Source organism: Nocardia neocaledoniensis (assembly GCF_029868625.1).
GTDB classification, from domain to species: Bacteria; Actinomycetota; Actinomycetes; order Mycobacteriales; family Mycobacteriaceae; genus Nocardia; species Nocardia neocaledoniensis_A.
Genome location: NZ_JARWOJ010000106.1, coordinates 1 through 46,314 on the forward strand (window position 1 = coordinate 1; position 46,314 = coordinate 46,314).

Below are 46,314 nucleotides of genomic sequence, written 5' to 3' on the forward strand. Positions count from 1 at the left end.
ATGTCAACGACATCGGCCTCGACGAGGACGAGCTGCGCCAGGGGCGCCTGTTCGAATTAGACGTCACCGAGGGCGATCGCGGCCCCAAGGCGATCAACCAGACCGCGGTGGGCGCGCCGGCGCCCCCGCGGGACCCGCCCCCCCTTGTATTTTTTCCCCCCCCCCCCCCTCCCGGGGGGGGGCCAGAACGTGCCGGTCAGTGCTATCCGATCAGCCGCATCCACTCCGCGACTACCTTCGCGCTACGGGCCAGGCTGAACACCATGGCCCGGCACCCGATCGGAGTGGAATCGGGGTCGGCGAACCATCGCGCGATGGGTTGGCAGTTCTTGTCGAGATTGCAGTCCGTGCAGCAGGGTTCGAAGTTCTCCGATGAGCTGTCGCCGCCGTAGGCGATCGGTCGAACATGGTCGATACCCGTCGCGGCGGCACCGCAGTACACGCACGCTAGCTCATGCGCACGGTCTCGGCTGCGATCACGGCGAGCATGACCTCGGGCTTCATAGCCTTCCGCCTCACCACCTCGCCCACAGCAGCCGCCGAGAACCGACGGGGTGTCTGACGTGCCAGAATGCGGTATGGCCACCACCGAACGCAATTCACCGGGGTTGCCCGTCCTCGCCGTCGTCTCCGGCCCTCCGGGGTCCGGCAAGTCCACGTTGGCCCACGCGCTGGCCGCCGACATCGGCGTGCCCGCGATCATCCGCGACGAGATCAAACAGGGCATGGTCATGGCCACCAACACACCCGAAAAGGGCGGCTACGACGATCTCAATATCCTTGCGCTGCACGCCTTCTTCGAGGTCCTGACCGTGCTCGCCCGCGCCGGAGTCACCGTCATCGCCGAAGCGGCGTTTCAAGATCGGCTCTGGCGGCCGAATTTGATGCCGCTGGGGACCATCGCCCAGATCCGCATCATCCACTGCACCGCACCGCACCAGATACTGCGCGAGCGGATCGCGCACCGTGCCGAGACCAAGCCGCACCGCCGCGCACACAACGACGCCGGGCACCTGGCCACCATCACCACCGGCGACGACGCGGCTCCCACATTCGTGCCGGTGAGCATGGAGGTACCGGAACTGCGGGTCGACACCACCGACGGCTACCACCCCGGCCTCGAAACGATCGCGCAATTCATCACCCAACGCGATTAGCGTCGGGCCAAGAACTCGGCCAGGAACCATGACCTGCGTCCAGCCGAGGGCACACCGTCGTAGCCCACACCACTGGCACCACAACCCAGGCGCCGCCGCACCGCTCTCGCGGCGTCCGAGCTTGAGGTGGGGCCGCACGAGGAAGACGTTCAGCGATCTCGCGTTCCAGGCCTGCCGTTTTCGGCGATGGCATAAGCCAAGTCGGTCAGCTCGTGCGGTCCCCGATCGCCCGCGCACTTGTCGCAAATGTTGATCATCCGGCCGTCCAACGGGGCTACGAAAGCCGGTAGGCCGGTGTCTTGCTCGAGTTCTTCATCCCACTCGATGGTGGTCTCCAATTGACATACGTCGCATGCCCAGGCTTGTTCATCCGTGTCGTTCGTCATTCCACAACGCTACCCCCGTGAGATTGGGCAAATCGACCCGAAATCCGCAGTGACGCAGAGCAATAGAAATCCCTCTCCGACTTCAAATCTCGCGAGCAGTACTTCCCGCACTACCACTGGACCAGACGAGGGTCGACTGCGGTCGACCAACGGGCCGATACTGTGAATCCACCGAAATCTCGGCCCCGACGAACGCTACGAGCTCGACATCGATGCGCTCAGCCACCAGACTGACCCGGACTTGTAGGCCGGTTGGGTCAAGGTAGCCGACTCTATGATCGTTGCGGCATCCCGAACCTGCTGTCGCTCATGAGTGGTTGCCGATCGGATTTTACCGACACGCCCAAACCATTGCACTTGTCGGCATTCTTCATCTCCGGACAGATCGATCCTCTACGGTGTGCCGCATGATCTCCTCTTACGTGGGTGATGATCCGGTTTCCTCATGGGATGAGGAGGTGCTTCACCTGGTCGCAAGCGGTTTGCTGCGGTTGGCCGAGCAAGTGGGCGCGGACGGTGCAGTTTCGGTTCCGTACCCAGCGTCGCTGCAGCGGGCGCTGAACCGGCTGGCCGTGATGGGTGTGGCACGCGGGGTGGATGCCCCAGGCAGCGTCGCGGAGGTGCTGCAGTTGGCGCACAGGTCGTTGTCGGAGTGGCCGCTGCGGCTGCCGCGTGAGGTATTCGATGACAGCGACGTGTTGCTCGCGAGTGGGACACCGACGCGATTGTGTGGCGAATGGGCGCTGGACGTCAGCGATATCGAAGCCGAGGTCGCTGAGCGCGTCGTACTGAAGGTCATGGGGTGGTGCAGGGAGATGGACGATCAGGAGGGATACGTTGCGTTCCGGCAACTGCTGATCGAACACCCGGTACTCGATGGCGACGAGTTCCTCGATAAGCGTGGCCTACCAGCGCTGGCCGCGTTGTCGGATTACATCCAGCAATCGTATGAGCGTCCGGGCGCACATCTGGTGCACGACAAGATGTTCCAGCAGTGTGGGCGCTGCGCGAATTTGAGCGTACCGACGGTGCACGGATGGCGTTGCGTCGAGGACGACTGCGCACGGTTGCAGTACCGGCCAGGACGCCGATTGCCGTTCGACTCGGAGGTGTGGGCGGTGAACCGTGGTGTGCGCACATTTGTGACGGGGCCCGGGCGAGCGGAGGCGCGCCTGTTTCGATGGCTGTCCGAAAAGGGGTATCAGCCCGAGGCATATCCAGACTTCGACCTGAGCGATATCCGAATTCCGGTGCCGGGCACGACTGATAGGTGGTGGGCGATCGACGTCAAATCATGGCGCAACCCTGCACTGCTGGCCCGGCGGCTACGCCGACGACCTCCCCGAAAACCGATATGGGCCGACCGGGTCTTCGTGGTGGTCGACCGAGAGCGCACCAGACATCGATCGGGATACGTGCAATTGGTGAACGCCTTAGCTCCTGGGTTGGCTGCTGAGGGAATCACTGTTCGGACCGAAAAGACGTTTCTTCGCGAAGATCTGCCGCGCCTGAAAGGCGACGATCGATGAGAACCCGCACGGATTGGCGCCGTGACCTGGTTGCCGAGCTGAAGTCCGCTCTAGGCGGGAGTGATCCGGCGAGGTTGACGCAGGCGATCACGGAGGTGGAACTCACCCTTGTTTTGCTCGCCCGTGTCGCTCCCGGTGAATCCGCCGATGCCGGCTGGAGCCTACTCAACGGCTATCCGGTTCTCGAAGCGAGCGGCATCGAGGTCGGCGAGGCCGACCGGAAGGCGCTGGCAGTTGCCCGCTTTCGTCTGACCGGTGTCAAAGGCCCATACGATTTCGCCCGCGCGGTGGCGCTCTATGAGCAGGTCCCGATCGAACTGCGAGGGTTCTCGATCGAGGCGGGCCGATCGTTTCGGCGTCGTGACGTCACCCAGGTGACCCGTCGCTGGGCTGACTACGACGACGCACTCTCGCAGGCGCCCAAACACAACGCGAAATCCCTCCGCACCGCCAAGCACGGTGAATACGTGCTCGCGAGTGCGCGTAATCGCAGTAGCGTACGCATCCCGGAATGGATCACGTTCCCGGAAAAGGCCGTCGGGCATGACATCACACCCCGGGTTGATCGAGGCTCCTTGACGGTCACCCGCGAACAGTTGCTCGCTGCAGCGCGACAAATGGATCGCGCCGAAGCCGACCTCGACGGTGAGGGTTCGACCGACAACTGGGAGTCGAGGATCGGCCGAATCATTTTCGAGATCCGTGGCGCCGACGATCGCTTCTCGGCAGGCGTGGAATTCACTGTCGACGGGATGTTGCATGTGGCGGGCATGCTCAGTGTCGGCAAGACAACCCTCGTCGTTGTGCTGGCGTGGCACCTGACCGTCGTCGAGAACATGCGTGTGGGTGTGGTGCTCGGTGACGTAACCGCCGTGCTGCGGATGGTCGACTTGTTCAACAGACTCGCAGGCGAGTGCCACGCGGCTCCCGTGCTCGGCGAATCCAACCGGCAGACCCACGTCGAACGAATCCATCGTTTCGATGCGCGAGCCGGTGCGCTGCCGCTGTATCCACAGCATTCGGGATATCGATGGGTGAGCACTGCCTGCGCTCTGGACGGCCTCCGACTCGATAGCGCTGTGCCGTGGCCGATTCCGCAGGCTCCGTGCCGAAACCTGCGGCCACCTGCGGACGAAGACGACGAGACGTACTGGCGGCGAAAGCCGCCCCTGAGTTGCCCGATGTGGGGCGGTTGCCGACGCCACGACGCGGCGCGAGCACTGGTCACTGCCCGTCTTTGGGTCGCGACGACGGCAAGTCTGGTACAGACGCGGGTTCCAGAGGAGCTCAATCCGGAGGGTATGCGCTACCTGGAAGCCGCTTGGCGGACGATGGACCTGATCATCGTTGACGAAGCCGACCAGGTCCAAGCCCAACTCGATGCGCTGTTCAGCCCTTCACAGATGCTGATCGGCGACACCGAATCCTGGTTACTGGAACTCTGGGGACAAGTCGACCAGACCCTCGGGCGAAGCCAACTCGCACCGCTACAGGATAGCGACGTCCTCGACTGGGTCGCACATCTGAACCTCGTACGCATCGCGACCACGCTGCTCTATAGCCTCCTGATCGGAAAGTCTGGGCGCTACCTGCGTGGATGGATGGGAGAGGACTACTTCACCGGATGGACCATCGCCAGCAAACTCGGCGAGGACTGGGGACAACGACTACATGGCGACGTAGCGCCAGGACAATCATTGTTGGCATCGAATTCGGCCGAGGAACTCCGCGAAGCATTCGACGCGTTCCTTGACGACCCACTGGGCAGACGACCCGAGATCCTGAAAAACCCGGCAGCCACTGCATTGGTCGATTTGGTCAAAACACTGCACCTGCCAGACGCTGTCGCGCGCCACAACGAGTTCGCTCAATGGATCCGAAGAGTGCCGATGACACCGGCACAATCGCAGTCGGCGAGTAATCCAACGCGCAAACGCACCGACACCGCGGAACCTCCTGCGGACAGTGAAGCCGCCGAAGTGCTCCAGCTGCAGCTGCTGGTGATTACGACCGTGCTGGCGAACCAACTCGATGCTGTCATCGAGCGATGGCGCGGCGTCGAAGGACGCTTGGATCTACGCCGTGTCAGTCCCTTGATGTTTCACCGACCACCGCCCGATTTCACTCCTGTCATCCCGGACTCGCCGATGGGCAACGTTCTGGGTTTCCGGTACCGCGACAACGATCGCCGATCCAGACCTTACGATGACGACGACAGCGAACCGGGCGGTCAGCTTTCGTTCTTCCGGTATGCAGGCGTCGGCCGATACGTCCTGCTGCAGTTGCACGACCTATTCCGCGCAGATGGTGTGCGGGGTCCGAATGTCATGTTGATGTCGGGAACGAGCTGGGCAGGAAATTCGCCTCGCTATCACATCGATCATCGAGTCGATGTCGTCCTGCGTGCCCCGAGCAAAGAGATCGACGCGATCAACGAGAGCCGGTTCTTCACACTGCCGCTCTACCCACCCGACCAACCTGACCAGCCTTACGTCGTCTCTGGTGTATCCGACCGGGAAAGCAGGCGCCGAAACCTAGCCGGAATGGCCCGAGCCCTGGCTGCCCCCAGACTCGGGACAAGCCGCCTCGAGTCGGCACTCGCCCGCGTCGAGCCGAGTCGGCAACGCGCGCTCATCCTGGTCGGAAGCTACGACGAAGCGTGTTTGGTCGCTGACACGATCGCCAAGGCCAACGATTCCCTACGGCATCGAGTCCGGTACCTCGTGGCCGACGACCGCGATTTCGGAGCCGACTGGCTCGCCCCGTCCGGCGCTGCGCCCCTGGCCCGCGGTGACGTCGAATCCCTCTACAGCACTGACGCGGTAGTTCTCGTCGCTCCCCTTTTGGCAATGGAGCGCGGACACAACATCCTGACCGACGACCATCGCGCCGCCATCGGCGCCGCATTCTTCTTCGTCCGCCCACACCCCAGGCCCGACGACCTGGACTACGTCACCCAGACCATGAACGCCTGGGCGATCAGCCAGATCAACAACAAGTTGCCGGTGGTCCCGCCGCAGGAGCCCACCGGATTGGGTGAGCGTGCCCGCTACTTTCGGCACAAAGCCCAAGGCCTGTGGCGCAGCTGGCTCCGACGACAACTGTCCTACGGCGCGCTGCGCGGGCCTGACAAAGATGGCATGACCTGGAGCCAACTCGTCGGCATCTGGCAGGTCATCGGCCGGCTGGTCCGCGGCGGGTGCCCCGCGGAGGTGTACTTCTGCGACGCGAAGTTCGCCCCCACCCGAATGGGCCTGCGCTCCACCGAAGACGACACCGACATCAGCCTCATCTTCGGCATGGCGTCAGTGCTGTCCCGCTACATCAACGCGCCGACATCCGATCCCGACGCCCACCTGGTGACCCTGCTGTACGAGCCGCTGCATCGCGCGTTGTCCAACCTGGAAGGAGCTCCCCTGTGACCTACAACCAGCTTCGTTCGACCAGCTTCCATTTGAATCTGGGGGCTGTCGAGCCCTTCGCGTACTACACCCTGCCGTTCCCGAAGCAGTGGCGCGAACCGCTTCTCGATCTGTTTGTCGCAGGCAAAGGCAACCGACGCTACGAGAAGGTGCCGATCCGCTCCCTCAACGACGCCGTCGCCTTGCTTGCCCCTGACCTCATTCGAGCAGCCCAGGACAACGTCTACTGGAACGGAGAGGACTGGCTCTACGCCACCGAACCGGTCCCGATCGCTGCCATCGCCCGGATCGTCCGCGCGTGGATCAACACCGGAGCAAAACGAATCGATCCGACCAAGGACGACGTCCAAAGGCTCAAACGCGCACTCGAACTCGTACAGCCCGGCGCTCCAGGTTGGGATGTGTTCGAATGGAAGCCCGGAAAAATGGACCTCGCGGCCCAGGCGACCGAGGTCGGCGCAAACGGAACCTCGAAGCCTGACGCCCCACTATTTTCCCTGCTTCCCCATATTCTCTGCAAACAACTCAGCGCCCCCGGCATCGAGTGGCAGCACGGCGGAGGGCCGATCGAGTTCCGCCGATCGATCACCGACGCAGGTGCCGATCTCGTGTCGTGGCAGCCCTCGAACGAGCGACTTCCGTTCTCCTATCACCTGACACTGCAAGTCCAGACCGTCCCCGGTCGCGCGGACCCCGCCGTCTATGCCGACTTCGGGGTGCGGCGGTGGGCCTACAACCCGGTCAAAGGCGTCTCGTCGACGAGCAACACCAACGCCTACCTCCTGCGGTCACACCCGCTGCTCGACGACACCGGCCGCTCACGAGCCTTCCGACGGATCGGCATCCGCTGGTACCCCGGGCGTGGCACCGTGTGGAACGATCGCCTCGCGCCGATACTCGATCACCTCAATCCCCGAACAGGCCTACCCGATCCCGCCGAACTCGTCGCTGATCCTCGCGCTTTCCTGAAGGCATCTACCTCGGACGACTGCACAGTGGTCGTTTTCGGCAACGGTCGAGGCCGCCACGAGGTCGAACCCGGCCTTTCTGTTCGAGAGAAGCGCGACTTCTTCGACTGGACCAGCCACATCCTCGAACCGTGGGTCCAACCCGATGAACCTCTCACCCGCGTCTTCGGCCCGCGGGCATTCGCGACCTCACCCAAGATCGTCAAGAACACCTACGCACGAGCAGCATCGATCGAACGCAAGAAGATCCGAGACACAGCCAAGACCGACGGCACCGACCCGACCCCTCTTTTGCGGGCGCTACCGTCCAAGTTCGCGCCACTCGTGCAGGCAGGATTGACGACCTTCCTGAGAAACTCGAAACGCGGCCCGCACCTGTGTCTCGACGTCCACCATTTCGAGGACTCCCCGCTCACCGACCTTGTCACCGCGGCGATCAGCAGTGACCTCGGACCAGCGACACAGACATCCACCGGAGCGGTCTGGAACGTCGGGGACGGCACCGTCACCCTGCGCGCCCACCGAGTGCGCGGGCAACACGCCGACAAAGTCGCCATACCCGTCCGTGCCTCCCGAACCCTCATTCAAGACTTGTTGCAGAAGCGGGCTGCGGAAATCGAGGCCGCCTTGCCCACCCGAGCCGGTCAAGCTGGTCAGCTCACCGCAAGCATCGTCGAGGTCCACAACCGCGAGTTCTTCAAATCTCGCCCGCTCGGTGATGTCAAACCTGTCTTCCGGCTCGCACACGCCAACGCCGGACGAATCACCCAATTCGTCAACCCGCCGTACACTGACGACGCAGACCACGATCGAATTCTTCGGGTCTGGCGTGACGTGCTACGTCAGCTTGGTGTGTTGCTCGTCCCAGCGCAGATCAAAGTCCGCAATGCCACTGTTCCTGACCCCCTCCACTACGTTGCGATCTGGGTCGTCCGCGTCAACAGATCCAGCCGTCGAGCGGTCGGTCGGCGAGTACCGATCATGGTCTGGCTCGACTCAACCGGGGCACAGCCCCCGCAGATGGTCTCCCCCTATTTCGAATGGACGGACTATCACGACGGACTCACCCAACTCGCGAAAACGGGCCGCTTCGACGTCGAAGCGCGAACACCCCAGAACCGGGAAGTCGTCTCCACCTTCATCACTGACCGACTCCGCGACATCACCGCACTGCGAAAGGACACGCTCCTGCTGACCGACACCGGCAATCTGCGCCCGGACTGGCCCTACATCAATAACGGCAACCTCTCCTTCGACCGCCTCGGCGACCACAGCGTCATCGGTACCGGACTACGGCATGTCCGACTCCGTGACGACTGCGACAACCTCGAGGTGCCACACGTCTGGGGAATCGGCAACGACGAGAAAGACGAATGGGGACTCGCCAGCGGTCTATGGCGAATGCACGGCACCCGAGTGTTCGCGAGCACCGCCGACAAGCCCGTGCAAGCCCAAAAGGCAATGACGACGCTGTCGAAGGTCGATGGCCATACCTACACTCCGCGAGCCACCGGCGACGAGACGCCCGCCGAGGTCACACGCCCTCCAGCTCCCACCGCCGAAGTGTGGAACCCTCGAATGGTCGAAATGACTGTTGCAGCACTCCAGCCCGGCGATACGCCGGAGACCTGGGCTGGAATCACACATCAACTCCGTTGGGCGAACATCCAATACGACGACGGCACCACGTTGCCGATGCCGCTGCACCTGGCTCGACTCGCCGAGGAGTACGTCCTGGGCACACACATCGCGGAGGTGCCGACAGCCGATATGTAGAACGCATGATTGGCGATTGACGTATCCCCGTCGAGGTCGTGCCATCGACGCCTCCGGTAGCGTGGTTTGGGATGGTCGATCCGCCACGCAGTGTCGTTCACCGAGAGTTGACGTTTACGACGGGCAACCATGGCTTCAGCTCACCCTCAACGAGGCATACCCCCTGATGGTGTCAGCAGGCCCCATCACGCGATCCGACCGATCACCGTCGAAACGGCTACCGCCATTGACGCTCATCGGAGCAAAGTTTTTTGGCAACGTCCACCCTCGCGTCCTATCCATACCTCCCCTAGCAGCACCGAAGGTCTGAGTCGGCGCACAAGCGGGTGCCGCAATTGCCAAGGTCGAGCGAAAACCACCTCTTACTCCGGCACCTGATGTTCACTGCGCGGCCCCATACCGGGCCACGGGACGAGTGATGAGGTGTAATTCTCACCATCTATAAGCGGGTCGGCAAGACCTACGCCTACCGCCGCCATCCGATCGTACTCGGCCAGTATCAAGTCCTTTGAGCGGTAGTGTCCATATTTGGCAATTTCATTATTCTTCAGACCGCCACCAGAAGCGGATTGGAATGTCTCAAGCATATACTCGACATCCGGGCGGTCGATATCGTAAAGGAGGAAGAAGTACGCATCCAGCTCGGCCCGGATCTGCGCCCGTCGACTCTCATCCCACCGGAATGGCGGTCCATCATCGTCAAGATCACGCGCGAACCCCGCCATGTCATAGGCGGTGTAGACCAGTTCAAGCACTCGCGGCGCGATGAATCGGATATGAGGGCCCATTTGGTCTGGCGTGGGCACCGGAAGCTGCTTCCAGACCATAATCGCCATATGAATGCCCCCGATCTTTTGGCGGCTGACGAAGTCGAAGACGAGCGAGCTCTGAGCGGCAATGAGACTTGCTACGAGATCGGGGCGAACTCGAGGCAGCATGATCGGCAACGTATGTCCCACAGCCGTTCTCGGCAAGAGGGCCGGAATCGCGGTCCTTTGATTCGTGGCGGAGGTTACGTCGCACCAGCCACACAGCCAATCCCGGTCCCACTTCAATTCCTGTAGGCGTATCTGAACGCCAGGGACCTTGAGATCTCTTCCATTTCGTTTGACTTGAATAAGACCCGCCTCAGGGACCCAATTCAGCGGCTGTGCCAGCCTATCCGGGTTCCGCAATTCGGCCTCGGTCAGATATCGGGGCTGATTCTGCCGAGTAATGGCCGTCTCACTTTTGATAACGTCGGCGGCTCGATGGTTGTAAAAATCGACCATCTTTGCTTCATATAGCGGAAGCATCCGCTCAACTCCACGCGTGAAGATATTTCCCTTGAGTTGCCATCCGTCGCGTTCGAGACGCTGACGATCACGGAAAAGGTCGGAGTCGTCAGACATATTGAACAGGTTCTTGAACGTAATCTGCCAGCGATTTCCACCCTTTACGGTTTCGTCCCACACGACCGGAATGCGGCGATAGATAGCAACCGTGAGATCTGCATCACGACGGTTACGGAAGACGGGTAAATTCCCCGTATTGGGGTTGATCAGGGCGATCTCTTCAGGAGCGAGAGCGAATATCCTGTCGACGTCGTCGAGATCCGCGATATCTTCGAGGAAGAAGGCAAATTTCGCCGCTGGTTCACTCAGGGCGCTGCCGACGACCGAAAGTAGGCAGAACCGCTGCCTGGAATCGACCCCATCAAAGAGTTTCTTCCGATTTTCGAAGTCATAGAGCAGAGAGATCGAGCCGCGCTCCGTTAGATGACCGAACAGATACTGCGCACCGGCGCCCGTAGCGATTGCGGTTGGAATAATGCACCCAACACGCCCTCGGGGGGAAACGATTGTGGTGAACCTCTCCGCGAACAGGTGGTCAGTTGCCAGCGAATTGACGCCTTTCACGCTCAATCCTCTGGCACAGAGGGGGAACACCCCAGCGCCGCCGGCGAACATAAACGTTGACTTCACCTTGCGGCGCGCAGCCAGGTAGCGCCGTCCGGCCTCAACGTTTTCGTCGACCCACCGGTCGATCGCATTTCGCCGAGCGGTTCCAGACATCGCTGCGATCGAAGGCTCTACGGCCGTGAAGTACTTCTTGTCTTCGAAGTCGACCTTGTCCCACGGAGGGTTGCCCAAAATACAGGAGAAGCCACCCGCCCAACCAGTCGCTGGGTCAACACCCTCCCCATTTTCGGGCACCGCGAAGATATCAGGGAACTCCAGATGCCAATGAAAGAAGCTGTACTGATCGCGTAAACTCACAATCTCTTTGTGAGTCGCCTCCGATGCTGCTGAGGAGTGGGGGTTTCGGAGGGCACGAAAGACGCCGTCAGTGATTGGACTAGGCGCGTCCTCGGCCTTGCGCCACATGAAGGCTGCGCACCATGCATCAGCGATGTGGCGAGCTTGACGATATTCAGCCGAGTTCTCCCAATCTCGATAGGCGGCGGCTTGTTTCCGAACATGGTCGAGAGTGTCCGCGGGTGCCGAAACGATGCGATTGAGTTGATCTGCAAGTACGACGTTGGCGACCTTTGTCTCAGTAGCGATTTCGAACAGGCTGCCTTGGCCCGTCCGTTCGGCATCGTTCTGCTCAGCGAAACCTCTCAGGTAGGCGTCTTCGTCGCCTTCCACCTTCCTGAATGCCTTATTCGGTATCCCATCGAGTAGCAATGCGGGCGTGGAACCGATGAGAGCGTTTCCGCATTTGATATGGATGTCGAGGAAGCTCAACGGTTTGCCTGGTTCAAGGGCTTCCAACCACAACGACACCTTTGCCAATTCGACTGCCATCGGGTTGAGGTCGACGCCGTATATACAGCGTGAGATGACATCGTGCAAGGCGGTTCGGACAGCATGGACGGTCGGCTCAGGACTGTGTTCGCGTACCGCCGCGACCCTCTTGGCGATGCGTCGCGCAGCAGCGACAAGAAAGTGGCCAGATCCGCACGCTGGATCGCACACCTTCAGCGCCAGCAGTTCCCGTGTAATCGCGTCGGCAGGGTCGGAGTCCCCAGCTGCCGCAGCCGCCTGCTCGCCCCGCTTGACCGCGTCGTCGATGACCGGGTCCAATGTCGAGCTCAGCAGGCTATCGATCAGGGACGACGGCGTATAGTACGAGCCTGTGGTCTTTCGGGTATTCCCTGCCAGCACTTCCAATTCGAAAGTCCGCTCGATAGCGCTGTGTCGCGGTATCAATTCCAGCAGCGACTCATAGATCGACCCCAGTTCCTCGGCGTCCAAGTGCTGGTAGTCAACCGACCTAATTCGGTGCGACCCGATGTCGCGTACTTGCGAGAGGTGACGGACGGCAGTCAGTACATACTCATTGGACAGCGACATGCCACGCAGCGGTGCGTCGGCATCGGTGTCATCGAAGATCCCACCGATGCCTGGCAAGCCGAGTTCGGGTCGGCCGTTCACGTCGCCGAGGGCATCCAGCACGATCGTTAACGACCGGTAGAGGTCGTCGTGTGCGGTGCCCCGCCGTCTTCTTGCGTGAGTTCGTAGGCGGGCCGTCGAGAAATATCGTGAGTACCGTTGTCTGGCTAACTGGTCTGCCTCGGGGGCATGCAGGACGTCCCGGTCCTCGGCCACGAACACAAACAGTAGTCGGTACACAAGCCGCAACAAGGCGTTGTGCAGCGCGCTGACGTCGACGTCCTCTCGCAGCGTCACGTTCTCAGGGTGTCGCAGGAAGCCAGTGCCGAGTGTGGTTATGGCCTTCTCGACCCCCACGCGGAGCTGATCCAGTGCCCGAGTTCCGGACGTTATTGCGTCGAGTCGCCACCTCTCCAGCCAACAGCTCGTCGCAGCTGCGCTGTCGGCGATCGCGAAACGCGAGACGTGCAGCAGCCGGTACAGCAAGACGAACTCGCTGAACAGCTCGCCGTCGAAGATTGCTTCCAGGTCGAACTCGATGTAGGACGCGGTGGCCAGGGCGCTCGAGTCGCGCAACAGCCGCAGCTGCCGTCCGTTGGTGGCTACGGCCCAGAGGTGGGATTCGGTCCTATTGAGGCATTCCTGCACTAGCGACTGCGGAGCAACAGAGCCTGCCCCGCCTGGCCGCTTGTCGAGTGAATGCTGCCACTGGGTCAGGTGAATGGGTACGTGGTTCCACCGATGGCTGACCGGGAAGGACTTGCTGCCATCGTCTGCCATGATGCCCGCTGAGCCTACGGCGGTGAGTTCACCAAATCCCATCTCCGCGAAAAGTGGGATGAGCCATTGACTGATGGCCCGCCCGGTGGGGTCTGGCGGGGTATCGGCTTCGGGCGCCATTACAAGGTGTGCCCGCAGCTCGTTCCAGACCGATTTGAGGTAGTCCCAGTGCCGTTCGGCCTCGTCGATGACCGAGCGGGAGCCGACGACGCGGTAGTGCGATGGGTCGCTACCGATGACATCGGTGCCTTCTGAAATGCGGATCAGCATATCGACTGGGAGCAGGCCGCCCACGGTGTGTACTGCGGAGAAGACCTGGTTGCGCGCAACGACAGACATTAGACGTCACTCCCCGGACGCTGGCAGGTAGACATAGACACCCAGGATGTCGGCGGGCCTTTGGGCAACCACGCTCACACCGCGGATGATCTCGCCCGCAGCGCTGCGGACCCGGCGGTGGGAAGCGAGCAGCTCGGCGGCGAGTTCCTCTCCAAACGCGTCAAGGTGCGCGGTTGTTGCATCGAGAGTTGACAGCATGCGTTGCATCGTGCGCTCGGCGAATGTCGGGTCGGTGTTTTCGTCAGCCGCCAGATCGAGCAGGTTCAGGGACTCTTCCGGGGGGAGCCAGGTGGCGGTCGCTGGGGCTCCTTGGAAGGCGAGCAGTCGGGCGTCCTCCGCCACGAGTTGACGCTCGCCAGAGCGGGTAGGCAATGTGAGGTGGAAACGGTAGCGGACCAGCAACAGAGTCGTGCGTGTGTCGACTTTGCGAGTGCGAATGACCCCGCTGCGGCGGGCGGGCCGTATGCCGCCTGTTTTCTCGTCGAGTGCGGCGTTGAGGACAAACCCGGCGAGAGCGGCGACGATAGGATCGGTGCGGATCATGGCGGCTTCGCCGCGAGCGACGGCGGCAGTGTCACGGAAAGGCACTTGGCGGCCCGCTTCAACCGCGTCGCCGCCGAGCATCGGCGCGAGTGCGTCGCGCAGACCGATGGGGGCGCCGCTGAGATCTGCGGTGAACCCTCCTGCGCCGTCATCGCGAAGGACGGCGTCGAGCGAGGACAATGCGTGGCGGACGAAACCTCGGACCTCGGCTGCTCTACCCAGAGTGTCACGTACCGCTGCCACCTCGCGGGCGACTTCTTCGGGGTGGATGGCGCGCTGAGCGAATCTCGACCGGGAGGTCTTTTCTTGATCTGCGGCTGACTTCCAATCCTCTTCGAGCTGCTGCACTGTGCGATCGAATGCATCGAGGTTGAACAGTGTGTCCTGCTCGGGGCGCTGGTTGCGCATGAGCAGCCATTCCACCATTGCGTCCGTCACCGCTGCAGAGGCGGCGTCGGGGACCGATACCGAGATGCCCAGGTCCTTTCGGATCTGGCGATGCTTCTTGATCAGGACCTCGAGAACTTTGCCGTCGATTCCGTTGTCGCTGCCGTAGAGGGTGATGACCTTGACTAAGTCACGCCTCTGTCCGTAGCGATCGACGCGGCCTTCGCGCTGGTCATGGCGAGTGGGGTTCCACGCGAGGTCGTAATGGATCACGGCGTCGAAATAGTGTTGCAGGTTCACGCCTTCCGAAAGGCAGTCGGTGGCTACGAGCACGCGGCGGGCGTCTTCGCCGTCGCCGGCTTCTTCCGCGAGGTGCTCAATTCGTTGGAGGCGCTGTTGTGGGGAGAGAGTTCCGGTCACGGCTCGTACGACGGCGTGTTTGCCGAGTTTGCCGTCCAAGTGTTGTGCGACGTACTCAGCGGTTGGGATGTAGCGGCAGAAGATGATCGGGTGGTATCCCTCGGACAGCAGTGCTTTGACATGCTTGATCAGGGTGGCCAGCTTCTTGTCGTCCGCTGTTCCCTCCAGGCTCTGCGCTCGGTCTGCCAGTTCCGCCAGTCTGCCGCTGACATCGTCGATGTCGGCGCCAGGGGCGACGTCGAGTCCTTCCAGCGCATCGTCGTCGCTGGCGTCTCTGGTTATCCGGGACCCGAGTTGATCCGCTTCCTCAGCGGTCGCGGCGAGGGCGGAGGCGGACCGGGTGCGCAAGGTCTGCGCCGCAGCTCGTGGCGAAGAGACCAGGGATCTCAGTAGCGCTATGGCCGACCACCACGCGATTCGAGCGTCGCGTGTGCTGCGGTCGCCAGCTGAGGTGACGCGCTCGCCCGCATAGGCGATGGCGTCGTCCAACAGTGCGCGGTAGGCGGGAGACAGTCGGTAAGTCTCGTCTTTGAACAAGCGATCGGAGGGGAAGTCGGTGTCCTCACGCAGGCTTTCATCGGGCAGCCCATCGGACTTCGTGAGGAATTGGCGCACATCTGCGCGCTTTCGTTGAACGAAGTGCGCAGCAAGGACGCGTCGACCGGCGTCGGAGTCGAGATTGGCGGTAGCCAGTTCGGGTTTGACAAGGCCGAGGAGAGCGCGGAATGCGCTCTCCTTGCCGCTGTGCGGGGTCGCGGTCACCAGTAGCAGGTGACGGTCCGGGCCGGCGGCGAGCCGTTCGAGCAGTTGATGCCGAAGTTGGTTCTGTGTCGACGCGGCTTCCTCGGCGGCGACGCAGGTGTGTGCTTCGTCGACGATGACCAGGTCAGGGCAGTGCCGGACGAAGTCGTCGCGGTGCCGGGTGGATTTGATGAAGTCGGTGGAGACGACGACGTGGGGGTGTCGGTCGAACAGAGATTGCCCTAGGTCGAGGCCGCGTTCCAGCTTGGAGACTGTGGAGGCCAAGACCAGCTCGGCGTCTATTCCGAATTTTGTGCGTAGCTCCTCCTGCCATTGCTCGGCCAGGGCGGGTGAGCACAGCACGGCGAGCCGTTGGGCGCTGCCTTGAGCGAGGAGTTCGCTGGCAATGAGCCCGGCTTCGATCGTTTTTCCGATGCCGACATCGTCAGAGATCAGTAGGCGCACAGTCTTCTGCCGCAACGCCATCATCAGCGGTACGAGCTGATAGGCGCGGGGTTCCACGGCGATACCGGCCAGCGACCGGAATGGTCCGGCGCCCGATCGGAAGCCGATCCGCAGCGAGGATCGCAGGAGGCCCGCGGATAGGGCGTCGCCAAGGTCATCCGGCGAAGGCGGCGCAAATTCGGCACTGCAGACGTCTTCGAACGCGGGGAACACGGCGGCGACGTCGTCGTCGCTGCCGCCGAGCGGACGCAAGACGAGCATGTCTTCGACGCTCTCTGGCAGGACCACCCAGTCGCGGCCACGTGCGGTGACCAGGGAACCTGCTGCGAAGGTGGTGGTCATCGGCTGTTGCTTCCTGTTGATGGTTGGGTGCCTGAGCCTGTCCCGAAGTAGCGCTGAAACTCGGACGTTATTGCGCCCCAGTCTCCGTCGTGGGGGAACCTCACCACATCCCATCCGTGGTCGAGTAGCCGGTCCTCGGCCTGTTGATCGCGTTCTGCGATCTTGTCGTGTTCATGCACTGGTCCATCGACGAAGACCGCCACGTTCACACCGGGCAAACGGTAGATGAAGTCGGGGCGAGCGACCGCCTCGGGGACCAGAGTTTGAGCCTCGTCTGGAAGTCGCAGGCTGTGTTCCTTGAGCCATGTGATGAGTCGTCGCTCCAGCTGGGTATCCGACTGGGCACTCAGGCGTGCCAGCTGCTCGGTCCGGGACTCACCACGTCCTGTGGACAGCGTGGTAGCCCTGGCGAAGCTGAGTAGGAGGTCCCGGATCACGTGGCGGTCGATGGCGCCATGGTGGGCTTGATTGCCATAGGTGAGCAGGCAGTCGTAGCAGCCACGCGCGCAGGGCCGCTGTGGATGAGGGCCTCCGAGATCGGTGCCGTCAGGTGCGAAGTGGCAAATCTCGAGGGCTGCCAGGGCGGCGACCCGAAGGGCCTGGGGGTCGGATTGCATCTGGCGGAGCACGCCTGCGCCGCCTTCGGCTGCTTCGGTGAACAGCATGCGGTCTCGGTCGCCATCATCGGGTGGCAGCAGCTCACTGGCCAGCTCGGCGTCCTCAAGTTCGAAAGCTGTTTCTATGCCGCGTTCGAGCGCATACATCAGGGTCAGCGCCTGATCTTGCGGTATGGGCCTGGATAGCCGTAGGACCAGGATGTTGCGGCGATCTTGCACATACGGGATGACCCGCTTCTTACGGCGTCCCTCGTTGCCATCGGCATCGACAACCGGCATCTCAGTGGAATCGCCGGATGCCTCACCTGCGTCGCGCTCGTTCATCCAGCGCCCATCTGCTGGGTCGAGCCAATAGCCTGGCGGCTCGTCCGCGGCGGCACGAGTTCGACCGATGTTGGTGATACGAACTGTCGCGGAGTCGCCGTAGGACACCCGTGCGATCGGGCTGATGCCGTCGATCACGGTCGCATCCCGACGTCCTGGTCTGGCGCCGTGATCGTGGAACCGGTAGGAGGTTACGAGCCGGAATCCTGCGCGCCGGCGTTCTTCCTCATCGGAGGAGATCCGCTCTCGCCGCCGCGTATAGACCGTATGTAGCTGGAGCAGACCGTTGGTAACCTCCCGCAGCGGTTCATTGCACATCTGGCAGTTGTCGGCGTTGTGGGATTCGTCGTGGTGGTAGCCGCAGGCCGGGCAGCGCTTTGCGCTCGAGGTCGCCACGTCGCTGTTGAGGTCAGCCGGAAGTTGGATTCGGGTCACTTGATAGCGGGCGCCCTCGTGATAGATGAGCGCGCCGGGACCGAATTCCCGGATCGCCAGGAATCGTGGGCGCTGAATGTAGTCGCCGTTGCCGAAGCGGCGCCCTGGCTCAGGGATGTAGGCGGCAAGCGGAAGGCGCGGAAAGGAATAGCCGGGCAGAAATCCCTCGCTAGCCAGGTAGCGGTACGGGTAGAAGTCCGACAACACCGAGCTGTGGTCCACGCTCTCGTTCTTCAGCAGGTTCAGCTGTGTTTCCGCTTCTTTCCGGCGCCGAACCGCAGCGTTGCGGTCGCGCTCGGACAGACTGTGGTCGAGGACCCTTCGATTCTGTTCGGCCTGGTCGACCAGCGCAGCGCGAAACAGGTCGCGCCAACGGTCGAACGCTCGGTCGAACTGGACGCCTGCGGCCCGGACGGCGTCAGCGATCCATTCCTCATGCCACCATGCGCTGTCGATGAGCGACGTTTCGAGGTCACCAAGCACCGCACGTGTCGCCGCGGTGGCTCGGCGCTGAGCGGCGTTGTCACGCAGTGCGGCAGCTATATGGTCGTGTAGCGGTAGGAGTGGGTCAGGGCGTCGCGTGTCTTCGGCGTAAGCGATGTCGATGACATCCGGTATCGACTGCCCCAGCTTGAGTCCGGCTTCCGCAAGCCAGATTGCCTGCACGTGCGAGCGGACGAGGTCCTCGTTTGTCAGGTCGAGGCGCGGGGGTGCAACCGAGCCGGCCACCATGCGGTCGGAGCGCCGAAAGTAGTACTGGTCATGGCTGTTGCCGGTAGCGCAGTAGGTGGTAACCAGGGCCGGTTGTCCCGAGCGACCGGCGCGCCCGCTGCGCTGTGCGTAGTTCGCCGGAGTAGGTGGCACGTTGCGCATCATGACGGCATTGAGCTCGGCGATGTCGACTCCCAGCTCCATCGTCGGCGAGCAATAGAGCAGCTTCAGATCGCCCTTGCGGAAGGCCTCTTCACGACGCTCGCGCTCAGCGGGATCTACCTGGGCGGTGTGCTCGCGTGCGCTCATCCCACCGAGTGCGCCCGCCGCGCTGCGATAGAGGTCGCGAAAGAAGGTGTTGACCCGTGGACCGTCGCCGCTGGCGTAGGTGCGGGTCAATGGATCGTGGGCACCGAACTCTCCTGTTCCAGCACGCCAGATCAACGCCGCCGCGGTGATGCGGTAGCCGATCAGAGTCTGCCCTCGGGGACGCCGCAGCCGGCCTGCGCGCTGCGGTGTGGTCTCGATCCTCCGCAGCAGATTTGCCTCGCTGAGGACTTCCAACAAGCTGGCAATGATGAGCTGGGCCTCGTCTGCGGTTGCGTCCGTGAAATGCACCCGCCGCAGGTATTTGCCGAACTTGCCGCGGCCAGACAAGAACAACCCTGATCGGTCCATCCCAGGCCGAGAGCCGCGGGGATATGCGGTACCCACTGGCGGGCGGTCCGAGGTCGACAACACCCATGGATCAATCAGTCGTTCTTCACTAGCACGCAACAGGTTGTCGAAGTCGTCCCGGAAGTACTGGACGTCGATCGCTAGTGCACGCCGCATCTCGTCTAGCAACACCCGCATGATCTCGGCGCGCATGCCCGGCTCGGCATCACGCAACTCCGGCTGTGCGGTCGCCCAGCGGCCTTGGTTATCTGCAAGCCAGTCCAGGTCCTCATACTGGATGCGCAACAGTCCCGTCTGCTCCAGGTTGGGCATGGTGACTCGCCAGCCACGTTGCAGATCGAGATAGAGCCGGAAGGCAATGACATCCCGCAGTGTCTTCGCAGCGTTGCGGGCCAGCGACGGCGGGAGGTCCTCCGCACCTGCATAGTCTGCGACCTCGAGGCCGAGCCTGTCAGCTACTCGGGACGCCAGTTCTTCGTGTCGGATGCCTTCATCGCCTGCGTGGCGTGTGGCCTCGTACAGGGCCGCACGCAGCTGGGTGATCTGCACGAAATCGTTGAAATGTCCAGCCTGGAGTGAGGCATCCTGCCGATTGTCGACGAACGTCAGCAACTTGCGTGCTCTGCGGTCAAGAGCCTCGGAGGCGACGCTCTTGAGCGAACGCACGATCGACGCGGAGACCAACGATGTCGCCGAGGACCGGCCTTCCTGGTCGAGCCTGGCGAGCTTCGCGAAATCCTTACCGCGGGTCTGCTCGTAGCTCACTCCGCAGTGCAGGCAGAAAAGGAATGGGGCGGGGATAAACGCGGCGGTGAGTTCGCCCTGGCTCTCGTTCCCATACGGATCCACAGTGACTGCGCGTGGCAATCGGTCAAGATGGCTGGCCCGCACGTTCTCGTGGCCGTGGTCGTCGATTTCGAGCCACGACTCGGGCAGCAGACGGTCAGCGATCGCGTCTTCTATCGAGTGGGGCCACGGGCGGTCAGGGTCTATGTAGAGATAGCCGTCCCCAGTTCGGCCGCCGGTTGCCGCTGTGTCCGGTCGTGGCTCGTACCTGTGTTGACCGTCCTGTGTCGTCCGCCAGACAGTCAGGTATTCCTGGCCGCACTCGCGGCAAAACGCCAGCGGGAGCAGGATCTTGCCATCCGTTCCAGGCTGCACCCGCTGGTAGTCGCGGGTGAGGTGGCGAATCGCCTTGTCCTCGAGCGTGACATAGACTGTGTCGCCCTTCGACAGGAACTGGTGCAGTCGGAAAGCGAACAGCGGGCGATCTGTCACCGGATTGCGAGCCTCCGAGCCCGCCTTGAGCGTGCGCCGGATCGCCTCCGCGCAAACATCGCCAGATACCCCAGTCGCCTCAGCAAGCTCATTGGCCGCATCCTCGATCTTGGCAGGACGCTGTCGGACCAGCTTGCCACTACCTGGCTCCGTGATCAGGCCGAATCGTGTTTCGATCCAGCGCGCGAGGGGGTCTGCCACCAATTCGGCGTAGGTTTTCGGGGCATCGAGTCGACGGATCCTCTCGGCGGCTACCGCAGTAGGGGCCTCTCCGGTGGCTCGCACCAGAGTTTCGCCGATGACATTCTCAGGACGGACCTCAATACCGAATAGGGTCGACGCCACGCGAGCGACTTGCCGCTGTTGGTCGACGAAGGTGCCTTCGTTGGACATCGTTGCCGACGTTCCCACACATTGCAGGCGCTCGGCCTGGCAGGCTTCCCGTACACGGCGGATCAGCAGTGCAACGTCTGCGCCCTGTCTGCCCCGGTAGGTGTGTAGTTCGTCGAATACCAGGAATTCCAGGCCGCGCGCCATCCTGATCAATGACCGCCGGTCGTCGGGGCGGGTCAACATCAGTTCCAGCATGACGTAGTTGGTGAGAAGGATGTCGGGAGGGTTGTCGCGGATGTTCTTGCGCTGTTCTTCGCCCTCTTGGCCCGTATAGCGGGCATATGTCACTGGTTCCCGACCGCTGCCGTAGCCATCGAGCAGGAACTTGTCCAATTCCTTGAGCTGGCTGTTGGCCAGCGCGTTCATGGGGTAGACGATGATCGCACGAACCCGTTTGGCGGTATCGGGGTCCTCGCGGTGCCGAGCCTCGAGCACCCTGTTGACAATCGGCACGATGTAGCCGAGCGACTTTCCAGACCCCGTGCCGGAGACCACCACGTAGGACTCGTTGGACTGCGCGAGGTCGACGGCTTCTCGTTGGTGGCGGTGCAGTGTGAGCGGGCGTCCGTCACACACTGTGCCGTCGGCAGTCTTGCCCGCCTGGAAGATTCGGGTGCACTCCTCGTGCAGCACACCTTCATTGGCCAATTCCAGGATGGTTCCGCCGGAGGCAAAAAACGGGTTGAGAGACAGCCATGGGTCAGGCCACTGCGACTTCGAATCCAGATCCTTCTCGACATACCCCGCGATCCGGTCATCGCGGATGACCGTCCCACCTTCGGTGAAGGCACGGTAGTCGGCGATGAGTCTGCGATGCACATCGAAAACGTCCATTCCGGCCATCTGCTGCCGGGGGTTGGAAACAACTGGCTCCGCTGACAATTCGACTGCCTCGACATCGGACAGGCGCACCACCGGATTGAACGCCTGCCAACCCGGGACGCTCTCATCGCCGCCTGCCAGCGGACGGAGTGACTCCCGGACGGCGACGGCGTCGACCGGCCGGTCGGCTGGGTTCTTCGCGAGCAGGCGGTCGATCAGACGGGCCAAGTCGCTTGGCAAGTCCTTGCGCAACGGCTTCAGCGGAGGTGGGGCCTCGTGGAGATGCTTCTGTCCCAACTCGTGCGCGGACTCGCTGTGGAATGGCGGCACACCCGCGAGGAGTTCGAACAGAACGCAGCCGAGTGCGTAGAGGTCGGCCGCCGCCCCAACCGCAGACGCACGGAACTGTTCGGGAGCCATGTATCTAGCGGTACCGACGGTGACTCCGGTGCTGGTGAGCGGGGCAATGTCCGGGTCATCGACTGTCCGCCCCATCCCGAAGTCGAGGACCTTGACCAGTCCGCCGCGCAACACCATCACGTTTGACGGCTTGAGGTCTCGATGGACCACGCCCACGGCGTGGGCGGCGGACAGTCCGTCCGCGATCTGGGCACCCAATGCGGCCACCCAGGAAATCGGTAGCTGCGGGCACTCCCCCACCAGGTCGTTCAAGGAACGTCCATCGAGGTACTCCATGGCGAGATAAGGCAAGCCATCGGAGTCCACGCCGCCGTCGATGGTGCGGGGAAGGTTGGGGTGGGCAAGCTTTCGCATGATCCGCACTTCTCGGTCGAAGCGCTCGACGAGCTTCGTATCGCCTGCGACCGATGTCCCGGCGCGCGTGCGCAAGATCAGTTTCACAGCCAACACTCGATCTGCTGAGCTCTCCGGCGACTCCATATCCTCGGCCCGGTGAACCTCGCCCATGTTGCCCTTGCCGATCGGATCTAGGAGCCGAAATCTGCCAGCCACAACCTCATGATTCCCGAGCATTGTTGTCCTCCCCGTTGATATTTCGGTCACCGATGGTGTCGGCAGCTGGCCGAATTCGTAACACATCATCGTGTTCGCCGGGCCAGCGGATGTCGACTTCCCCGTCCGCGATTGCATCGGTCAGGTTCATCACGAGCTGTCCCGCGCGGCGGACCGCGTCACGCAGCGCGATCTCGAACGCATGGATCCGCCGCAGCTCCGCACCTAGCCGGCGCTGTTCGCCGATGTCGAGCATAGGTATCTCCACCCGGCGCAAGTCGATCCGATACACCCCGGACGATATCGACGCATGCCGCATTAGCGCGCGGCTCCGTAGAAGACCTGCCAGGAAATACGGATCGAGCCGGTCAGGGTCAGGGCGAAGTAGCTGTAGGTTTCGTCCCAGCACCCAACCGTCGGTGTCAACCACCTCGGCGCATGGCTGTGCGGCGGTAAACGAAGTCAGGGCAACCACGTCTCCCTGACGGAGTTCGACGCAGGAGTCATCCGCCACTACGTGGCGCGCGGACGGAGGTGATCCAGTTTCAACATCACTGCCGGACAAGACAAGCGGGCCGGTCGAGTTCAGATCAGCGGTCGTCTCCGGGCGTCCCGGCGACTGCCGCACCGCCAGCACACCAGCGCGTGCGAGATCGTTGATCGTCGCCGAGCTCGGCTCTTCGCGGTTGGAGGCGGACACCTGTAGCGACAAATGCGGGGCCAGGGACTGAATTCGCGCGGCGAGTTCGGTGCTCTGCAGCTGAAGATCTGTCACGTCGAACGCCACCGCTGGCAGCGGGAGGTGGCGCGATGGCGTGAGATCGACCTCCTCGCCGAGGAGGTCGATCACCTCCACTGTGCCTTGCTTGCCTGGAACGGCCGCGACCTTCCCAGTCTCGCGGAATTCACGCCATTGGCCCGAGATCGCCTCGCTGATTGCCTGCCAGTCCGCTTGCCCTCGACGAGGCGGGGCAAGGTGAGTGGTGTCGATGAGTAGCACAGGATCCGCGTTCGACCCGTCCGGATTGCGCAAAACCCATACATGCAGTGCGATGGCAGTGGACTTCAGCACGCCAGGCGGCAGAGCCAGCACTGCACGCAGGGCACCTGCCCGCAGTAGTTCCTTGCGGATCGATCGGCCCGCGCGGCGTGCAGCGACACCCGCTGGCAACACGATGATGATCGTTCCGCCTGGCCGACAACGGGCAAGGCAGTGCTGCAACCAAGCCAGCTCTGGCTCCGTTTTCGGTGGTACCCCGTACTTCCAGCGGGAATCGATCATGAGATCCTCGCTGCCCCAGTCGCGGTAGCCGAAGGGGGGATCGCAAACGACGACGTCTGCACGCAGCTCACGATGGGCATCTGCACGTAGAGAGTCACCCGCCGCCACAACCCCGGGTTCAGCACTCGCCAGCGCCAGGCGTGCCGCCGCAAGGAGTGCCAGATCCTGGTCCATTTCCTGGCCCAAAACGAACTGCGCCCCACGTTGGGCTGCAGTACGGAGCACCGCCGCGGAGCCGCACGCCGGATCAAACACCGTGCTGCCCTCAAGCGGGCCCACCAGCTCCACGATCAAGTCTGCGAGCCCTTGCGGTGTCGAGAGCTGTTGTCGCTGTTGACGTTCGAACAGCCGAGTGGTCAAATACTCGACCGCGTCGCCGCGAGCAGATCGCTCAAGCGCAGCGGCCTGATCACGGGCTGGCTGCGTCACCTCTTCACCGTCGGACAACCCGGCAAGATATGCAGCGATCTGCGCAACCGCACGCTGCATTCCGAGGGGCCCGTGAGTAGCCTCAAGTGCCTGCCACAATGTCTCCGCCGTCGACACAGCGAAGCGCTCATGCTCACGAAGCCATCGGACAACCTCTGAATACCTAAATTTCGGGCCGCCCCCCTCTTCGGCCAGCTCCGGGAAGTCGGCGTAGCGCCTACGCCAATTGCTCACTGCAGCGCGACCAACTCCCGCCAGCTTTGCAATGTCGGTGGGCGTCAACAATCGTTCGCTTGAATCCGCACCATCACGTGACATGTGGCCAACATACCACAAATGCAAATCGCTTGTTAACTGTGAACTGAGAGGTCTAGGTCTCCGACTGGGCGAACTGACCGCTACTCGGGTCTCGCCGAGGCGGGCTCGGCGGTCACCGACCCTCCCAACGTGAGCTGAACCACGACCCACCACCACGTACGAAAGACCCTGTTCTGCGCTCGATGATGCTCATCTGTCGGCTCTGCTCGGTACATCGACCGAGACAGTCTTCGACCTCGATGCATAACACTCCTGGCCCCTGCACCGCGCTGTCACGGACGGCGGTCGGCAGATATTCGTCAAGACCACCGGCCCGAAGGCATCGCGACTTGGGGCGGGCACCTTGTTGTGGACTGCTGGGCGAGGCATCCTGATCGATCCTGCCGACATGCTGGTCACCGCGAACCGACCTCGCGATGCTCGTGGTGTTCAGCAACGACCACCTCGACCACATCTTCGACGGCTACACCGCGACAACGTCGAGATCGGCATCATCCCTTTCGATGCCGAGTTCATCGGCCAGGCCGACAATTTCGTCATCCACGACGAGTCCGGCGTCAATATCGAGACCGTTGCCGGCTCGGTCGAAACGAGCGGACCGACGAGATCGCCCTCGCGGTACGCACCAGGATCATCGCCGCGATCGGCGGTTTCGAGCTCGGAATCGCCGAACCACACCGAAAGGACGACGCCGTGGCCTTGGAGCCGAACGTCACCTCACAGCAGCTGCCCGCCGGATACGCGCCGCAGGCCCTGCCCACCGGAGCTCCGCAGGCGGGCGCCCTCGTGCCCGCGCAGCAGGCGCCCGCGCAGGCCCCGAGCGGTGGGCTGGAACTGCCGATCATCGGCACCGTGCCCTTCGCCGATACGGCCGCGCGCTGGATCCGGCCGTTGGTGCCCTCCTTCGTCGCCAACGCGATCGACTCGGCGACCCATCCGCTGCGTACCGCGCGGCAGGCGGTGGGTCGCTTCGTCAACAACCCATGAGGTCAGGGCGGGACCACTCCCGGCCGTGGTAAGTCATTACGTCGCGAAGTTCAGCTCGCTGCTTGACTTGGCCCGGGACAACATCTGATCGGCGAGACAGCGAAGATGAGTACGAGTGAGCGAATCGGGTTCGAAGCCGAGCCAGTCTTCGGGGGGAATGCCCTGAGCGTCCCCTGTGACATAGGAGATGACGGAATCGGGATCGACAGCCACTCCGGCCGATCGCAGGTCGTCGATCGCCGCGCCTATGAGTCCCGCTCCGGCCCGTGCCTGCAACGCTTCCAAGAGCGGGGCGTTCTCACTCCAAGAGAGAGTCCTTTGGGCCAAGACGCCTGTGACGAATAGGCGCCTGCGCATGTAACTCGACGCCAAGTAGGCCTGGTCCGTACGTCGTACGGGCGTAAGTCTTGGGGAGCCGGCGAACATCGCACACGTGCTCGCCGTGCTGAGCTCGTCCCAATCAGCCAACAACTTGTTGGCGTAGGGAACCTCCTCGTCGAGGGTCAGACAGTTGCGGCGGCTGAAGTCGACCAGTCCTTCGGTCAGGGCCTCGAGCGCGCCCGCACTACGCGCGCCCACGAAGAGGACATCGAGGTCCGAAGACGGCCTCTGCTGGTTTCGACCGAACGAACCGTACACAACGACCGCTCGGGGCGTCGACGGCGGCAAAGCCGAGCGAGCAACCTCACACATCGCGTCCAGCGCGATTTCAGAGGGCACAATCTTCACGACACCGGCGCCCCATCATCCAGGACGTACTGAGTCACAGTTTCGAGTATCGCCGTCAGGTGCTGTTCATTGATCAGCCCGTTCCCAGACATGAATCTGAGCACGGTATGGCGGTGCATAGGTCCCAGCCCAAGGCGGTACTCAGAGTCAGGAACGGCGAAGCTGTGCAGGTAGATCGCCCCGTCCGCGAGCATCTTCTCGTACGCCCAGGTGGTGATGGCCGCCGATTGCGCCGCGGTATCGGCGTCGAGTGGAAGGCTGGCACCTACGGGGAGCACGGTGAATGCGACGGAGTTGATGCTTACCGTGTTGAGCCGGACGAACAGTGGATGTTGGTCGACCAGGGCGGCAAAGCGATGAGCGACCTCGATTCGACTCTCGACCATTCTCCCCACCCCCTCGACTCCGAGCGATTTGAGGAGCATCCAGGTCCGCAAGCTCTGAAATGATCGGCTGCCGGTGCTGGGAGTAACCTGCCCGAAGGACCGGGCTTGGCGAAGAATCAGTTCGGATTCCGTGGCAACCAGAGCCGCGTCGTAGGGGTTGCGCAGCAGGAGAAACGAGTTGGTGTAGGGGACGCTGAGCACCTTGTGTGGGTCGAGCATCACCGAGTCGTATCGTTGCAGGCCCTCCAAACGATGACTGAACTGCGATGAGAACAGCAGGCTGGTTCCGTGGCAGCCGTCGCAATGCAACCATGCGTCGGGGTAGTGGGTGCGCACGACGTCAGCGAATCCGATCAGCCGTTCGATCGTCATGGTCCTGCTGTCACCTGCGTAGCAGACAGCCATCACGACCTGTTTGCCATCGCGAACAGCGGTGCCAAGGCGGCGATCAAGCGCTTCGAGGTCGTACCTAAAGTCCACTGTAGGACAGAACATCGCTGCCAGGTTGCCCATCCCGGACCACGCCGCTGACGCGGTGACTGTGTAGTGCCCGATGTCTTCAGGCAAGACGATGACCGGGCGCGCGCTCTCTGGCAGTCCGAACTCCCGGCTGCCGGGATACGCGCGTTCTCGGGCCATCAGGACTGCGGCGAAGTTGGCGCCTGTGCCGCCGGTCGTAGGGATTCCTCCTACCTCTAGCGCGGTGTCTGGCGGGGCGGGGCTGACATCGAACCCGATCAAAGTCCGCAACCAGCGGATCAGGGCGATCTCCATTTCTGTGGCACCGCGGGAGCAAAAGTCGGCGTTGATCATGTTGACGTCGATCAATTCTCCGAGCACTGCCCCGGCAACTGCTGCGATGTTGTTGCCGGCATCGGGAAAGCCAGCGAACATCGGCGTCGCAAAGTTGGGCATTGTCGGCATGTAGCGAGTCTCGAGATCGGTCAGCAACTCCGCGAGATCGACCCCCTGGGTGGGCAAGGCCTCGGTGGCGATCTCGTTCAGCGCGGCAGTATCCCGGGGCTGCAGGAAGCGAGGCCGGTACTTGAACGACAGTCCGACCTCGATCACCTTGCTCAAGAGGTCGCGTGCCCCATCGTAGCTGAGGCCGTCGGGTCCCAGAAAGTTGTTGGCCGCCAATGGTGTTCGACCTGTGTCGAGGTGAGGCGTCATAGTCATGTGTCGAGTAGGCCACGGCTCGGGCGGGAGCGGCACTGCCGCCATGCGGACAGTGGCGTCGGTCCGCATGGCGGCAGGTGTCGGCGTGGATGCGTCCTGGCAGCGCTGTAGAGTTTGCAGTCCACCAGACCATCATCGAACCGAGGGGAATGCCGCGATGACCAGGCATCTCATCACCAGCGCCCTGCCCTACATCAACGGAATCAAGCACCTCGGAAACCTGGTGGGTTCTATGCTCCCGGCGGATGTCTATGCCCGGTATATGCGGGCGCGCGGTAGGGAGGTGTTGTTTATCTGCGCGACCGACGAGCACGGCACGCCTGCCGAATTGGCGGCCACTGAAGCTGGCCTGAGTGTGGCTGAATTCTGCGCTCAAGCCCACGACATCCAGAAGAAGATCTATGACGGGTTCGGACTGTCATTCGACTTCTTCGGCCGCACCTCGTCCGTGCAGAACGTCGAGATCACCCAACATTTCGCCCGTCGATTGCATGAGAACGGATTCATCGAAGCGCGCGCTGTGCGCCAGGTGTACTCCGTCGCTGACGGACGCTTCCTGCCGGACCGCTACGTTACCGGCACCTGCCCGCATTGTGGGTATGACAGAGCCCGTGGCGACCAGTGCGAGAACTGCACGCGACTGCTCGATCCCACTGACCTGATCGAACCTCGCTCGGCGATCAGTGGATCCACAGAACTCGAGGTCCGCGAGACTACCCATCTGTTCCTGCTTCAGTCGAAGCTACAGGGCGAGGTCGAAGTGTGGATCGACCGTGTCAGCGCGGAGTGGCCGCATCTCGCCACGTCAATCGCACGCAAGTGGCTGTCCGAAGGCCTTCAGGATCGCGCCATTACGCGTGATCTCGACTGGGGTGTACCAGTTCCTGCCGACACATGGCCCGACCTCGCAGCCGATGGCAAGGTGTTCTATGTCTGGTTCGACGCCCCGATCGGATACCTGGGAGCCACCAAGGAATGGTCAGACGCCGATCCCTCGCGACCGGACTGGAAGTCGTGGTGGTACGACGCCGACGATGTCCGATACACCCAGTTCATGGGAAAGGACAATGTTCCGTTCCATACCGTCATGTTTCCGGCCACCGAGTTCGGTGTACGCGAGCCATGGACGACCGTTGACTACATCAAGTCATTCAGTTGGCTGAATTACTACGGTGGAAAGTTCTCCACATCTCAGCACCGCGGAATATTTACCAACGATGCGCTCGATCTGCTTCCCGCAGACTACTGGCGCTACTTCATGATCGCCAACGCTCCCGAGTCCGACGACGTGAGCTTCACCTGGGAACTCTTTGCCGCGCAGACGAACAAGGATCTTGCCGACGTACTCGGCAACTTCGTCAACCGAGTGCTCACGTTCAGCGCCAAACGCTTCGGAAACGAGATCCCCGCTGGGCACGCACCCGATACGCCCGAGTACGAGCTGGGGCTGCGCATGGCGGACTTGCTCGAAGAGTACGAGAACCACCTCGATGCAATCGAATTGCGCAAGGCGGTCGCTACGCTGCGGACGATGTGGAGCGTCGGCAACGAGTACATCAATGACAGAGCGCCGTGGTCGCAGATCAAGACCGACCCGGAAGCTGCGGCGCTCACGCTGCGCACCGCAGCGAATCTGATCCACTTGTTCGCTCTGATCAGTGAACCCCTGATACCTGATACCGCCGCGACCCTTCGTGGGATCTGGCATGAGGACAAACTGGCCGCGGCCTCCTGGCCCACTACCCAGCAAGTCCGGTCCTTGGACTGGCTGCCGACCGGGACCGCGTTCACTGTGCCGAACGTGCTGTTCTCCAAGATCACCGAGGACGACGTCGCGGCTTGGCGGGTCCGCTTCGGGGAGAACGACTGACCTCAAGGCAACACATCCACCGATCCGGCGCTAGTCCGGAGGCAGACCATCGTTTCTGCCTGCGGCTTGCGAGGCATCTGATGTCTCGGCAGCGAGGAACGCGCAGGCTCGCTCAACTCCGGCCAGGGAGAGGAGTCGACTTCGCGGCCTGACCAGGTCGGCTACGCCCGCAGCCGCGAACCCGGCGCAGCGGGTTCGCAGCCAGGTCCAATCGATGCCCAAGTACTCTGCCAGGGTTCGCACGCGATCCATTGCCAGTTCAGCCCTGACGAGGTTGTTGGTGACTGAATGTTCTGTGGCTGTGGCGAACTCGCGGATTGTGCGCTGATCGCGGCGCACGTCGACCTGCCATGTGCTGTCGGGGTTGATCCAGTTGGCCAGGATGGCGGTGCCGTCCCGGTCGAGAACAAATCCGGGGATCTCGGCGAGGTCGTCTTCGACCGAGATCACTACCTGGATGCCGAAGGATTCGACGAGCGCGACGGCGAGAAGGAGCAGGATTCGGTCGGGAGGTTCGAGCGCAGCGATGGACGCTGGGGGGAGGCAGAACGTGCGTGTTGGGCGGGTCGAGCCTGTCGCGATCTTGGCTGTCCGCCTCAGGTATTCGAGCTTGTGTCGGAACAGCAGCCAACCGCTGGCGGCTTCACCGCTACGTTCCGCTGTCCAGTAGCGCGGTGTCGCGGACAGAGATTCCGCGTTTCTGAGGATATGTCGAGCACAGTACGACGAGCCCAACCACATCGTCGATACGTGCGAGAGGCAGTCGTCACTGCCATCGACGACGTCACGGGCTCCTTCCACCATGCCCAATTCTGCGGCCCGTTGTGCGAGCGCGGCGTCGTCATCCAGCAGGGCATCATCGAGGTTGGTCACTGCCCACAGCAGGCCCAATGCAAAGTCGTCGAGTTCATACGCCCACGGCAGTTCAACGACAGCCCGGAGATTGGGCAGACGTCGCACCCGCTCAGCAGCCACCGCAAAGTAGCGAGTCCGGCCACGACGCTCCAGGGCGCCAAGCACCAATCTGCTGCTCCGCAGATCCCAGACGGAGTCATGGTGACCGTCTGTGAGCACCAGCTCGATTCCACCGGTTCGCTCCTGGCCCTGGTGGAGCAACGCAGTCATAGTCGTGCCCCGGAAGAACTGTCCAGACGGGGTTTCGATACGAATCTCGTTGACTTGGCGCCGAGTACGGTCGGCCCATCGGACAGAGGTCAGCGCGTTCTTCGTCGCTTCCCTGATCGGATTGGGAAGTTGATGAGCCAGCTGAACCAGATCCCCGCGGGCGCCGAGGCTCTCATCGAGCCTGTCCACCAGATCGACAGTCGGCCGACGTTCGGCCTTCTCGATCTTCCCGAGAAGGTCGCCGCTGGCGTGCACCGACCGACCCAGCTCAGCTAGCGAAAGCCCCAGCTCGGTGCGGAATCGGCGTAACTCGGCCCCGAAGCGCGCAGCCGAGGACGTCGACGGATCAAGTCGCTTCGAAGTCTGCCCCACGGCAGCCGATTATCCGCCCGCCATCGGACAATCACCTACTGGTTTCTAGCGGAAGCGCAGCAGAGGAACGTCATACAGCTCGGGATCGGGCACGCGATGCATCTGGGGGCCGATCACCTCGACCACGTGCATCTCTGTCAGGAACTGCACTCGCGCGTTCAGCAGGTGGCTGGTGTAGCCGGCGGCAGCCTGCTCTTTGAGACCGACAGCGACATGTATATGTGGCTTGACCTGCCCTGTCTCTGGATCCCACGCCAGAGTTCCGCCGCCGAATGCCTCGACGTTGCGAAGGTGCACGCGAGACCACACCGGCGCAAGTGGATCCTCCAGCCGGTCGCAGGTGCCGACAAGTTCGGCCTCGGCAAAGCCCGCAATGAACGAAGGGATGTATCCGCCACGGACATCGTGGATGTGACAGAACTCCGACAGCGCGGCATAGAAGTCATCTCCATGATCGAAGACCACACCGAAGCTCCGGCCGACCGTCAGCTCATGCGCCCGCATCACATCTCCTTCTCGCAAGTGATGGCCCACGGCCACTTTTCGGCTTCGCCGTCGCCTCCTGCGACGGCGAAGGCTTGGCGTATCATGTCGATGTCCGAATCACCGCTCAGCGCTACTTGCAGCAGAATCCTGGCCTTGAGCGGATTCAGAAATCCTGCGGGAATCAGACCACGGGCGATCAAGTCACGCTCCGATCCCGCGAACCCGTATGTCGAACGAAGAACAGAGCCAGATCCGGTTCGTGAAGCCAGCACGACAGGTTTCTCAGCAGCGAGCTCGGTCAACGCCTCGACGATGTCAGAGGGCACGTGGCCGACGCCCATGCCGGCAACGACCAGCCCGTCGACTTGAGACGTGAGCGCCCGCACCGCGAAGTCGTCGTCGCCAAGCGCGGCCGTATAGATCGGAATACGCTTCCTTCCAGTACTTTTAACCGGGACTGCGCCCAGTCGATGAACCCGATTGAGTAGTCGCGGACGCCCCTCGACGACGAACCCGATCGGACCTCCGTCAGGTGACGCAAACGCCGAAGTGCTGGTGGTGTGTTGCTTTCGCACCCTACGAGCAGCGTGAATCTCGTCATTGATCACGACGAGGCAGCCAAATCCTCGCGCGACCGGATCGGCAGCGAGGTTGATTGCGGCTAACAAATTGGCTGGACCGTCAGCACCCGCCATCGATGGATTCCGCATGGCGCCGGTCACAACAACCGGGTGGTCTAGCTTATGGACCAGGTCCAGCAGATATGACGTCTCCTCGATGGTGTCAGTACCTTGAGTGACGACGAAACCTGTGGCTCCCCCTGCGCGGCGCCCGATCTCGTCGGCCAGCTCGAAGATATCGGCGGGGGTCAGCGATGCACCTGGCAGCTGCCGGAACTGAACCACGTCCACGTCTATCCCGGAGTCACCCAGACCGGGGATTGCCTCAACCAATACAGCCGCAGTGAGCGTGGGAACAACACCGCCGGCCGCCGCAGCCGACATCGCGATGGTCCCCCCGAGGCCGAACACGATGACCCGACCTGGAGCATCGTCAAAGACCATACCGCTCACCTCTTTCAAGCAAGAGCCTCGACAAGCAGACCGATTCCGCCTGTGGGGCTGATCATGCCCCAGCGCGGAGGACATGACGACCCCGCAAACGCTTGCCCTTGCCACAGTACGCAAGTTCGTCGCCCGACCATGACCAGCAATACCCAGCGCACCCATAATCGCGCAGCCCTCCCAGACCGGCACAACCAGCTACCGGCACCCAGTGACGCACTCGCGCGTCCACATCGTCCTCATTCCGCTGCAGGGGCGAGACCACTGACATCTCCAACGCCCCGGCGCTCTCCGGGATGCCCGCCTTGAACCTTGACGGGTTTGGGACCACCCACGACGGCGTCGACGCCGGCCTAGACCGCGGCGCGACCGCCTTCGGCCCACCTACGCACGTCGACTGCGAGTACAAGGCGCCAGGCGTGGGACGCCCTCGGCAATCGCTGCTCGCTTAGCGACATAGCGAACGACCTCTGCGTCTGAGTAGGGAGGTCCCGGCTGGCAGCACAGCATCAGCCTGACCCTAGGTTGTCTGGGTGCCGAACGCCTCGAGCTAGGCGCCGTCCGAACGACGACTCGGAACCAACATGATTTCGTACCGGAAGCTCTGCTCAACACAGAGCGCGGCGGGTCAACTGTCACATGAATGATCTAGCCTCCGGTAGTTTCCTTTCTGTGGCTGGCGCTGTCGATATCGAGTGGGCGAGGTCGATCGCTCGTGCGGAGTTGGAAGGTGCTCTACCGCGCCGTTGGTCGCATTCCCAGGGTGTCGAGCGAGCCGCCGAGAGGCTCAGTATCGGCCTGTCGGACGCCGATGCGCGGCTGCTACGGGCCTCAGCCATCCTGCATGATGTCGGCTATGCACCGAGGCTGGCGCGGACGGGCTTTCACCCACTCGACGGTGCCCGGTTCCTGCGGGACGAGTATGGCGCCGATGAGCAGTTGACGCGGTTGGTTGCCAATCACAGCTGTGCAGTGCTGGAGGCCGAGGAGCGCGGACTCCGCGGTGAGCTGGAAGCGGAGTTCCCTCTCCCTGAGGACCACAGACTGATAGACGCGTTGATCTACGCCGACATGACGACAACGCCTGACGGAAACCCGACCACACCGACCGCACGGATCGCCGAGATCCTCAGCCGCTACGGCTCAGACACGCTGATTGGCAGGTTCATTCGACGTGCGGAACCAGAGGTCATGGCCGCAACAGGGAGGATCGAACAAGCGCAGCGGAATCAGCCGAGGAAGGGGTAGCTACCGGACAGGTAATCACCGATTTGTTGGCGCATGCTCGGGTGGATGTCGTAGTCGTTCAGATCATCGGCAGCAACGAACTTCACCCCGTCGGCTTCGTCGTTGATCGTCGGCTTCCCTGACACCGGTCTGCCGATGTAGGTGTTCTCGTACTGCTGGCGCACCTCGCCGTCGGAGTAGGCGACGATGTGGTGGGGGTTACTGTAAACGCCTAGGAATCCGGTGATTTCCGCGGTGATCCCAGTTTCTTCGCGGCATTCTCGGATAGCGCATTCGGCCGCGGTTTCACCGAAGTCCATCGCGCCGCCCGGCAAAGCCCACTGACCTGTGTCGCGACGACGTTGCAGCAGAATCGCGCCGGCTTCGTCGGTGACCAGCAGATTGCACGCCACGACAAGGGAATTCGGCTTCGGCGCGTTCGGATCGTGGTAGTACTCGATTCTGCCCATTGTCGACCTCTCAGTCCGGAATCCAGGGCTGTGCGTCAGCCCAGATCGCATCGAAGCTCTCGGCGTAGTTGTCGAACCAGCCGACGTCGTTGACTCGCTTGAGCTGGAATACGGGGTTGGCGCTGGCCGGCTGTCCCCAGATATGCGGATTCACCAACAGGGTGTCGTCGTATCGAAACAACGAGTTGTAGAGCGTTGTGTCATGTAGTCGGACCTCGCACCGCTCGGCGGACAACAGCGAACGGTAGTAGGTGAGCGAGGCACGGATCTTCGCGGCCAGCGTATCCCGACCGAGGCCTTCCTCGTGACCACGTTCGAGGACTGCCCTGCAGCTCGGGTTGCCGAAGCACATCCTCACTTGGGCGCCCTGGCGTGCTCGTTCGATGAGTGTTTGGGCGACACGTGGGTTCGATTGCGCGAAGAACGTGCCTGAGAACACGAGTACGTCGATCTGCTCTGTCGCGTTGCCCAGCAGGGACAGCCAGGTCTCGCGAGGCACTTCGGCGCGGTTGTGGAACGTGGCGACAAGCTCGACGTTCGTTCGTGCGGCTCTCTCGGCAACGGCTGGCGGCCAGAGAAATCCTTCCTCGACCTTCAGGTGATGCGCCACGCGTCGGCGATGCCGAGGGTGCGGGACCCTGCCCCCGAGCCAGCGCCCTACCGTCTTCGGATCGACCTCGCAGACATCAGCCAGCGACTCAGGCGGGATCCCCCGCTGATGGAGCACGCTTTGCAGCCGGATGTTCACGCCTCCAATAGAAGCCGACACAGCAGGTTCGAGCAAGCTCATGCCCGAAGCTGGGAGCCAGAAACGTCCACGGACGTCCACGGCGACGTCCCAAACGCGGTTACGAGGTCCAGCTCGCGGCGGCGACGATGTTGGCCTCACCGAAACCCGAGGGGGCCAACATGATCACCGAACGGACCGGCATCCACACGATCCGACGCCTGTACTTGCAGCTGCTATACCGGTGCAACTTCGAGTGCAAACACTGTTTCCACGGCGAACGGCTCCAACACGCCGACGCGTTCACCGCCGCGCAAGCCTGCAACCTCCTCGCCCACATGCAGCGCGAGTACGCCACCGAGGCCGTCGTCCTGCTGGGTGGTGAACCGTTCGTGTACAAGGAACTACCGCGTGTGGCCCGGTACGCCAAGCACAACCTGGGATTGGCCGTCGAGATCTGCACCAACGGCTACCGGATCGGACCCCGGCTGCGCGAGATCGCGCCGTGCATCGACCTGCTGCGGATCTCGCTCGAAGGCCTCGATGCTACCAACGACCGCATTCGCCGTGACGGCAGCTACACCGCCGCAATCGAAACGATCGACCTTGCGCACAACCTCGGCGTAGCCACCGGTGCAACTCTGACCGTGAACCGCTACAACATCGACGAAGTAGTCGATCTGGCGGAAACTCTCCAGTCGCACGGGGTGACACAACTCAAACTGCACCAACTCCGCGCTGTCGGCAACGCGGCGCAGCATCCCGACATGCTGATCACCGACCCCGCCGCCTACACCCGCCTGCGGCACCGACTCGGCGAGGCTCGCCTGAAAATCGAAGTGATCCTCGACGACGACCTCAACGAATCGCCGACGTGCTCGACCTCGGCCGGCAACGACATCATCGACCGAATCGAGACCGACCCCCGCGGAGCGCTCACGATGTCCTGCAAAGCCGTAGGCAAGGACTCACACGCCTTCTGGTACGACAAAGACTCCGACCGCATCGAGTACCAGCCCTCCGCCCACGACGAGATCGCGCTCGGAATCCCTGACGTGGTGTATGGCCGTGTCTGAGCCCGTGCTATTCGAGAGTATCGAAGGAATCGCGGCCACCGGCAAAACAACCGTCGCCCCTCTGCTGGCGCAGGCGCGCCAGGCCGTCTTGGTGGCGACAGTCCCCGCGAACTTCCAGCCGCTACGCCGGGAGCTGGACAACTCGAGCAACGCCGACGCGCGCATGTGCCTGTTCCTGTCCGCTCTTCTGACCGCGACAGACCAGATCGTGCGCTATCTCGAAGCCGGGATCCCCGTCGTCGTCGAAAGCTATTTCGCGCGCTGCCTCACCACTCATCGCGAGTACGGCGCCAAGCTCGGCATCACTCTCCCCACTGACCTACCCGAACCAGTGACCTACCAGCTGACATGCGACCCGCACGAACGACTGCGCCGTCTGGCGCACCGCGATAAGGCGGTAACCAAGTGGGACGTGCTGGCCGAACAACACGCCGAAAGCCTCAGCGCCGCGATCGGCGAGTGGGCCACTCATCGCATCGACACCACGGCGAGCACCCCCGCCGAAGTTGTCCAAACCATCTTGTCCCTCAATCGAAGTGGGTCTGACCATGCAGACAGATAGCCTCTGGGAACAAACCCTGACGTTCTTTCCGCAGTTCTTGCGCGAACTCAACCACCGCTGCCCCCCGGGTGCGACGGTGACCGTCGTCGGCGCCAGCGACGGCAAGTTCGTTCTGCCCCTCGCCGCCGCCGGCTACACGGTCATCGCCGTCGAGAACGACCCGCGAGCGCTGTACGGCGGCGAAGTTCTCCTCCCCGGCTCCGGTCTCGCCTATGCGCCCAGTCTGGCTGAACGTGTCGCGGCCGCGGGGTTGACGAGTCGCGTACAGATCAAGCCACATGACTTCCTCAACGCCGAACTCTCAGAACTGCAAGCGCACGCCGTGTGGACGAGTTGCTCGTGGCACTACAGCGCCAACCACCATCGTCCACTCAGTGAGTTCATCGGACGAATGAAGGACCTCCTCGCCCCCAGCGGGCTCCTCGGCGCGGAGTTCATGATGCCGGTCGAGGACCATCACTACCTCATCGAGCACTACACCACCCCGGACAAGCTGTTCCGGTACTTCCCGAGCGATGCGTGGGAAGTGTTCCTCACCCTGAGCACGAATCCGTTCATCGAACGGCCGCACGTCGGACAGCTCCACGACCACACACACCGCATGGGTGTACTTTTCGCTGCAAAGTCTGAACACTTCGACGAGGGGGCGCGAGCTCGATGAAGCATGAATATGAAGCCACCTTCTTGACGGTAGACGTCGACGCGATCAGAGCGAAGCTCAAGGCGCTCGGCGCGACCCAGCGGTTCCCTCGGACCTTGTTGACCCGCAAGATCTTCGATGGCGAGATGGTGCCCGAAGGAGCTTGGGTCCGCCTCCGAGATGAAGGCACCCGAACGACGTTGACGCTCAAACGCGTCACCGATTCGACCACCATCAACGGCACCACCGAGGTCGAGACCACCGTCGGCGACCTGCACGCGATGGCCGAGATCCTCACCGCCATCGGGCTCACACAGACCCGGTACCAGGAGAACTACCGAGAAGAGTGGAGCCTCGGCGACGTCGTCTTCGATCTCGACACCTGGCCGGACCTGCCTACCTTCCTAGAAATCGAGGGGCCTGACGAATTCTCGGTCCGCCGTGCCGCGGCTGACCTCGGGCTCGACTACAGCCAGGCGAAGTTCGGCAGTGTAGACACGATTTACCTGGCCGAGCTCGGCCGCGACATCCTCTCCGAGCCGACCCTGCTGTTCAGCCACACCACTACGTAGTCAACATTGGCCGGATGAGGACGGGCACCGCCGCTAGGTGTACTGCCTGCCCCTGGCAGTACACCTAGGACAGGTGCGAGACCGGATCGCCACGTCCGCCTGGCTGATGCGAATTGGAGGTCGGTCAAATCGCCGCGGGAACCTGACTGGGGAACGCCCCTGCCTGCCCTTCCATTGGGTCGCCACCTATGCCGGGAGTGGCTGAACTGGGTCACGTACTCGATTCCGTACGCTGACGGACGCCCGCCGCTACAACTGAGCGACCAACACATCCCGTCCTACGCCCTTCGACCCAGATCCGACGACAAAGACAACCCAGCCGGGCACGCATAGCGCTGACCTCGCCGAGCGTCGCTGGTCCGCTACTCTGTGGAACCGAAACCGGACCGGGCGCGTCCAACAAGGCAAGAGCACGGTTCGGCGGCGCCGGTTGGAGCACGAGGGGGAATCTTTGGTGTCGGGCGAGGGTGAGCTGCATGTCGACGTCGGTGAGCTGCGCAGCACCGCGGCGTTCGTGGCCGGCCAAGCAACCGCGATCAGGGACCGGGTGAAGAAGCTCGACGACACTATCGGCAAGGAACTCCTCGCCGATGGCTGGCAGGGCAAGGCCGCCTCTGCCTACGACGAGAGCTGGCTGGAATGGAAAGCCGGCGCCGAAACGGTCGCCGCGGCGTTGACCGAGTCCGCCGACAAGCTCCTCGAGGCCGCCAACGCCTACGAAACCCAAGACCAGGCCAACGCCGCGGCCACCGAGCGCCTCCACGGACAGCTGCCGTGACCGGCGACGACCGGTTCCGGGTCGATCTCGAACAGCTCGACGCCGCGGTCACGACCATGGAAGCGTTCGGGGCCGAGGTCGCGGGCTGGTTGACCGATGTCGAAAGCCGCATCGCCGCGCTGCATCTGAGCTGGGCGAGCGAGGCCGCGACCGCCCAGCGCACCGCTCACGACAAATGGGTCGCCGGCGTGGATGAGATGCAGGAAAACCTCGCCGAACTGCGTGAGGTGGCCCGCATTGCGCACACCAACTACACCCGAGCCATCACCCACAACACCCGGATGTGGCCGTAGATGGCGCCGGTGATCGTCACTCCCACCGAAATCCGCACCGCGGCAACCGTCTTCAAAAACGCCCACGGCCTGGCGTCGGCCAAGATCCGCACCATGGCCGCCAACCTGCAGCAATACGGCGGCTGCGCGGGCAGCGACAAGCCCGGCCGGGACTGGTCGGCCAGCTTTGACCCCGCCGCCAAGGACGCGATGACCGCGGCCGCGGCCTGGGTCAGCGGACTCGCCCAGATGCACGACCTGCTCGAAGCCACCGCAACCAACCACGCCAACGCCAACCAACTCTCGGTCATCGGTGGCGCCGACACCGACCTGGCCTTCGGCGCGGGCTCGCTGGCGTGGATGCAACCGATCACTTTGCCTGCCCTGTTCGGTGGCAGCTCGGAAGCGCCGTCGTGGTGGGACAAGATCGCCGAGTACACCCAGGGCGAGGTGTGGCCCAGCGGCAACCCCGAGAATCTGCGCAACGTCGCCACCCAGTGGAGCTTCTACGGCGACGAGCTGCTGCCCTACCACAGCTTCCAAGCCGCCCGAGACGTGATCAGCGGGCAGCAAACCCCCGAAGTCCAGCAGATCCTCGACCAGATCACCATCCTCGAGAACCAGGGCAAAACCCTCACCGCCCAGTTCAAGATCCTCGCGAAATCCTGCGCGGACTACGCCCTCGCGATCGAGAACACCCGCAAGGAGATCCTGACCCTCCTCGGCGAGTTCGCCGCGGTCTTCGTCATCGGCGAAGTCGTGTCCTGGGGTCTGGCCAGCTACAGCTTCGGCCTCACCGCCGCCGGCGGAACCGCGGCCTTGGCCGCGCGAGCGGCGGTCGTGGGCAGCAGAATCGCCACCCTGTGCCGCAACCTCGCGACCACCGCGCAGATGACCGGGTTGCCGGTCGTCGCGGCCTCAGGCGCGTTCGCCCGCTCTGTCGCCGAACTCTCCCCACTGCTGGCCGCCCAAGCCGGGCTGGCCACCGCCGAGGCGACCGGCGCGATCAACCCCCTGACATTGGACGACCTGCGACTGTTGTCGCGGACCCGGCCGTATCTGCGGGTGACCACGACCAGACCGGTGCAGGAGGCGGCGCCGAAGGTGACGGTCAACGGTCAAGAGTTCTACCTCAGCGCCACCGACCCCACCGTGCTCATCCCTGTGAGCGGCAGGTATGCCGACCCAGCGATCCGGCAACTCCCGATGGACGCACGCAATGAGTACTACCTCGGCGCCAACGGGATGAAGTACCCTGTCAACTCGACGCCGGTCATGGGACACGAAGCAGGTCACGAATTTTGGCGCCTGCGCGAAGAAGCCTTGCGACAGAATATGACGTGGGCCGAATTCCGGGACTACGTCAACAATCCGAGCTTCTATCGAATCGAAGACGCGCCCGGAAATTCCCGACACATCTACGAAGCGCCGAGATAAAGGGGTCGACTGTGTGGAAGAAACCGAAGAAGCCAGAAATCCAACGCGACCGCGCGGGACGCACCGAACTGCACTACGCCGCCGCCGACACCAACGGCGCCCGCGCCACGGAGATCCAACAGCTGCTCGCCGAGGGCTACGACCCCAACGACCGCGACGAAGCTGGCCTCGCTCCGCTGCACTTCGCTGCCCAGTACGGCGGGATCGACACCGTGGCAACACTATTGGACGGAGGCGCTGACCCGAACGCCCAAGACGACAAGGGCGACACCCCACTGTTCTACGCGTTCCGCAGCCCCTGGAGCACACCCGAGGTCGTCCGGCTACTCCGGGATCGGGGTGCTGACGCCGGCATCGAGAACCACCGCGGACAGTCCCCGCTGTGGCTGATCCAGATGATTTCGAACAAGCCCGAGATCCGTTCCCTGTTCGTCGACGATGAAGGCGACGGCCAACCGTGAGCTCCACCGAAGACTGGGACAGGGAACTCGAAGAGCACCTCCACGACCTCCGGCGCAGCGCCAACGAATTCTCCACCGCCCTGTCGCGACTACGGGGCCACGGCACCGCTAGAGGCGTAGCCATCGAAGTCGATGCCAAGGGCGACATCACCTCACTGCAGATCGCACCCAGCGCAATGTCCCGGAGCCCCTCACAGCTAAGCCACGCACTCGTAGAAATCCACCGCCGCGCACGCTCAGATATCCAAACCCAGACCGCGAAGCTACTCCAGACCGCCGACCCACAGCTACGACTAGGAATCGAGGAGCTGAAGGGAGAGCCCTCACAGACATCGAGCATCAGACCTGCGCGCCTGACCGAGGCGGAGATCCAAGCAGCGGACGATGCGTACTTCACGCGGCTCAACGGCGAGGACTGGTAGTCCCTCAATTCCAATAGTCGCGGCTCCCACGCAGCTCCGCCCGCCCCGGACAGAGCGAAAGCCACCCTGCAGCATTCTTCGGTGTCGGCCCGCAGCCGAGAGGCAGGATCGCGGCAGCTCGGGAGAGGCCACCGCCTGCAAGCCGCCCTCGGCCCCGGCTGCCGACTGCGGGGTAGCTTCCTGGCAGCTTGACAGAGTTACGGTGAGATAGGCTGTGGTGCAGGATGTTTTGTCCTGCCGATGCTACAGTTCCTGAACGGAATGTCGTGGCGCCACGTTAGGCGCGCGGCAAGTTCGGGCGGGCCGCGGTTGTCCCGAGACCCACCCATTTCCAAATCTCGGCGATGTTCCTACCATCCCCGTGGTCAGTAATAGTCGCGAAGCATTTCGATGGACCATGGCGCTTGCTCGATCCGTCCTCGGGGTCCGAATTCGGCGAACCATGGCTTGATATCGAGCACTGGTGTCCCGTCGACGGCATCGAGCTCCTTAACGTGCAGGTCCAGGCCATCAACCCGCAGCAGCCGCGTGCGGGACACTCCCAACCAGTTTACCCGGCGCATGTTTCGGTGGCCGAAGATGCCGACCTGGGGCCAGTTGGGATTGTCGCGGGCGCTGCGTGCACCAAAGTGCAGGTCGTTCTGGTCGGTCAGGTGGAATCGGAACACGATCTCAAGATGACTGAACTGTTCGAGGCCTTTCACGGAGTCCTCGGTAAACCGTGGGTCATCGATCCGGATGATCGCCTCTGTCCCGGCCCAGTGGTCGTCGGTTGGTTCGGCGCGCCCTCCGACGACATGGGCGATCGGCACGACTTCGAATGTCTCGTCACTCACGACTTCCCCTAGATTTGTTGTGCTGCAAGATACTCAGCGGCTTGTTGATGGACCTCTGCCACGCCCGCAACGGCCGAGCCGAGGTGTGGCTCGACTGTGGCGCGGATGTCGCGGGCGACGCGGCGGGTGCGTCCGGATTGGACCGTACCCATCGCTGATAGCGCCGACGACCATGTCGCGCAGGCCTGTTCCAGATCACCCTGGCGGGCCTGGATTGATCCGAGGTAGCCGAGAGTGACCGCGTGCGTGCGTGCGAAGGCCGACGCCTTGCGCTTGCGGACACTCACCTCGAACTGTGCTGCGGCGCCGCGTAGGTCGCCGGAGTCGCGCAGCGCACAGCCGGTCTCGTGGGCCAGGCTGGCCTCGGAGAAGAAGTAGACGCGAGCCGGCTCTGTGACAGTATCTGCGGCCGCGGCGAGATCTTCTTCGGCGGCCAGTAGCGCGGTCGCCGCCGCGCGGCTGTTGTTGGCCGCGCTGAGCGCTTTGGCATATACGACCATCAGCAGTGACCGCTCCTTCGGCGTCGCGGTGCGGTAGCGACCACCGCTCACCGAGGCTTCTGCGAGAGCGAGCCCATCGCTGTGGTGGCCGAGGTCTATCGCTTGATGTGCCATCGCGCGCAGGACGTGTCCCGCCAGCGGTTCGTCATCTGCCTCTGCTGCAAGTTTGGTGGCGGTGCCGAAGTAGCGTTGAGCGGTGTAGTGCTCGTCGTTGTCGAACGCCATCCAGCCGGCTAGGTACGCCATCTCTGCCGCAGCGGAGAACATGTCGCGACGCACACGATCATCGGGGTAGGACCCGTGCAAGTAAGCCACAACCTCCTCACTCAGGTACTGGACGACCGCGCCGCGCCCGTGTCCTCCGCCCCGACGCTGATCGATCTGGGAGAAGAACACCATGATCTGGCGGACCTCTTCTACATCGGAAGCACCTACCCGGCGAAGCGACGGCGCTGAACTGACCACCGGTCCCGACCGCTCCAGCGACCCAGGCAAGACCATCGAAGCACTCAACGCGGTGGAATAGCCACTACGCAGGAATGCACGTCGTTCCACGTCAGCCTTTCCGAGGTCGGCGAGGGAAGCCACAGGATCTGCTAGCCCGCCGAACCGCTTCTCATACCACGCTATGACATCCGGTGGCGCAGCGCGCTTACCGGTCTCGTAGTAGGCCACCGCGGACTTTCCCCGGTGTAGTTCCCCTGCCACCACCGACAAGGAGACACCCGCCGCTTCCCGAGCGGCTCGGAGTTGTGCACCAACAATAACGGCGTGACCGTCCATACCGGCGAATCATTCCAGCCTGTGGACACTCTGTGGAAGCCCGGGACTCTCGTCCGTTCCCAGCTTTGGCGACCTGCAAGTGCACTTGCACGCACGAGTGCACTTCAGCCCTGCACAAGGCCCGCCGATCAGGCGACCACGCATCCTTTGCGATCAACTCCTCCACCCGTACCGAGGCCTGCGCCACACCAACGTCCACATCGGCTATCTGGCACACCCATTTCCTTGTACACCGGCCAGAAATCGCGCCGTGCGATCGCGGATGTGGACGCGGTGTGGACGCCGAACCCATAGGCGTGGACGCACACCGCTGGTTGTCTAGACAAAGCAGAGGCAAGCCGGCCAACCCGTTCGAGGTCAGCCCCGCGCACCTCGACATCGCCGGTACCGGAATCGCACTGTTAGGAGAACCGGACCCATGAGCCAAGCCCTTGCGTCCCTACCCGCATCGACACTCGGCAGTAACGGGTCTCTCGGCGCACCACCACCACGATCAGCGAGAGTCTGTGCGTCCGAATACCGCCAAGTTGGCCTTCCCGCCTCGGTGCGTGACCGGGTGTTCGTCCTGACCTCCAACGCGGTCATCGGGCTGCCGAGCCCACTCAAGCCCGCGGCCACGTCGATGGTCATTGCCGCTGTCAGCGAGAACTTTTCGAAGGGCGGTCCGCGGTGACCCGATTCCCGACTTTGAAGCCACGCGCCGCGCTTCCCGCCGCTGCGGTGGCGCAGGTGAACTACTACAACACCATCTGCGGGCTCCCTGCATTCCTGCGCGCAGGGAGCGGATTGATCTTCGTCGCGGCCGGACGCATCGGTGCGATCGTCGTACCGGTTCCGCTTGCCCCGAGGCTGACTAGACGGCTGGAGCTCTCTGTTCCAACGATCATCAACCTCGCTGCCGGTCACCGCACGACCTGGACGTTCCTCACCGCGCCGATCCCGACGCATGTGCGTCACAGTGTGCCGACGACCACGGTCCTGGATCGGTGCGGGGCCACGATGGTCGCCGAGGGTGCCGAGATCTTGCTGCCCTCACCCGATGATCCCGCTCGGCGATGGCACGCGGCTGCACCGACCGATAGGTACCGACCGTCCCCGGTGTCGATCCTGACAGCCCTAGCCGCACGGTGAACGGTCGTTGCCCACCGCAGTGGGCCAACCCAACAAGCCCGGCCCCGCGCGGGTGTCACTCAACGAAAGAAGCTACACATGTCAATCACCGGGACTGTCAAGTGGTTCAGCGCCGAGAAGGGTTTCGGGTTCATCGCGCGCGATGCGGGCCCCGATGTGTTCGTCCACTACTCCGGGATCATCGGACAGGGCTTTCGCGCGCTCTCCGAGAACGATCAGGTCCAGTTCGAGATCACCGACAGCGACCGTGGACCGCAGGCTGTCCAAGTACGCCGTGTCGACTCCCACCGCCAGAAATAGACGTGCGGGGGCTGCCCTCGCACCCGATCCGAGATACCCACCCGCCACGACCGTGGAGGACCCGATGACGGCCTACCTCACGAGCTCTACAACGCTATGTCACCCAGATGATGCCGCTCAGCCTTCGGCCGCAGGTCCCTGCGCGCACGCCCTGCTGGAGCTGGAAGGCGTCACCGTGGCTGCGCGATGCGCCTATTACGAGCAGGTGTGCCAGTTGCCGACCGTGCCTGATCCAGTCTCCGGCCAGATCGTTCTCATCGCTGGGCGGGTTCAGGCGGTCATGGTTCCCAGCGCTCTCGGCCGACGGGTTCGAAGTGAGCTCGGGCGTGTGGAGGTAGGTTGTGGCCCGATCGTGTCGCATCCCAAGTCCGGGACGTGGACGTTCCTCACCGATTCTGACCGCAGGATCGAGGCACTCCCTGACGCCACGCGGTTGTGGGTCAACGGCGTCGTGGTGCTGGCTTCCGGTGCCCGGATCGGTCTCCCGACGCCCACCGCGACCAACACGGGCTCATGTCGTGCATGGGAGTCACCCCCGACCAGCCCTCAACGACCGACAACCACCACGGTCCTCGACGCCGTCCGTCGTTTCCTACAGCAGGGCGGTGCGCGATGACCAGCACGCGTTTCCTGGCGGTGGACAAGGTGATTCACCGTGCCAGCTCTTACCGCAACTCCTGCGGGTTCGATGTGTTCGTTCGGGAATCCACGAGCCAGATCGTGTTGCGGGTCGGGACCGTCGGCGCCATCGAGTTGGCCTCCGCGTTCGGCCAGCGAGTAGTCGCGGCTTTGCCGTGGCCCGGCCCGGTGATCGTACGCAGTGACACCCGCCAGCCACTGCTGACCATCCTTACCGGTCCCGTACCCGCACACCTACGCGGCGGTGCCAGCTTCGCGGCTCTGTCCAGTACCGGGGCGGTGCTCGCTGCCGAGGGCGACGAGGTGTTGCTGCCCTCGCCCCGTGACCCGGCGCGACGTTGGCTACCGCACGAACCCTTGGATCCCTATCGGCCGAGCGCTGAGGTCGTGGT

At 63.1% G+C, this 46,314-nt stretch carries 33 protein-coding genes and 2 pseudogenes; 20 read left to right on the top strand and 15 right to left on the bottom strand.

What is annotated here, in order from left to right; genetic code table 11:
- Window positions 1-392: pseudogene (locus QH270_RS07310) on the top strand (hypothetical protein); the annotation flags it as partial.
- On the opposite strand, the pseudogene QH270_RS07315 reads toward QH270_RS07310, so the two are convergent.
- Window positions 383-685, bottom strand: a pseudogene (locus tag QH270_RS07315) (hypothetical protein); the annotation flags it as partial. The pseudogenes QH270_RS07310 and QH270_RS07315 sit on opposite strands and share 10 nt — an antisense overlap.
- On the opposite strand from QH270_RS07315, the gene QH270_RS07320 reads away from it, so the two are divergent.
- On the top strand, window positions 579-1,157 hold the full coding sequence (locus QH270_RS07320; protein WP_280339717.1) for an AAA family ATPase: 579 nt from the start codon (window positions 579-581) through the stop codon (window positions 1,155-1,157). The pseudogene QH270_RS07315 and the gene QH270_RS07320 overlap by 107 nt on opposite strands.
- A 149-nt stretch (window positions 1,158-1,306) precedes the next feature.
- On the opposite strand, the gene QH270_RS07325 is transcribed toward QH270_RS07320, so the two are convergent.
- Complete coding sequence (locus QH270_RS07325) at window positions 1,307-1,543, bottom strand: hypothetical protein (RefSeq protein ID WP_280339718.1); 237 nt, start codon at window positions 1,541-1,543, stop codon at window positions 1,307-1,309.
- A 407-nt stretch (window positions 1,544-1,950) separates the two neighbouring features.
- Here QH270_RS07325 and QH270_RS07330 point away from each other — a divergent pair, with 407 nt between their 5' ends.
- From QH270_RS07330 to QH270_RS07340, 3 genes are read left to right on the top strand one after another with little or no spacing between them, the layout of a single operon-like run.
- On the top strand, window positions 1,951-3,072 hold the full coding sequence (locus tag QH270_RS07330) for a hypothetical protein (RefSeq protein ID WP_280339719.1): 1,122 nt from the start codon (window positions 1,951-1,953) through the stop codon (window positions 3,070-3,072).
- Window positions 3,069-6,494 carry a hypothetical protein gene (locus QH270_RS07335; RefSeq protein WP_280339721.1) on the top strand — a complete coding sequence of 1,142 codons (3,426 nt, stop codon included), beginning with the start codon at window positions 3,069-3,071 and terminating at the stop codon, window positions 6,492-6,494. Before QH270_RS07330 ends, QH270_RS07335 begins: the two co-directional genes overlap by 4 nt.
- Window positions 6,491-9,238 carry a pPIWI_RE module domain-containing protein gene (locus QH270_RS07340; protein WP_280339722.1) on the top strand — a complete coding sequence of 916 codons (2,748 nt, stop codon included), beginning with the start codon at window positions 6,491-6,493 and terminating at the stop codon, window positions 9,236-9,238. Before QH270_RS07335 ends, QH270_RS07340 begins: the two co-directional genes overlap by 4 nt.
- A gap of 362 nt (window positions 9,239-9,600) precedes the next feature.
- On the opposite strand, the gene QH270_RS07345 is transcribed toward QH270_RS07340, so the two are convergent.
- Genes QH270_RS07345 through QH270_RS07360 form a run of 4 tightly spaced genes read right to left on the bottom strand, consistent with a single transcriptional unit; the run spans window position 9,601 to window position 24,591 of the window.
- Window positions 9,601-13,734, bottom strand: coding sequence for an Eco57I restriction-modification methylase domain-containing protein (locus QH270_RS07345; RefSeq protein ID WP_280339723.1), 4,134 nt, complete (start codon window positions 13,732-13,734; stop codon window positions 9,601-9,603).
- A gap of 6 nt (window positions 13,735-13,740) precedes the next feature.
- On the bottom strand, window positions 13,741-16,632 hold the full coding sequence (locus QH270_RS07350) for a DEAD/DEAH box helicase (protein ID WP_280339724.1): 2,892 nt from the start codon (window positions 16,630-16,632) through the stop codon (window positions 13,741-13,743).
- Window positions 16,629-22,862, bottom strand: coding sequence for a protein kinase domain-containing protein (locus QH270_RS07355; protein WP_280339725.1), 6,234 nt, complete (start codon window positions 22,860-22,862; stop codon window positions 16,629-16,631). The genes QH270_RS07350 and QH270_RS07355 overlap by 4 nt, the downstream gene beginning before the upstream one ends.
- A 4-nt stretch (window positions 22,863-22,866) precedes the next feature.
- Window positions 22,867-24,591: an N-6 DNA methylase gene (locus QH270_RS07360; RefSeq protein WP_280339726.1), complete on the bottom strand. Its 1,725-nt coding sequence runs from the start codon at window positions 24,589-24,591 to the stop codon at window positions 22,867-22,869.
- 993 nt (window positions 24,592-25,584) lie between these two features.
- Here QH270_RS07360 and QH270_RS34630 point away from each other — a divergent pair.
- The gene (locus QH270_RS34630; RefSeq protein WP_432420314.1) at window positions 25,585-25,878 is read left to right on the top strand and encodes a hypothetical protein; all 294 of its coding nucleotides are present in this window, start codon (window positions 25,585-25,587) and stop codon (window positions 25,876-25,878) included.
- Window positions 25,879-25,914: 36 nt separating this feature from the next.
- Here the strand turns inward: QH270_RS34630 and QH270_RS07370 are convergent, their stop codons facing one another.
- Both QH270_RS07370 and QH270_RS07375 read right to left on the bottom strand, forming a co-directional pair.
- A complete protein-coding gene (locus QH270_RS07370; protein ID WP_280339727.1) occupies window positions 25,915-26,607 on the bottom strand; it encodes a nucleotidyltransferase domain-containing protein in 693 nt (230 codons plus the stop codon).
- Window positions 26,604-28,133, bottom strand: a complete 1,530-nt coding sequence (locus QH270_RS07375; RefSeq protein ID WP_280339728.1) for a pyridoxal phosphate-dependent decarboxylase family protein — start codon at window positions 28,131-28,133, stop codon at window positions 26,604-26,606. Before QH270_RS07375 ends, QH270_RS07370 begins: the two co-directional genes overlap by 4 nt.
- A gap of 196 nt (window positions 28,134-28,329) precedes the next feature.
- On the opposite strand from QH270_RS07375, the gene metG reads away from it, so the two are divergent.
- Entirely contained in the window at window positions 28,330-30,042 is a 1,713-nt protein-coding gene (gene metG / locus QH270_RS07380; protein ID WP_280339730.1) for a methionine--tRNA ligase, read from the top strand.
- Between the two features lie 30 nt (window positions 30,043-30,072).
- Here metG and QH270_RS07385 read toward each other — a convergent pair whose 3' ends face one another.
- Genes QH270_RS07385 through QH270_RS07395 form a run of 3 tightly spaced genes read right to left on the bottom strand, consistent with a single transcriptional unit; the run spans window position 30,073 to window position 33,089 of the window.
- A complete protein-coding gene (locus QH270_RS07385; RefSeq protein WP_280339732.1) occupies window positions 30,073-31,539 on the bottom strand; it encodes a helix-turn-helix domain-containing protein in 1,467 nt (488 codons plus the stop codon).
- Between the two features lie 45 nt (window positions 31,540-31,584).
- Window positions 31,585-32,043 (bottom strand): PPC domain-containing DNA-binding protein, encoded by a 459-nt coding sequence (locus tag QH270_RS07390; protein WP_280339733.1) that lies wholly within the window; start codon window positions 32,041-32,043, stop codon window positions 31,585-31,587.
- Window positions 32,043-33,089 carry an asparaginase gene (locus QH270_RS07395; protein WP_280339735.1) on the bottom strand — a complete coding sequence of 349 codons (1,047 nt, stop codon included), beginning with the start codon at window positions 33,087-33,089 and terminating at the stop codon, window positions 32,043-32,045. Before QH270_RS07395 ends, QH270_RS07390 begins: the two co-directional genes overlap by 1 nt.
- A gap of 672 nt (window positions 33,090-33,761) precedes the next feature.
- On the opposite strand from QH270_RS07395, the gene QH270_RS07400 reads away from it, so the two are divergent.
- On the top strand, window positions 33,762-34,337 hold the full coding sequence (locus QH270_RS07400; protein ID WP_280339736.1) for an HD domain-containing protein: 576 nt from the start codon (window positions 33,762-33,764) through the stop codon (window positions 34,335-34,337).
- Here QH270_RS07400 and QH270_RS07405 read toward each other — a convergent pair.
- Entirely contained in the window at window positions 34,319-34,786 is a 468-nt protein-coding gene (locus tag QH270_RS07405; protein ID WP_280339738.1) for an NUDIX hydrolase, read from the bottom strand. The genes QH270_RS07400 and QH270_RS07405 overlap by 19 nt on opposite strands.
- A 10-nt stretch (window positions 34,787-34,796) precedes the next feature.
- Complete coding sequence (locus tag QH270_RS07410) at window positions 34,797-35,534, bottom strand: DUF5919 domain-containing protein (RefSeq protein ID WP_280339739.1); 738 nt, start codon at window positions 35,532-35,534, stop codon at window positions 34,797-34,799.
- Between the two features lie 161 nt (window positions 35,535-35,695).
- On the opposite strand from QH270_RS07410, the gene QH270_RS07415 reads away from it, so the two are divergent.
- From QH270_RS07415 to QH270_RS07455, 9 genes are all read left to right on the top strand, one after another.
- Entirely contained in the window at window positions 35,696-36,589 is an 894-nt protein-coding gene (locus QH270_RS07415) for a radical SAM protein (RefSeq protein WP_280339740.1), read from the top strand.
- The gene (locus tag QH270_RS07420; RefSeq protein WP_280339742.1) at window positions 36,582-37,151 is read left to right on the top strand and encodes an AAA family ATPase; all 570 of its coding nucleotides are present in this window, start codon (window positions 36,582-36,584) and stop codon (window positions 37,149-37,151) included. Before QH270_RS07415 ends, QH270_RS07420 begins: the two co-directional genes overlap by 8 nt.
- Window positions 37,138-37,812 carry a class I SAM-dependent methyltransferase gene (locus QH270_RS07425; protein ID WP_280339743.1) on the top strand — a complete coding sequence of 225 codons (675 nt, stop codon included), beginning with the start codon at window positions 37,138-37,140 and terminating at the stop codon, window positions 37,810-37,812. Before QH270_RS07420 ends, QH270_RS07425 begins: the two co-directional genes overlap by 14 nt.
- Entirely contained in the window at window positions 37,809-38,363 is a 555-nt protein-coding gene (locus tag QH270_RS07430) for a class IV adenylate cyclase (RefSeq protein ID WP_280339744.1), read from the top strand. The genes QH270_RS07425 and QH270_RS07430 overlap by 4 nt, the downstream gene beginning before the upstream one ends.
- Window positions 38,364-38,817: 454 nt before the next feature.
- Window positions 38,818-39,141 (top strand): WXG100 family type VII secretion target, encoded by a 324-nt coding sequence (locus QH270_RS07435; RefSeq protein WP_280339746.1) that lies wholly within the window; start codon window positions 38,818-38,820, stop codon window positions 39,139-39,141.
- Entirely contained in the window at window positions 39,138-39,434 is a 297-nt protein-coding gene (locus tag QH270_RS07440; protein ID WP_280339747.1) for a WXG100 family type VII secretion target, read from the top strand. The genes QH270_RS07435 and QH270_RS07440 overlap by 4 nt, the downstream gene beginning before the upstream one ends.
- Window positions 39,435-40,850, top strand: a complete 1,416-nt coding sequence (locus QH270_RS07445; protein ID WP_280339748.1) for an HNH/ENDO VII family nuclease — start codon at window positions 39,435-39,437, stop codon at window positions 40,848-40,850.
- An 11-nt stretch (window positions 40,851-40,861) separates the two neighbouring features.
- Window positions 40,862-41,311, top strand: a complete 450-nt coding sequence (locus QH270_RS07450; RefSeq protein ID WP_280339749.1) for an ankyrin repeat domain-containing protein — start codon at window positions 40,862-40,864, stop codon at window positions 41,309-41,311.
- Complete coding sequence (locus tag QH270_RS07455; RefSeq protein WP_280339751.1) at window positions 41,308-41,733, top strand: YbaB/EbfC family nucleoid-associated protein; 426 nt, start codon at window positions 41,308-41,310, stop codon at window positions 41,731-41,733. Before QH270_RS07450 ends, QH270_RS07455 begins: the two co-directional genes overlap by 4 nt.
- Window positions 41,734-42,098: 365 nt before the next feature.
- On the opposite strand, the gene QH270_RS07460 is transcribed toward QH270_RS07455, so the two are convergent.
- Both QH270_RS07460 and QH270_RS07465 read right to left on the bottom strand, forming a co-directional pair.
- Window positions 42,099-42,569 (bottom strand): SAM-dependent methyltransferase, encoded by a 471-nt coding sequence (locus tag QH270_RS07460; RefSeq protein WP_280339753.1) that lies wholly within the window; start codon window positions 42,567-42,569, stop codon window positions 42,099-42,101.
- An 8-nt stretch (window positions 42,570-42,577) separates the two neighbouring features.
- On the bottom strand, window positions 42,578-43,852 hold the full coding sequence (locus QH270_RS07465) for a helix-turn-helix domain-containing protein (RefSeq protein ID WP_280339754.1): 1,275 nt from the start codon (window positions 43,850-43,852) through the stop codon (window positions 42,578-42,580).
- Window positions 43,853-44,581: 729 nt separating this feature from the next.
- Here QH270_RS07465 and QH270_RS07470 point away from each other — a divergent pair.
- From QH270_RS07470 to QH270_RS07480, 3 genes are all read left to right on the top strand, one after another.
- A complete protein-coding gene (locus QH270_RS07470) occupies window positions 44,582-44,983 on the top strand; it encodes a hypothetical protein (protein WP_280339755.1) in 402 nt (133 codons plus the stop codon).
- Window positions 44,984-45,061: 78 nt separating this feature from the next.
- Window positions 45,062-45,283, top strand: a complete 222-nt coding sequence (locus QH270_RS07475) for a cold-shock protein (RefSeq protein ID WP_280339757.1) — start codon at window positions 45,062-45,064, stop codon at window positions 45,281-45,283.
- Window positions 45,284-45,895: 612 nt separating this feature from the next.
- Window positions 45,896-46,314: hypothetical protein (locus QH270_RS07480; protein WP_280339758.1), on the top strand; the 419-nt coding region annotated here is incomplete at its 3' end.

Bases quoted from the DNA above. Each gene is read 5' to 3' on its own strand.
- QH270_RS07475 (WP_280339757.1), top strand. From the start codon at position 45,062: ATGTCAATCACCGGGACTGTCAAGTGGTTCAGCGCCGAGAAGGGTTTC.
- QH270_RS07330 (WP_280339719.1), top strand. From the start codon at position 1,951: ATGATCTCCTCTTACGTGGGTGATGATCCGGTTTCCTCATGGGATGAG.
- QH270_RS07350 (WP_280339724.1), bottom strand. From the start codon at position 16,632: ATGACCACCACCTTCGCAGCAGGTTCCCTGGTCACCGCACGTGGCCGC.
- QH270_RS07395 (WP_280339735.1), bottom strand. From the start codon at position 33,089: ATGGTCTTTGACGATGCTCCAGGTCGGGTCATCGTGTTCGGCCTCGGG.
- QH270_RS07430 (WP_280339744.1), top strand. From the start codon at position 37,809: ATGAAGCATGAATATGAAGCCACCTTCTTGACGGTAGACGTCGACGCG.
- QH270_RS07415 (WP_280339740.1), top strand. From the start codon at position 35,696: ATGATCACCGAACGGACCGGCATCCACACGATCCGACGCCTGTACTTG.
- QH270_RS07320 (WP_280339717.1), top strand. From the start codon at position 579: ATGGCCACCACCGAACGCAATTCACCGGGGTTGCCCGTCCTCGCCGTC.
- QH270_RS07465 (WP_280339754.1), bottom strand. From the start codon at position 43,852: ATGGACGGTCACGCCGTTATTGTTGGTGCACAACTCCGAGCCGCTCGG.
- metG (WP_280339730.1), top strand. From the start codon at position 28,330: ATGACCAGGCATCTCATCACCAGCGCCCTGCCCTACATCAACGGAATC.
- QH270_RS07425 (WP_280339743.1), top strand. From the start codon at position 37,138: ATGCAGACAGATAGCCTCTGGGAACAAACCCTGACGTTCTTTCCGCAG.
- QH270_RS07390 (WP_280339733.1), bottom strand. From the start codon at position 32,043: ATGCGGGCGCATGAGCTGACGGTCGGCCGGAGCTTCGGTGTGGTCTTC.
- QH270_RS07325 (WP_280339718.1), bottom strand. From the start codon at position 1,543: ATGACGAACGACACGGATGAACAAGCCTGGGCATGCGACGTATGTCAA.
- QH270_RS07445 (WP_280339748.1), top strand. From the start codon at position 39,435: ATGGCGCCGGTGATCGTCACTCCCACCGAAATCCGCACCGCGGCAACC.
- QH270_RS07335 (WP_280339721.1), top strand. From the start codon at position 3,069: ATGAGAACCCGCACGGATTGGCGCCGTGACCTGGTTGCCGAGCTGAAG.
- QH270_RS07345 (WP_280339723.1), bottom strand. From the start codon at position 13,734: ATGTCTGTCGTTGCGCGCAACCAGGTCTTCTCCGCAGTACACACCGTG.
- QH270_RS07405 (WP_280339738.1), bottom strand. From the start codon at position 34,786: ATGGGCAGAATCGAGTACTACCACGATCCGAACGCGCCGAAGCCGAAT.